39 protein-coding genes and 1 pseudogene (1 of these 40 cut by a window edge) are annotated in these 50,616 nt (G+C 69.4%); 21 read left to right on the plus strand and 19 right to left on the minus strand.

Features of this window, described 5'->3' with window-relative positions:
• The 3 genes in view from ASC93_RS29090 to ASC93_RS29100 are tightly spaced (at most 14 nt apart) and all read left to right on the plus strand, a layout consistent with a single transcriptional unit that may run on beyond the window.
• On the plus strand, positions 1–946 hold the 3' portion of the coding sequence (locus ASC93_RS29090; RefSeq protein WP_229412918.1) for a rhamnogalacturonan acetylesterase. Its footprint begins 761 nt before the window's first position; 946 of the gene's 1,707 nt are visible here — the last part of the coding sequence; its start codon lies off the left edge, out of view; its stop codon occupies positions 944–946.
• On the plus strand, positions 943–1,644 hold the full coding sequence (locus tag ASC93_RS29095; protein ID WP_056451101.1) for a DUF6250 domain-containing protein: 702 nt from the start codon (positions 943–945) through the stop codon (positions 1,642–1,644). Before ASC93_RS29090 ends, ASC93_RS29095 begins: the two co-directional genes overlap by 4 nt.
• 14 nt (positions 1,645–1,658) lie before the next feature.
• Complete coding sequence (locus ASC93_RS29100; protein WP_056451104.1) at positions 1,659–3,086, plus strand: glycoside hydrolase family 105 protein; 1,428 nt, start codon at positions 1,659–1,661, stop codon at positions 3,084–3,086.
• Between the two features lie 3 nt (positions 3,087–3,089).
• On the opposite strand, the gene ASC93_RS29105 is transcribed toward ASC93_RS29100, so the two are convergent.
• Both ASC93_RS29105 and ASC93_RS29110 read right to left on the minus strand, forming a co-directional pair.
• Entirely contained in the window at positions 3,090–3,908 is an 819-nt protein-coding gene (locus tag ASC93_RS29105) for a metallophosphoesterase (RefSeq protein ID WP_056451106.1), read from the minus strand.
• Positions 3,909–3,964: 56 nt separating this feature from the next.
• Positions 3,965–4,375 carry a hypothetical protein gene (locus tag ASC93_RS29110; protein WP_229412919.1) on the minus strand — a complete coding sequence of 137 codons (411 nt, stop codon included), beginning with the start codon at positions 4,373–4,375 and terminating at the stop codon, positions 3,965–3,967.
• Between the two features lie 146 nt (positions 4,376–4,521).
• On the opposite strand from ASC93_RS29110, the gene ASC93_RS29115 reads away from it, so the two are divergent.
• Positions 4,522–4,902: a nuclear transport factor 2 family protein gene (locus tag ASC93_RS29115; protein ID WP_056451110.1), complete on the plus strand. Its 381-nt coding sequence runs from the start codon at positions 4,522–4,524 to the stop codon at positions 4,900–4,902.
• 6 nt (positions 4,903–4,908) lie between these two features.
• Here ASC93_RS29115 and ASC93_RS29120 read toward each other — a convergent pair whose 3' ends face one another.
• Together ASC93_RS29120 and ASC93_RS29125 are read right to left on the minus strand one after the other, a co-directional pair.
• On the minus strand, positions 4,909–6,297 hold the full coding sequence (locus ASC93_RS29120; protein WP_056451113.1) for an NCS2 family permease: 1,389 nt from the start codon (positions 6,295–6,297) through the stop codon (positions 4,909–4,911).
• A 185-nt stretch (positions 6,298–6,482) separates the two neighbouring features.
• Complete coding sequence (locus tag ASC93_RS29125; protein WP_056451115.1) at positions 6,483–7,151, minus strand: O-methyltransferase; 669 nt, start codon at positions 7,149–7,151, stop codon at positions 6,483–6,485.
• Between the two features lie 83 nt (positions 7,152–7,234).
• On the opposite strand from ASC93_RS29125, the gene ASC93_RS29130 reads away from it, so the two are divergent.
• A complete protein-coding gene (locus tag ASC93_RS29130; RefSeq protein WP_056451118.1) occupies positions 7,235–7,867 on the plus strand; it encodes a TetR family transcriptional regulator in 633 nt (210 codons plus the stop codon).
• 49 nt (positions 7,868–7,916) lie between these two features.
• On the opposite strand, the gene ASC93_RS29135 is transcribed toward ASC93_RS29130, so the two are convergent.
• Entirely contained in the window at positions 7,917–9,392 is a 1,476-nt protein-coding gene (locus tag ASC93_RS29135; protein WP_056451120.1) for a tryptophan halogenase family protein, read from the minus strand.
• Between the two features lie 169 nt (positions 9,393–9,561).
• Here ASC93_RS29135 and ASC93_RS29140 point away from each other — a divergent pair, with 169 nt between their 5' ends.
• Positions 9,562–11,748 carry a glycoside hydrolase family 3 C-terminal domain-containing protein gene (locus ASC93_RS29140; protein ID WP_056451124.1) on the plus strand — a complete coding sequence of 729 codons (2,187 nt, stop codon included), beginning with the start codon at positions 9,562–9,564 and terminating at the stop codon, positions 11,746–11,748.
• On the opposite strand, the gene ASC93_RS29145 is transcribed toward ASC93_RS29140, so the two are convergent.
• From ASC93_RS29145 to ASC93_RS29180, 8 genes are all read right to left on the minus strand, one after another.
• A complete protein-coding gene (locus ASC93_RS29145) occupies positions 11,711–13,057 on the minus strand; it encodes a GMC family oxidoreductase N-terminal domain-containing protein (protein ID WP_056451127.1) in 1,347 nt (448 codons plus the stop codon). The genes ASC93_RS29140 and ASC93_RS29145 overlap by 38 nt on opposite strands.
• A 100-nt stretch (positions 13,058–13,157) precedes the next feature.
• Entirely contained in the window at positions 13,158–14,339 is a 1,182-nt protein-coding gene (locus ASC93_RS29150) for a YsnF/AvaK domain-containing protein (RefSeq protein ID WP_056451130.1), read from the minus strand.
• A 20-nt stretch (positions 14,340–14,359) separates the two neighbouring features.
• Complete coding sequence (locus ASC93_RS29155; protein ID WP_082548434.1) at positions 14,360–14,785, minus strand: DUF2382 domain-containing protein; 426 nt, start codon at positions 14,783–14,785, stop codon at positions 14,360–14,362.
• A 108-nt stretch (positions 14,786–14,893) separates the two neighbouring features.
• Positions 14,894–15,868: a glycoside hydrolase family 43 protein gene (locus ASC93_RS29160; RefSeq protein WP_056451137.1), complete on the minus strand. Its 975-nt coding sequence runs from the start codon at positions 15,866–15,868 to the stop codon at positions 14,894–14,896.
• A complete protein-coding gene (locus ASC93_RS29165) occupies positions 15,865–17,154 on the minus strand; it encodes a rhamnogalacturonan acetylesterase (protein WP_056451140.1) in 1,290 nt (429 codons plus the stop codon). The genes ASC93_RS29160 and ASC93_RS29165 overlap by 4 nt, the downstream gene beginning before the upstream one ends.
• Positions 17,155–17,177: 23 nt before the next feature.
• Positions 17,178–18,479, minus strand: a complete 1,302-nt coding sequence (locus ASC93_RS29170; RefSeq protein WP_229412920.1) for a right-handed parallel beta-helix repeat-containing protein — start codon at positions 18,477–18,479, stop codon at positions 17,178–17,180.
• A 9-nt stretch (positions 18,480–18,488) separates the two neighbouring features.
• Entirely contained in the window at positions 18,489–21,194 is a 2,706-nt protein-coding gene (locus ASC93_RS29175) for a hypothetical protein (protein ID WP_056451143.1), read from the minus strand.
• A gap of 2 nt (positions 21,195–21,196) precedes the next feature.
• Complete coding sequence (locus ASC93_RS29180; protein WP_056451232.1) at positions 21,197–22,411, minus strand: DUF4861 family protein; 1,215 nt, start codon at positions 22,409–22,411, stop codon at positions 21,197–21,199.
• A gap of 308 nt (positions 22,412–22,719) precedes the next feature.
• On the opposite strand from ASC93_RS29180, the gene ASC93_RS29185 reads away from it, so the two are divergent.
• The 4 genes from ASC93_RS29185 (at position 22,720) to ASC93_RS29200 (ending at position 28,723) form a co-directional block, all read left to right on the plus strand.
• Complete coding sequence (locus ASC93_RS29185; RefSeq protein ID WP_056451146.1) at positions 22,720–23,367, plus strand: class I SAM-dependent methyltransferase; 648 nt, start codon at positions 22,720–22,722, stop codon at positions 23,365–23,367.
• A gap of 125 nt (positions 23,368–23,492) precedes the next feature.
• Positions 23,493–24,500: a DUF2156 domain-containing protein gene (locus ASC93_RS29190; RefSeq protein WP_056451149.1), complete on the plus strand. Its 1,008-nt coding sequence runs from the start codon at positions 23,493–23,495 to the stop codon at positions 24,498–24,500.
• A gap of 22 nt (positions 24,501–24,522) precedes the next feature.
• The gene (locus ASC93_RS29195) at positions 24,523–26,106 is read left to right on the plus strand and encodes a fatty acyl-CoA reductase (RefSeq protein WP_056451153.1); all 1,584 of its coding nucleotides are present in this window, start codon (positions 24,523–24,525) and stop codon (positions 26,104–26,106) included.
• A gap of 229 nt (positions 26,107–26,335) precedes the next feature.
• A complete protein-coding gene (locus ASC93_RS29200; RefSeq protein ID WP_162251965.1) occupies positions 26,336–28,723 on the plus strand; it encodes an EAL domain-containing protein in 2,388 nt (795 codons plus the stop codon).
• Positions 28,724–28,740: 17 nt separating this feature from the next.
• Here the strand turns inward: ASC93_RS29200 and ASC93_RS29205 are convergent, their stop codons facing one another.
• On the minus strand, positions 28,741–31,413 hold the full coding sequence (locus ASC93_RS29205) for a PAS domain S-box protein (protein WP_056451160.1): 2,673 nt from the start codon (positions 31,411–31,413) through the stop codon (positions 28,741–28,743).
• A gap of 228 nt (positions 31,414–31,641) precedes the next feature.
• On the opposite strand from ASC93_RS29205, the gene ASC93_RS29210 reads away from it, so the two are divergent.
• The 3 genes from ASC93_RS29210 to ASC93_RS29220 all read left to right on the plus strand — a co-directional run bounded on the left by ASC93_RS29210 (position 31,642) and on the right by ASC93_RS29220 (position 34,033).
• The gene (locus ASC93_RS29210; protein ID WP_056451164.1) at positions 31,642–31,935 is read left to right on the plus strand and encodes an H-NS family nucleoid-associated regulatory protein; all 294 of its coding nucleotides are present in this window, start codon (positions 31,642–31,644) and stop codon (positions 31,933–31,935) included.
• A 105-nt stretch (positions 31,936–32,040) separates the two neighbouring features.
• The gene (gene dgoD / locus ASC93_RS29215) at positions 32,041–33,189 is read left to right on the plus strand and encodes a galactonate dehydratase (RefSeq protein WP_056451165.1); all 1,149 of its coding nucleotides are present in this window, start codon (positions 32,041–32,043) and stop codon (positions 33,187–33,189) included.
• Between the two features lie 70 nt (positions 33,190–33,259).
• Entirely contained in the window at positions 33,260–34,033 is a 774-nt protein-coding gene (locus ASC93_RS29220) for an SDR family oxidoreductase (RefSeq protein ID WP_056451168.1), read from the plus strand.
• On the opposite strand, the gene ASC93_RS29225 is transcribed toward ASC93_RS29220, so the two are convergent.
• Positions 34,024–36,570, minus strand: coding sequence for a P-loop NTPase fold protein (locus ASC93_RS29225; RefSeq protein WP_157202175.1), 2,547 nt, complete (start codon positions 36,568–36,570; stop codon positions 34,024–34,026). The genes ASC93_RS29220 and ASC93_RS29225 overlap by 10 nt on opposite strands.
• Before the next feature lie 125 nt (positions 36,571–36,695).
• On the opposite strand from ASC93_RS29225, the gene ASC93_RS29230 reads away from it, so the two are divergent.
• The 7 genes from ASC93_RS29230 (at position 36,696) to ASC93_RS29260 (ending at position 42,451) form a co-directional block, all read left to right on the plus strand.
• Positions 36,696–37,670, plus strand: coding sequence for a LysR substrate-binding domain-containing protein (locus tag ASC93_RS29230; RefSeq protein ID WP_056451174.1), 975 nt, complete (start codon positions 36,696–36,698; stop codon positions 37,668–37,670).
• Positions 37,671–37,724: 54 nt separating this feature from the next.
• Positions 37,725–38,627 carry a 2-dehydro-3-deoxygalactonokinase gene (locus ASC93_RS29235; protein WP_056451177.1) on the plus strand — a complete coding sequence of 301 codons (903 nt, stop codon included), beginning with the start codon at positions 37,725–37,727 and terminating at the stop codon, positions 38,625–38,627.
• Positions 38,624–39,229, plus strand: coding sequence for a 2-dehydro-3-deoxy-6-phosphogalactonate aldolase (locus ASC93_RS29240; protein WP_056451180.1), 606 nt, complete (start codon positions 38,624–38,626; stop codon positions 39,227–39,229). Before ASC93_RS29235 ends, ASC93_RS29240 begins: the two co-directional genes overlap by 4 nt.
• 92 nt (positions 39,230–39,321) lie before the next feature.
• Positions 39,322–39,714, plus strand: coding sequence for a hypothetical protein (locus tag ASC93_RS29245; protein ID WP_056451183.1), 393 nt, complete (start codon positions 39,322–39,324; stop codon positions 39,712–39,714).
• Positions 39,711–40,622 carry a hypothetical protein gene (locus ASC93_RS29250; RefSeq protein WP_056451186.1) on the plus strand — a complete coding sequence of 304 codons (912 nt, stop codon included), beginning with the start codon at positions 39,711–39,713 and terminating at the stop codon, positions 40,620–40,622. The genes ASC93_RS29245 and ASC93_RS29250 overlap by 4 nt, the downstream gene beginning before the upstream one ends.
• Positions 40,623–40,633: 11 nt before the next feature.
• Complete coding sequence (locus tag ASC93_RS29255; protein WP_056451189.1) at positions 40,634–41,590, plus strand: hypothetical protein; 957 nt, start codon at positions 40,634–40,636, stop codon at positions 41,588–41,590.
• 33 nt (positions 41,591–41,623) lie between these two features.
• Positions 41,624–42,451, plus strand: coding sequence for an AraC family transcriptional regulator (locus tag ASC93_RS29260; RefSeq protein ID WP_056451192.1), 828 nt, complete (start codon positions 41,624–41,626; stop codon positions 42,449–42,451).
• Between the two features lie 3 nt (positions 42,452–42,454).
• Here the strand turns inward: ASC93_RS29260 and ASC93_RS29265 are convergent, their stop codons facing one another.
• Entirely contained in the window at positions 42,455–43,042 is a 588-nt protein-coding gene (locus ASC93_RS29265) for a LysE family translocator (RefSeq protein ID WP_056451195.1), read from the minus strand.
• Positions 43,043–43,198: 156 nt separating this feature from the next.
• Here ASC93_RS29265 and ASC93_RS29270 point away from each other — a divergent pair, with 156 nt between their 5' ends.
• On the plus strand, positions 43,199–44,833 hold the full coding sequence (locus ASC93_RS29270) for a glycoside hydrolase family 28 protein (RefSeq protein WP_082548437.1): 1,635 nt from the start codon (positions 43,199–43,201) through the stop codon (positions 44,831–44,833).
• Positions 44,834–44,872: 39 nt separating this feature from the next.
• Here ASC93_RS29270 and ASC93_RS29275 read toward each other — a convergent pair whose 3' ends face one another.
• The 3 genes and pseudogenes from ASC93_RS29275 to ASC93_RS29285 all read right to left on the minus strand — a co-directional run.
• On the minus strand, positions 44,873–47,317 hold the full coding sequence (locus ASC93_RS29275; protein ID WP_082548439.1) for a beta-galactosidase: 2,445 nt from the start codon (positions 47,315–47,317) through the stop codon (positions 44,873–44,875).
• An 11-nt stretch (positions 47,318–47,328) separates the two neighbouring features.
• The gene (locus ASC93_RS29280; protein WP_056451198.1) at positions 47,329–49,959 is read right to left on the minus strand and encodes a TonB-dependent receptor; all 2,631 of its coding nucleotides are present in this window, start codon (positions 49,957–49,959) and stop codon (positions 47,329–47,331) included.
• A gap of 350 nt (positions 49,960–50,309) precedes the next feature.
• Positions 50,310–50,616, minus strand: a pseudogene (locus tag ASC93_RS29285) (sodium transporter); the annotation flags it as partial.

Raw genomic sequence — 50,616 nt, forward strand, 5'->3', positions numbered from 1 at the left:
GGTCAGGCAGCTGTTCCCGCAGACGGTGCCGGACGAGCACACGCACACCAACTGGGCCGGCGCCGTGCTGAATGCGCAGGTCGTCGTACAGGGGCTCGAGGCGCTGGGCGATCCGCGTATCGCCGCGTGGCTGAAGCCGCAGGCGCCGGCCAACCCGCAGCCGCCGGCGCGCGAGGACGACCGCCCCGTCGTGGATGCCCGCACCGTGCATGACGAAGCGCCGCGCGACGCGAGCCGGCCGACCTTGTACCTCGTGGGCGATTCGACGGTGAAGAGCGGCGGCATGCGCGGCATGATCGGCTGGGGCGAGCGCATCGCCCCTTACTTCGACGCCCGCAAGATCAATGTGGTGAACGCCGCCATCGGCGGCCGCAGCAGCCGCACGTATTTCACGGAAGGCCGCTGGGACAAGGTGCGCGACCAGCTCAAGCGCGGCGACGTCGTGCTGATCCAGTTTGGTCACAACGACGGCGGCCGCATCGGCGACCCGGCGATGAAGAACCGCGCGTCGGCGCCGGGCATCGGCCCGGAGACCGTGGAAGACACGCGGCCGGACGGCAGCAAGGAACAGGTGCACAGCTTCGGCTGGTACATGGCGCGCTACGTGGCGGACGCGAAGGCGAAGGGCGCGACCGTGGTCCTGCTGGCGCCCGTCCCGCACCGCGACCGCTGGCAGGAAGGCCGCGACTTCGCGACGTTCGCCGACTGGGACCGCCAGGTGGCCGCGGCCAGCGGCGCGCAGTTCATCGACCTCACGCTGCTCGTGGCCGACGGCTACAAGCAAATCGGCGCGGAACGCGTGAACGGCCTGTTCGCCGACGCGCGCACCCACACGAATGCGGCCGGCGCCGAGTTCAACGCGGAGCGCGTCGTGGCCGGGTTGAAGGCGCTGCCGGGCAATCCGCTCGGCCCGTATTTTGCCGACCGGGCGGTGGCGGCGCAATGAGGCCTGGCCTCGCCGCCCTGGCGGCACTGACGGCGCTCGCCGGGCAGGCCGATGCGGCCGCACCGGCGGCGTGCACGGACTGGGGCAAGCCGGGCGCGGTGCTGGTCCGGGACGATTTCGGCGGGCCGCTCGCGGGCTATGTGGCCGAGTATGCGCGCAAGCCAGGCAACGTCGTCGAGAACCGCGACGGACGGCTGCTGATGGACGTCGACTCGGGCGCCACCGTGTGGCTCGACAAGCCGCTGTCCGGCAATCTCCTGATCCGCTTTACGCGCCGTGTCGTCGTCGCCGGCGGCAAGAACGACCGGCTGTCCGACCTGAACGTGTTCTGGATGGCGCGCGATCCCGCGCGCGCCGACCTGTTCACGCGCAGCGGCAAGTTCGAGGACTACGACGATCTCGCCATGTACTACGTGGGCATCGGCGGCAACCGCAACACGACCACGCGCCTGCGTCGCTACGGCGACGGCGAGCGCAAGCTCGTCGGCGAATACGGCGATGCCCCGCACCTGCTCATGCCGAACCGCGACTACCGCATCGAGATCGCGGTGTACGGCGGCTGCACGCGCGTGCGCGTGGACGGCGCGGACTGGTTCACCTACCGCGACCCGCATCCGCTCACGGCCGGCTACCTGGGTTTGCGCACGACGTGGTCGCGCCAGACGGTGGACGACCTGACCATACAACGACTCGAATAAGCAGGAGACTTTTGATGAACCGATCGAAGCCGCGCCACAGGCTGGCGCTGGCGCTGGCCGCCGCCGTCGCGCTGGACGCATCCGCCCAGCAGGCCCCGGCGCCGCAGGAAAAGGGCCCGGTCGCGGCCGACGCCATGCTGCATGCGCTGGCAGTGCATTACCCGACGCCATACCGCGCGATGGACGCGGCCGAGGTCAAGGCCGTGCTGGACCGCGTGTTCGACTACCTGGACAAGGTCACGCCGGCCGAGGTGATCGACAAGACCACGGGCGCACCGATCGCGGACCTGACCCGGCCCGATCCGAACGCCGTGCTGAAGCCGGGCGACTTCCGCCTGACGAGCTATGAATGGGGCGTCACGTACTCCGGCATGCTGGCCGCGGGCGCGGCCACGGGCGACCGCCGCTACACCGACTACGCGATCAAGCGGCACCAGTTGCTGGCCGCGCTGACGAAAACCTATCTGCCGGGCGTCATGGCGGACCGCGAACATGCGCCGGCGCCGATCAAGAGCTTCCTGAACCCGCACGCGCTGGACGACGCCGGGGCGCTGTGCCAGAGCTTCCTGAAGGCGAAGCTGGGCGAGGGTGGCGTACGTTCGCCCGTCGATTACACGCAGATGATCGGCATCTGCGGCGACTTCGTCGCGAAGAAGGAATACCGGCTGAAGGACGGCACCCTGGCGCGGGGCGGCCCGGACGGCCATGGCGGCGCCAGGATGCGCCCGCTGCCGGACACGCTGTGGCTGGACGATATGTTCATGGGCGTGCCGACCATCGCCTACCTGGGCAAGGCGACGGGCGACCGGCGCTATTACGACGACGCGGCGCGCCAGGTGCTGCAGTTCTCGAAGCGCATGTTCAATCCGCGCCTCGGCATCTACATGCACGGTTACGTCGAGGGCTTGCGTGACCACCCCGAAATGCACTGGGCGCGCGCCAACGGCTGGGCCGTGATGGCCATGGTCGAGGTGCTGGAGGTGCTGCCGAAGGACCACAAGGATTACAAGGCCGTGCTCGACCAGCTGCGCGCCCACATCAAGGGCCTCGCCAGCTACCAGACCAAGGATGGCTTCTGGCACCAGCTGATCGACCGCAACGACACCTACGAGGAGACGTCGGCCACGGCGATCTACGCGTACGCCATCGCGCGCGCCGTCAACCGCGGCTATGTCGACGCGCAGGCCTACGGGCCGATGGCGAACCTGGCGTGGGATGCCGTCGCGAGCCGGGTCAGGCCGAACGGGCAGATCGACGGCATCTGCGTGGGGACGGGCATGGCGTTCGATCCGGCGTTCTACGCCTACCGGCCGACCAGCGTGAAGGCGGCGCACGGCTACGGTCCCACGCTGCTGGCGGGCGCCGAGATCATCGCGTTGAACCGCAGGTTCAAGTTCGGGATGAACGACAGCGCCCTGATGTACCAGGGCGCGCGCGACTGACCGTCAGACCTCGATCACGAGGTCGGGCCGGAACGCCGCCTGCTCGCCCTTGTTCGCATAGCCGAGCGGATTCGCGACGACGCGGCAGCGCCAGCCGGTGCCTTCGACCACGTAATCGTTCGCGCAATGCAGGTGGCCGTGCATCCACACGTCCGCGAACGGCAGCAGGTCGTCCAGCGCGTTGCAGAAGCCGGCCGTGCCGGGCGAGACGCCGTAGCGCGGGTCGGCGCTGCGCAGGGTCGGGGCGTAATGGGTGACGGCGATGGTGGTGCCGTCGAACGGCGTCGCCAGCGCGGCGCGCAGCCAGGCCTGGCATTCGAACGACAGTTCGCGCTGGCCCTCGGCCAGCAGCGGCTCGCCGTTCACCAGCGTCGTGTTCCCGCTCAGGTAGTAATTCGCGGCGCGGAAGGCTTTTTCGCGCTGCTTGAGCTGGCGCGTGATGTCGGTCTCGCCGGACGCCAGCGCGTCGAAGTCGGCCCACAGCGTGGTGCCGATGAAGCGCACGTCGCCGATCGTGACGGTGGCGCGGTCGAGCCATGTGATGTCCAGCGCGGCGCACGTCGCGCGCAGGCGCGCCTGCGTGGCGTCGAAGTCGAGGCCATCGAATTCGTGGTTGCCGGGCACGTACAGCACGCGCGCGCCGGCGCCCGTGTGGGCCCGGGCGAAACGGGCGAGCCCGAAGTCGTCGGTGGCGAGGCGCGAACGGGCCTGGTACGAGCCGATGTCACCGGCCAGGACGACGACGTCCGTGTCGGCAAGGATGGTCGGCTGGAACCCGGGATCGCGTTCGAGGTGGAGGTCGGAGAAGAGCTGGATGCGCATCGCCGGAGTATACCGCCTTCCGGCAGGCCGCCGCCGCGCGCATCCGGGCTGCTGGATTACTTGTGGGCGGCGTCCTGCATCTTCTCGCCCGCGCGCTCCAGGCCGCGACCGGTGGCGGCCGTCGCGTCCTTGGCGCCTTCCTTCACGTTCTGGGCGGCTTCGTGCGATTCCTGGCGGACTTCGGCACCGGCCTGCTGCAACTGGTCGCCGGTACGGTCGGCCGCGGCCTTCACGTTCTCGTTGGCCTGCTGGGCCGCTTCCTTCGCGTTCTGGCCGGCCTGCACGGCGGCGGCATTGGCGTTGGCGGCGGCTTCCTTGGACTCGGCGGCCGCCTTGGCGCCGGCGTCGTCGAGGGCCTTGCCGGCTTCCTGGGCCGGGCCCATGCCGTTCTTGTCCTCGGCCTTGTGGCAACCGGTGACCAGCACGGCGACGGCCAGCATGATGCTCGAAATGGTGGTGGCTTTCATGAAATTCTCCTGTAGGAAGTTGTCACTTAGATTACACAATCCCGGAAAGATGCGGCGTACGATACGCCCGCGCCGGCCCTGCAGCTTGTCATGGCGCCGCGCCGGTGGCACGATGCCCCCTTGCGGACAACGACCAGGAGAACACCGTGAGCGACACGACCACATTGAAAGAAACGGCGACCGCCTTCCTGCGGTTGACCGCCGGCGGGCAAGTCGACGACGCGTTCGCGCGCTACGCGGCGCCGGGTTTCCGGCACCACAACCCGTATTTCGCGGCGGACGTCGCGACCTTGCGGGCGGCGATGAAGGAGAACGCGGTCCGTTTCCCGCACATGGTGTACGAGGTGCAACGCGCGATCGCCGAGGGCCCGCTGGTGGCCGTGCATGCGCGTGCCGTCATGGAAGAGGGGGGAATGGAGCTGGCGACCGTCCACATCCTGCGCTTCGAGGAGGGACGCATCGCCGAGATGTGGGACATCGCCCAGGCGGCGCCCGTCCCGATGGCGAACCGGGACGGGATGTTCTGACGCGACTCAGATCGCCCAGCCGCCCGCGTAGAACACGGCCAGCGCGACGGCGATGCTGACGGTGCCGAAGTTCAGCTTGCGCCACTCGCCGGCCAGCACGCGGCCGATCACGAGGGTGCAGAAGCCCAGCATGATGCCGGTCACGATATTGCAGCTCAACAGGATGAACACGGCGCACACCAGGCCGGACAGCGCGTCCAGCTTGTCATCCATGTTCATGTGGGCGACGCTGCTCAGCATCAGCAGGCCCACGTACATCAGCGCCGGCGCGGTGGCATACGACGGCACGAGGCCGGCCAGCGGCGAGAAGAAGATCAGGCCCAGGAACAGCAGGCCGACGACGGTCGCGGTCAGGCCGGTGCGGGCGCCGGCCGCGGTGCCGACACCCGATTCGATGTAGGCCGCGGCGGGGGCGCCGCCGACCAGGCTCGAAAAGATCGAACTCAGCGAATCGGCCGTGAGCGCCTTGCCGCCGTTGTGGATGTAGCCGCGCGCATCGACCTGGCCCGCCTGGCCGGCCACGGCGCGGATGGTGCCGGTGGCGTCGAACACGGCGGTCATCACGAGCGCCAGCACGCTGGGCAGCACGGCCGCGGTCAGCGCGCCCTTGATGTCCATCGCGCCGATCAGCGACGCATGGCCCGGCGCGCTCAGTTGCGGCCAGGAGAAGATGCCCGTGAAGTGCACCTTGGGATCGAACGCGAGGCCGAGGGCGGAAATGCCGATCACCACCAGCAGGATACCGCCCGGCACCTTGCGCTGTTCCAGGCCGAAGATGGCGGCCAGGCCGAGGATGCTCATCAGCACCGGGAATGCGGTGACGTGGCCCAGCGCCACCGGCAGGCCGGGGCTGGCGTTCTTGACGATCAGGCCGACGTCGCTGGATGCGATCATCAGCAGGAACAGGCCGATGCCCACGCCGGTGCCGTGTGCCACGCCGGCCGGCAGGTTCTGCAGGATCCACGAGCGCACGCCGGTCACGGAAATCGCCGTGAAAATGAGGCCCATCAGGAACACGGCGCCCAGCGCGACGGCGGGCGTGAGGCCTTTGCCCAGCACGAGGCCGAAGGCCGTGAACGCGGTCAGCGAAATGGCGCAGCCGACCGCGATCGGCAGCCGTGCCCACAGGCCCATGAGCAGCGAGCCGAATGCCGCGGTCAGGCACACGGCGACGAAGACGGCGCTGACGTCGAACCCTGCCTGGCCCAGCATGCCCGGCACGACGAACACGGAGTACACCATGGCGAGGAAGGTGGTGACGCCGGCCACGACCTCCCGCCGTTGCGTGCTGCCGCGCGCGGTGATCTGGAAGTACTGGTCGATTTTACCGGCAGTGGCAGGTGGGGATGTGAAAGCATCTTCGCGCTCGATGCGCTGGAGTTGAGGCTGGGACATGCGGCTGCTCCTGTGTTATGGCCCGTCGCGCGCCGCGTGGACGCGTCGTCGGGTGTCTCGTCGTTATGAGTCTAGAAGCTTAGGCCCGAAGTCAAGCGGCAGGACATGCGGCGGGTGCATAGGGACTATAAGGAAATCCGTATTGCCTTTGGCCGCAATGGACTTTTTTGCATGCCTTTCCGGCATCAGGCGACGCGCACGGACAGCTCGACGTCGGTCCCGAACGGCATCGACAGGTAGCCGTTCGCCGGATCGCGCACGCGCGCCAGGTAGGCCGGACTGTGGTCGGCGTTGTCGGCCACGATGGCGGCCCCGGGCCGCAGGTGCGCTTCCAGCAGGGCGAGGATCTCCGGATACAGGGCCTTGGCGCCGTCCAGCAGCACGAGGTCGATCGCGGCGGGCAGGCCGGCGGCGAGCGTGTGCAGCGCGTCGCCGGTGCGGATCTCGACGAGGTCCGCGAGGCCCGCCGCCGCCAGGTTGGCGCGCGCCCGCTCGACCTTCTCCGGCTCGAATTCGCTCGTGATGAGCCGGCCGCCGCCATTGTCGCGCAGCGCCGCGGCGAGGTGGATGGTCGAGATGCCGAACGACGTGCCGAATTCGACGATCGTCCGGGCGCGGCCGGTGCGTGCCAGCATGTAGAGCAGCGCGCCCGTGTCGCGCGCGACCGGCAGCGCGAGATCCTTGAGGCGGGCGTACAGGTCGCGGTAATCCGTCTTGCTGCGCATGAGACGCGTGACTTCCGCGTGCGGGACGTGGCCGAAGAGCGCCTGCGGCGACTGGGCGTCCGCCTCGGCGAACAGGCGCGCGAGCAGCGGCGCGACGGGCGGCGTGGCAAGGGTGTTCGTGATCTGCATGGTGGTTCCTTGTGGTGGGTGAGTGACCCGGTTATTATGCGAATAATCCTTCAGGTTTTCTATTCGCATTTCGGAACACGCCCATGACCGCACGCCGCCGCCCCCAGATCGCCTCGCGCAAGCTGCCCAAACAGGCCCGCTCCAGCGACCTCGTGGCGGCCGTGCTGGAAGCGGCCCTTCAGGTTCTGGCGACCGAAGGCGCGCAGCGCTTCACGACGACGCGCGTGGCGGAAAAGGCGGGGGTGAGCGTCGGCTCGCTGTACCAGTACTTTCCGAACAAGGCGGCGATCCTGTTCCGCCTGCAGAGCGACGAGTGGAACCGCACGACGGCGATGCTGTGCGCGATCATCGAAGACGCGGGCAGGCCGCCGCTGGACCGGCTGCGTTCGATGGTGCACGCGTTCGTGCGGTCGGAATGCGAGGAAGCGGCGATGCGCGTGGCGCTGAACGACGCGGCGCCGCTGTACCGCGACGCGCCCGAGGCCAGCGAAGCGCGTGCGGCCGGCGAGGCGGCCATCGCGGCGTTCATGCGCGAGACGCTGCCGCGCGCATCGCAGGCGACGCGCGCACTGGCGGCCGACCTGTTGATGGACACGTTCACCGCGGTCGGCAAGCAGTTCTCGGAGCGGCCGCGCACCCCGGACGAGATCGCGGCCTATGCCGACGCGCTGGCGGACATGCTGTGCGCGTGGCTGGAGCGGCTGGCGGCGCGGTAGGGTGGGCGTTCGAGGCCGGGGCCTCGAACGAAACATGCCCACGCGGGCGTCAGCGCCCCAGCACCTGCGCCAGATAGGCCTCGTGCGTGGACACCGGCGCGACCGCCTCGGCCAGCTGGCGCGCGCGCTCGCGCACCCATTCGAGCGACTTCTCGGCGGGCAGCTGGTTGAACGTCGGATCGCTGCGCTCGGGCCAGTGGTGCATGCCGGCGTGGATCGCGAGCCAGCTGTGGCCGTCGAAGCCTTCCTCCTCGTACTGGTGCAGCGCGCCCGTCTGGCGCCACGCGTGCAGCTTGTACGCCAGCGTTTCCGGCAGTTCCGTGGCGGCCATCGCGGTCCAGAACGGCGTGTCGCGGCGCGCCGTCAGGCAGTAGTGCATGAGGATGAAGTCGCGGATGCGCTCGAACTGGCGCACGAGGCCCGTGTTGTACGCATCGATGGCCGCCGCCGGGACGGCGCCGCCCCGCTGCAGCAATGTCATCAGGCGGCCGATCCCGACCTGCACGAGGTAGATGCTGGTCGATTCCAGCGGCTCGAGAAAGCCCGTCGCGAGGCCGATGCCGACCACGTTGTGGGACCAGAAGCGGGCGCGGTGGCCGGTCGTGAAGCGCAGCAGGCGCGGTTCCGCCAGCGCTTCGCCGTCGAGCTGCTGCAGCAGCTGTTCGCGCGCCTTGTCCTCGTCGATGAAGCGGGTGGAGAACACGTGGCCGTTGCCGGTGCGGTCCTGCAGCGGGATGCGCCACGCCCAGCCCGCGTCCAGCGCCGTCGCGCGGGTATAGGGCGTGAGGCCGGTGCCGACGCGCGCGGACGGGCACGCCCATGCGCGGTCGACGGGCAGCCAGCGGCTGAAGTCGACGAACGGTTCGCCCAGCGTGCGGCCCAGCAGCAGCGACGTGAAGCCGGAACAATCGATGAACAGGTCGGCCCCGACGACGCGGCCGTCGTCCAGCTTGAGCGACGCCACGCCGCCGTCCTGGCGGCGCGCCACGTCGACGACCTTGCCCTCGGTGCGGCGCACGCCGCGCCCGATCGCGATGTCGCGCAGGAAGCGGGCATACAGGTTGGCGTCGAAGTGGTAGGCGTAGTTGAAATGCGCGGCGTCCTTGCCGGGCGCGCAGAAGCGGTCGTTCAGCGCCATCACCGTCGGCAGGCATTGTTCGCCGAACGCGGGCAGGCCGGCGTTCACGTGGCGGCGATACTGGCCCCACAGCGCATTGGGGCCGTCCAGCTGGCCGAAGTCGCCGAACGTGTGGTAATAGTCCTCGCCGCGCACGCGCCAGTCGCGGAACTTGATTCCCAGCTTGTATGTGCCGTTGGTGGCGCGCAGGAAGTCGGCTTCCGGGATGCCGAGGATCTGGTGGTAGGCGCGGATCGACGGGAAGGTGGCTTCGCCGACGCCGACGATGCCGATGTCCTCCGACTCCACCAGTTCCACCGTCGTGCCCTTGAGGCCCGTGGCCAGGGCCGCTGCGGTCATCCACCCGGCCGTGCCGCCGCCGAGGACCACGATGCGTTCGTAAGTCATGCTGTCTCCTGATGATATGCATAACGATTGTACTGATGTGTTTACGGCGCGCAAGGAACTTTTAGCGCTCGGCAGCAAGTTTTCGCCGAGTGTTGTGAAAACGGTTTCATGTCTGCGGTATCATGAGGATGTTCGCGCTAACAAAAAACGTTTACACAAGGAGACACGCATGCAGACGAACATGATCCGCGCCACGGCGCTGGCCGCCGCCCTGTGCGCCTGCGCGGCGCTGCCGGCCCGCGCGGCCGGCTACCCGTTCCAGGACCCGAACCTGGCGCCGCAGCAGCGCATCGCCAACATCCTGTCCCTGATGACGCCCGACGAAAAGATCGCCGCGCTGTCGACGGATTCCGGCGTGGCGCGCCTCGGCATCCCCAGCTTCGGCAGCACCGAGGGCATCCACGGCGTCGTGCAGCGCGGCGAGAGCAAGCGCCAGCGCGAGCCGATCACGACCACGCAATTCCCGCAGCCGCCCGGCATGGGCGCGAGCTGGGACCCGGACCTCGTGCGCCAGGCCGGCGCCGTGCAGTCGACCGAAGCCCGCTACATCACGCAGAGCACACGGTACAAGCATCCGATGCTGATGCAATGGGGCCCGCAGTCCGACCTCGCGCGCGACCCGCGCTGGGGCCGCAGCGAGGAGGTGTACGGCGAAGACCCGTTCCTCGTCGGGACGATGGCGACGGCGTTCACGCGCGGCATCCAGGGCGACGACCCGAAGTACTGGCGCGGCGCCGCGCTGCTCAAGCACTTCCTCGCCAACAGCAACGAGAACGGGCGCGGCAATTCGTCGTCCGATTTCGACGAGGGCCTGTTCCACGAATACTATGCGGCCCCGTTCCGCATGGCGTTCCAGGAGGGCGGGGCGCGCGCGCTGATGGCGTCGTACAACGCCTGGAACGGCACGCCGATGGGCGTGCATCCCGTGCTGCGCAAGCTCGTCATCGGCGAATGGGGCGCGGACGTGATCTCCAGCGACGGCGGCGCGATCGGCAACCTGGTGAAACTGTATAAACGGTATCCGGACCAGAAGGCGGCGGCCGTCGCGGCGCTGAAGGCCGGCATCAACCAGTACCTCGACAAATACCAGGACGAGCTGCGCGCCGCGCTGAAGGAGGGCACCATCACCGTGGCCGACCTCGACGACGCGCTCGCCCGCAAGTTCCGCACGACGATCAAGCTGGGTCTCATCGATCCGCCGGCCGGCAATCCGTACGCCGCCATCAAGGACGGTCCGGCCCCGTGGGACAGCGCGGCGCACAAGGCGGTGTCGCTGCGCATGGCGCTGGAATCCATCGTGCTGATGAAGAACGACGGCCACGCGCTGCCGCTGGCCAGGGAGCGCATCAGGCGCATCGCCGTGATCGGCCCCCACGCGGACAGCGTGCACTGGGACTGGTACGGCGGCCTGCCGCCGTACAAGGTGACGGCGCTGGAGGGCATCAAGGCCGCCGTGGGGCCGGACGTGAAGGTGACCTATGCGTTCGACAACGCCGGCGACGCGGCCGTGAAGGCGGCGCGCGACGCGGACGTGGCCATCGTCGTCGTCGGCAACGATCCGACCTGTGGCCCGAACATGGCGCACGAGTGGACCGACGCCGGCACCAGGCCCTGCGCCGACCCGGGCGACGGCCGCGAGGGCCGCGACCGCGCAACGCTGGCGCTCGCGCAGGAAGGGCTGGTAAAACAGGTGCTGGCGGCGAACCCGCATACGGTGATGGTCCTCGTGTCGAGCTTCCCGTACACGATCAACTGGTCGAAGGCGCACGTGCCCGCGATCGTGCAGATGGCGCATGCGTCGCAGGACCAGGGCACGGCGCTCGCGCAGGTGCTGTTCGGCGCCTACAACCCGGGCGGCAAGCTCGTGGCGACCTGGCCGGCGGCCGAGTCGCAGCTGCCGCCGATGCTGGATTACGACATCCGCCACGGCCGCACCTATATGTATTTCAAGGGCGCGCCGCTGTTCCCGTTCGGGCACGGCCTGTCCTACACGACGTTCCGGTACGCGAAGCTGCGCACGAGCGCGCCGGCCCTGGCGGCCGACGGCAGCGTGGAGGTCGACGTCGACGTCCGCAACACCGGCAAGGTCGCGGGCGACAGCGTCGTCGAACTGTACGCGGCGTGGCCGCAGTCGAAGGTCGAGCGGCCGCGCCAGGCCCTCGTCGGCTTCCGGCGCGTGCACCTCGAGCCGGGCGAGACGCGCACCGTGCACATCCCGCTGGCGGCGCAGCGCCTCGCGTACTGGAACACGCAGGCGGGCCGGTTCGAGGTCGAGGCCGTGCCGGTTAAGCTGATGGTCGGCGAGTCGTCGGCCGACATCAGGCTGACGGCGACGCTGCCGGTGCGTCCGCGCTGAGCGCGTAGTCCGCCATCCCGGCCAGGTGGCGGCCGAGGCGCCAGCCCAGGCACAGCAGGGTCAGGGTCGGCGGCAGGCCCCACGGGTCGGGGATCGCGGACGCGTCGCATACGTACAGCCCGGGCGCCGCCGTGCGCAGGTCCCCGTCCAGCGCCCGGCCGATGCGCACCGTGCCGCCGGGATGCGCGGCGAAGTGGTGGCTGGCGAAGACGTGGCGCGCGCCGGCCTGCGCCAGGATGCCGCGCGCCATGGCGATGCCGTGGTCGAGCCGCTTCAGGTCGGCCGCATCGAGGGTCTTGTCGACCCAGCGGGGGCCGACGTTGCCGCGGATCTCGTCGCGGATCTTGACCATGACCGTGAGCGTGCGGCCGTGCGCGAGCAGGCGGTCGACGCGGCCTGCCTGCGCCGCGAACGCCTGGTACATGGGACGCGGCAGCGTCAGGTCGGCCAGCGTGACGCCGGCGTCCGGATCGGCCATGCCGGCCGCCATCGGCACCTCGGCGCCGCCGCCCTCGATGCCGTCGACGGTGCCCATCACGGCCACGACGGGATCGCTGAAGAACGGGACGGGGCCGGCCAGCAGCCTTGAGGCCTGGAGGATGCGCGGACTGCCGATGCCGCCGGCCGCCAGCACGACGAGGCCCGCGCGGAAGGCCTGCGTGCGGCCCTTGATGACGGCTTCGACGCCGGCCGCGCGGCCGCCGTCCAGCAGCACGCGCGTCACGCGCGCGTCCGTCAGCAGGGCCGCGCCGTGCGCGCGGGCGTCGTCGACCAGTTCGCGCGCCGACCACTTGGCGCCGAACGGGCAGCCGTAGACGCAGCGCCAGCATCCCGTGCGGCACGCGGCCGGGCGGATCATCTTGTCCAGCTTGCGCCACGGGAGGCCGCGGGCCTGCGCGGCCGCCATGATGCGCGCGGCCATGGCGCCGACGAGGCCATCCGGCAGCGGCGCCATCGGCAATTCCGCGCGCCACGCGGCGAGGGCGGGCGCCAGGTCGATGCCGTGCGCGGCGAACATGGCGGCCGGCGGCGGCGCGGCGGTGGCGAAGTTGATCGTCGACGTGCCGCCCGTCGTCAGCGCCCGCACGAGCAGCGACAGGTCGCGGTGCAGGAACGCGCCCTTGCCGGGAACGGCGGCCATGCCGGCCATCTGCGCCAGCGTGCCGGCGAGCGGGGCGTCGCCGCCCGCTTCCAGCATCAGCACGCGTGCGCCGGCCCGCGCGAGCTCGCGCGCGACGCTGGCGCCGCCGGGACCGGTGCCGGCCACGATGGCGTCGAAAGAGGAGGGTGGGGAGGGTGGCGGCCGCATCGTGACATTGTACTGCGGCCCGCCGTGCCGGCGACGGTGCGGCCGGCCTGGCGCCGGGAGGCGGCGCCAGGCATTGCTGCGGCTCGATGCCGCCTGCCCGTCAGGACGTCATGCGGTCCCACCCGGAGCGCACGGCCGCCTTCATCCGTTCCCACGTCGACGAGCCGCTGCTGCCGTAGCGCGTATCCCAGTCGCTGCGCAGGTCGGTTTCGACGTCGTCCCAGCTGCGGTTCTTGTAGCGGACATCGCGCCGCATCTCGTTGCCGTAGCGGTAGGCCGGCGCATAGTCGTCGTAGGTGCCGCCGAGGCGCGCGTAATTCGTCTGCCAGTCGTTGCGGTAATACGTGTCGTCGTCGATGCTCGTGCCCTGCAGCGGCTGCACGTCGATTTCCGTATGGCGCACGGTGTCCTTGACCTGCTGCTTGCGCTGGCTGACTTCCTTGCCGACGACGACTTCCTCGACGACGCGCGCGGATTTCTGCACGACGGCTTCCTCGGCCGTTTCGCGCAGTTCGATCGTCTTGTCCTTGAACGCGGTGGTGTCGCGCGGGTTGACCGGCTGGTCGACCGGACGGCGTTCCACGCTGACGTGTTCCTCGCGCAGCGCCACGGTCTCGTTCACCGGCGTCTCGACGACGCGCGAGAACACGCGCACGCCGCCCCGTTCGACCACGCGCTTGCCGACGTGTACCTCTTCCCGCACGACCGGGATCGAAGCCTTGTCCGACCGGGCGGTGCTCGTGTCGCGCTGCAGCGAATCGGTGCGCAGGTCGGCGCGGGTGTCGGTGCGGGTGTCGGCCAGGTTGCCCGACAGGTTGCCGGCCTGGGTGCCCGACTGCATCGAGCCCGCCTGCACGGAAGGCGACGTGGTCGGCTGGTAGGCGCTCGCGCCCAGTTCGGCGGCATTGCCGGCCAGGTCGTGGCGCTCGTCGATGTCGACGGGGCCGAAGCGTTCGATCACGTCGGCCGCCCGTTCCACGTCCGGCTCGGAGGCCGTGGTCAGGGTCAGCACGTGCTGGCCGCCCGTCACGACGTTCGAATAGCGCGTGGCGTGTTCGTCGTGGTCGGTGCCGAACAGGTTCTCGAAGAAGTGCTTGATGGAGGCGCCGACGCCTTCCTCGTGGGTGGTGCCGAGCGTGGCGCCCGTGGTGGTCGTGGTGCCGGCCAGGTCGGCGCTGGAGAGGTTGACGTTGTCGCGCGTGAAGCCCGCTGCGAGCAGTTCGTCCATCGCGCTCTGGGCATCGCTGCGGTTGTCGAAAACCGCGACTAGGGTATGTTGCATGATGCGTCCTCCGGTGATTGTCACGTTGTTGAGGTGTCGCCGTGCTCGTCGAAGCGCTCCACGCTCACCTGCTCGGACTTGAGCACGACGGTGTCGACGTGGCGTTCCTCGCGCCGGGTGCGGGTGATGTGGAGCTCTTCCTTGATGCGCAGGCGCCGTTCGACGACGAGCACTTCCTCGAGGATCGGGACCACGAGCGTATCCCCTTCGTAGCGGGTCGCGGGCGCCTGCTCGAGCGGGACGATGCGGTCGACCGGCACATGGCTGACCTGCACGTCGTCGCGGAACAGGCTTTCGTCGATCCGGCAGGGGTGTTCGGCGACGGTTTTATGGATGCGTACGCCGCGTCCCGTGTCGACGATCCGTTTCTCGACCCAAGCCTCCTCGCGGACAACGGGAACCCGGACGAGCTCCTGCTTTTCCTGTTCGGGTTCTGCTGGGTTCATCGACACGGTCCGCCTCCGGGATCACGACACTGGAGGACCGAGCGTACTCCAAGCGGCAGACTTTCCGCGCACCGTTGCCCTTCAACAAGCGGCGCCGCGCCCCGGTGCTCAGCGTGCGCGCAGCGCGTCCAGCACGTCGGCCGGCACCCGCAGGGCCGTCCCGTGGCGCATGCGCTTCGGCGTTCCTTCGTCCGGGAAGCGCATCCGTGCCGTCACGTCTTCCCAATGCACGAGGTCACGCGAGCGCAGCGCGCCGTAGTGCTTTGCCGTGTAGGCGTCGTAGTAGACGATCACGTCGTCGCCCACCTGCAGCGCCGTCGGGCCTTCCGTCCACAGGCCGGCGGGCGTGATCGGCGCGGCCAGCGGCGCGAACGGCCCTTGCAGGCTGGCGGCATGGGCCAGCTGCAGGTATTTGCGCGGCGGGTGGCGCGTCTCGTCCTTCACGAGCAGCCAGTCGCCCCGGCGCGTGCGCACGAAGGTCGCGTCGATGACGGAGAAGCCCGGATCGTAGAACAGGCGCGCGGGCGTGAAGGTCGCGAAGTCGCGCGTCGTCGTCGCGTAGATGCGGTGGTCGTACTTGTTCGCGCCGGCGTCGTCGCCGGCCGCTTCGGACTGCGCGAAACGGCCGGGGATGGTCGACGACCAGAAGATCAGGTATTCGCCGCGCCGCTCGTCCCACGCGATTTCCGGCGCCCACGCGTTCAGCGCGGTCGGTTCGTGCGCCATCACGGGCAGTTCGCGCTGCGGCGACCAGTGCACGAGGTCGGGCGACGAGGCATAGCCGATGCCGGTCTCGTTCCAGCCGCTCGTCCACACCATGCGGTAGATGCCGTCCGGGCCGCGCAGGATGCACGGGTCGCGCATCAGCTTCGCCTTGCCGGCCGTGGGCGCAAGGAAGCTGCGGCCGCCGTTCAGCGCGTCCCAGCGGTAGCCGTCGCGGCTGCCCGCCAGGTGCAGGCCGTCCTCGCCGTTGCCGATGAAGTAGGCGAAGACGTAGGCGTCGCCGGGCGGCGCCGGCGCGGTGCCCGCGCAGCCGGCCAGCGCGCCCGCGGCGAGGACCGCCAATGCCGCGCGGCGTTTCATTTGTGGCCCTCGTCGCCGAGCGGGCGCCGGTCGGTGCGGCGCGGGCTCGGGGGCACGGCGAACGTCGCGACCGGGTCCGGGTGGGCCGGATCGAACGCGAAATCGTCGACGATGAACGCGGCCGCCGGCACGTGCGCCCGGCGCAGGCCCAGCACGACGGCCTTGGCCAGCTCGTAGCTGCCGTAGCTGTCGTGGTGGGTGTTGTCCAGGCGTCCCGGCGCCGGCTCCGCGAACGCGGCCTTCGAGCCTTCCGGCCCGAGCGCCTCGTAGAAGGTCTTGCTCATCGCGTTCAGGTCGATGAACGGCACGTCCAGTTCTTTGGCCGACTGGCGCGCCGCCTCGGCATAATCCTTGAGCGACGGGATCACGTGGCCGTCGGCGTCGAAGCCGCGCCGCTCCATCGACGACACGATCACGGGCAGGCCGCCGTGGGCGCGGACGGCATCGACGTGGGCCTTGATCTCCGCCTTGTACGTCGTGAACGGGCCGCCCTTGCCGGACTTGATCTGCTTCTGGTCGTTGTGGCCGAACTGCATGAGCAGCATGTCGCCCGGCTTCATCAGGCTGACGATCTTGTCGAGGCGCCGGCGCGCGAGCGAATCGCGGTAGGTCTCGCCCGATTCGCCGTGGTTGGCGACGGCGATGCCCGGCTTGAAGAAGCGCGGCAGCATCTGGCCCCAGCTGTTGTAGGGTTCCGCCGGCTGGTCGCACACGGTCGAATCGCCCAGCAGGAACAGGGTCGGCACGCTGGCGGGCGCGATCGCGATCGTGCGCACGGCCGGGTGCGCGCCGTTGATTTCCAGCGTCAGGCGCGGGTCCCAGTTCCACGCTTCCTCGACCGTTTCGCGCGGCGCCTTCAGCTTCACCTCGCCGGCCGCCACGCCCGCCACGGCGGCGATCCGCGGCGTGCGCACGTTGACGTCGAACGTCTTCGTGACGGTCGCGCCGGGCGCCGTGCGGACGTTCTCCAGCATCAGGCGGCGCAGCTCGGATTTCACCGTCGTCACGGTGGCCGCCTTGTCGTCGCCCAGCGTGACCGTCACCGTGTAATTGCCTTCCGGGAGATCGACGGAGAAGTAATACGGATGGACGCCGTCCGGCCCGCTGCCCGGTTCGAGGCCGTAGCCGCGTGCGGCCGTGTAGACGGCGTCCGCGCCGACGCGGGTATAGCCGGCCGGCGCCGCGCCGGGGCCGAAGGCGAATTTCCACGTGTCGGCGGCGTGGACGTGGGCCGCGCAGGCGGCGAGGAGAAGGGCGCCGGCGGCGCCGCGGATGGATCGGTTCATGGGTCTCCGTTCTTGGTCTCGGTTCAGCGCTCGAAGGCGCCCAGGTCCGGCGCCTTGCCGTGGTAGGGCAGCCCGACGTCGACGCCCTTGTCGATGACGGCGCTGGCGGCGCTCGGATGGAACATCGGCACGTCGGGCAGGCTGCCGTCCGGCTTGCGCGGTGCGTCCCAGCCGGTTGCCGCCACGCTGTCGAAATCGGCCGCCGACAGGGCGAGGTGCAGGTCCCAGGAATTGGCGGCGCTGTCCGCGCCCGCCACCTTGAGCGGCGCGCCCGCCGGATACGCGAGGTTGTTGCGCAGGGTGCCCAGGTAGACCGGACCGCCGTCGGGCGCGACACCCAGCATGTTGAAGTCGACGGCGTTGCCGAACGCCGTGTTGTGGAAGAAGTCCAGCGCCAGCGGGTGGTGGTTCGCATAGAAGCCGGACACCTTGTTGCCGAAGGCGACGGAGAAGCGCACCACGTGTTTCACGCCGTTCGGCACGTACCTGCCGCTGTAGCCGCCGGCCTTGATGCCGTTGCCGTTCCCGGCCGGGAGCGACGTGTGCGTGCCGGGCAGGTAGCCCTGTTGCCAGGCCCACGACTGCTCGATGGTGACCGGCGAATAGGCGTTGATCAGGTCGAAGCCGTCGTCCGAGTTGTCCCACGCGCGGCAGCCGCGGAACACGTTGCCGGGATGGCCGGCGCTGATGTGGGCGCCGAAGCCGTCCGCGCTCTGGCCCGCGCCGTTCGACGTGTACGGGTCGTAGTTGTGGTGCGAGTCGCTGTTCAGCACGAGGTTCCAGCCGCCGTCCTTGATGAACAGGCCCGGCCCCATGTTGTGGTGCAGGTCGAGCCGTTCGAACACGTCGTGGTTGCCGTTGACCCACACGCCCCACGACTCGTGGTTCAGGCGGTTGTCCGGCTGTTGCGGCGCCCCCGTGATTTCCAGGCCTTTCAGGTGGATCCAGTCGGCGACGACCTCGATGCCCTTGACGCGGCAATCGTCCTTCATGCCCGCGAAGTCGAACACCGGGGTCTCGCCCGGATACGCCCAGTAGCGGATCGGTTGCGCCTCCGTGCCGCTCTTGTCGAGGACGATGGCGGACACTGTTGCGCGGCGCGACGCGCAGCTCGTCGTCGCCCGCGTGTAGGCGTAGCGGCCGCCGCGGAACCAGACGGTGTCGCCGGGCTGCGCCACGGCCTGCGCGTGCGCGAACGATTGCCAGGGCGCCGCCTGGGTGCCGGCGGCCGTGTCGCTGCCCGCGGGCGCCACATAATAGGTCGCGGCAAATGCCGGCGCGGCGGCGCAGGCCATGGCCGCGGCGATGTAACGTGACAGGTACAAGATGTTCTCCTAGGTGCGGGGCAGCGCGGCGCCGATCAGGGCCAGGTTCTGGATCGCGGCCAGGCCCCATTGCGCCGTTTCGTTGGTGCTGGCCCACGGGACTTCGTCGACGGGATTGAGTGCGTCCGGTCCGGCCACGTGGACGGTGCGGAACGGCCGCGGCTTGCCTTCGCCGGCGAATTCGCGCCACGCGCGCCGCGCCAGTGCGGGGTCGTTGCGCTTCCAGGCCGCATACGCCGTCAGGCGCGAGTGGCCGACGTACAGCGCGTGCGTCGCGCCGTGCGGCATGCCGAGGCGGCGCCGCTGTTCCTCGACCGGGGCGTTGAACAGTTCGCAGTAATCCAGCCACGCGGCCTCGAACGCCTTGTCGCCCGTCAGGCGGATGAGTTCATCGAAGATCTCGACCGCGCCGAAGACCGCGTTCAGGTGCAGCGCCTTCACGTTCGTGCCGATCATGTTGTGCAGGTGGCCCGTGTCCGGCTCGTAGCCCATGCGGTCGCCGTTGAAGAAGCCGTGCGGCATGGCGGCGATGTCGCGCATGCCCGTCAGGATCTTGTCGCGATAATGCGCGCTGCCGCTGCGCTCCCATTCCGTCAGCCAGTTGGCGACGAGCGACGCCCAGTCGGTGCCGAAGCTGATCCGCGCCGGATACGGCCCCTTGGGCGGCTGGTTCGCCAGCTTGCGGACCGGGTCCACCGCGTCCAGCTTGCGGTCGGCGTCCAGCACCTCGCGCATGATGTCGCCGATGCGCTCGTCGCCCGTCAGGTAGTAATAGAAGCGCCGGTACACCGCGGTGCTGATGCGCACCTGTTTGGCGCTGCAGCCCCAGTGCTGCACGTTGTGGCGCGAGCCGAGGCCGGCGAACCGGCCCAGGTGGTAGGTGTCGACCTCGCTCGTGTGGCGGATCATCGCCTCGCCCATGCGGAAGATGTCGGCGCGGCCGGTGCGCAGGAAGGAATACCAGAGCCACAGGTCGGGCGACAGTTCCGAATTGTCCCAGGCGAAGCCGCCGACGTCGTAGCGCCATTCGTGGCGGTCGGCGTCGTAGGTGTGGCGGATGTCGCCGTAGTCCCAGAAGCCGTACCAGTGGCGCTGCTCGACTTCGCGGCGGTAGAAATCGAAGCGGGCGTCCAGCTGGTCCTCGATGGCGGCGCGGGCCGGCGTGCTCCTGTCGGGCAGCGACCACAGCGTCCCGAAGACTTCGGTGGCGAGGATGTGCGCGGACGCGGGCGCCAGCTGGGGCGGCGTCTGCACGGCCCGCGCGATCTGCACGAGGCGCTCGCGCGGCGGCGTCGCCTCGAATGCCCACAGCGTGATCTCGCTGCTGCGCGCGACGCCCGCCGGGGTGCCGAAGCCTTTTTCGTAATCCTCGTACGTGATGTCGAGGCCCTGCAGTTCCTGGGCGTGGGTTTCCATTCCCATGCCGTCGTGGTAGAAGCGCAGGTCCATCGCGGGCGCGTCCGGGGACCACATCCAGACGGTGGCGCGGGCCATATCCGTGTGCGCGTCGCGGATGTCCAGCTGCGTCGGGTGGCGCTGCCAGAAGTCGCGCAGGCCGAACGCCATGCCGCCCGAGACGCCGCCGACGTAGCCGCATCCCGGCGCGCGGCGGCCCCACGCGGCCTCGATCCAGCCGCAGCCGGCCTTGGTGCGCTTGCGGATGCGGAAACCGTCGGCCGACAGCTGCGCCAGCGAGACGTCGCCCCAGGCAGGCACGAGGTGCAGCAGCGGACGCACCCTGTCGGAGACCGGCGGGCAGCGCAGGCCCGCGAGCTGCGCGCGGCGCACGTCTTCGCCCGGATCGCGGCGCAGGCCGGTGAGATTGCGCACGCCTTCCGCCCACAGGCCGCCGTTTTCGCCGGCGAAGCGCACGTGGCGGTCGTGCATCTCGTCGCGCATGGGCACGTCGAGCGTCAGGCCGATGCCGCGCACGAAATCCTTGTGCTCGTCGCCGTCGAAGACGAAGGTGTGCATGACGCGGACCGATTCCGCGCCGGCATGGAAATACAGGCGGACGGTGAAGGGCAGCCAGCCGCGCGCCTCGTTGCGGTGCCTGCCTTGCAGTTTGAGCACGCTGCGGACCGGTCCTTCCTGCTCCAGGGTCACCTGCTCGACCGCGCTTTCGAATTCGGACCGGCGCGTGCTGCCTTCCGGCTGGTCGTCGCACAGCGCGACGAGGCGGACGTCGTGCGCGATGTCGCGGCCGCCGCGGCGGATCGTTTGCACGAGCGCGGGACCGCGCAGCGGCACCACGCACTCGATGACGCCGGTGCCGACGACATACCCGTCGGCGCCGCGCCGCACGGTCACGGCCAGGTCTGCGCGGGCGCGCGCCGTGCCCGGGCGCACGCGCAAGGCCGCATCCGGATGGGCGCCCGCGCCCAGGGCATGGGCCGTCCATTTCAGCGAGCCGTCCGGCCAGTACGCCAGCGGCCAGCCTTGGGCCGGCAGCTCGCCCGATTCGCCCTGCACGACGAATGCCTGGTCCGGGCGGAACGCGCCGCGCGGCCAGGGCACGCCGAACGTCGTGCCGGCGATGAAGTCGGGCCGGCCTTCCAGCCAGGCCAGCGACGCCCCATCCGCGGGCGCGGCGGCAGGCGACGGGGTGGGTGCCGCGGGTGCGGCGGGCGCGCTGCGGCCCAGCGGCAGGGCGGCCGCCAAGGTGGTGGCCCGGAAGAAGTCGCGGCGCGTGTAGCCTTTTGTGGCGCTGTCCATGGTCAGTGCGCGGACAGGCTCACGTGCACCGGCGCGGCCACGCGCGCGGCCTCGTCGGCCACGGTGCGCTGCCACTGCTGCGCCGACCTGATCTCGCCGGCGCGCGTCCAGGCGGCGCCGACGTAGTAGCGCAGCGGCTCGCCGGTCGTGGCCGGGGCCAGCATGAACGCATTGCGGGCGTCGGCGCCGTACGCGTTGGCGCCGGCCGACGGCAGGATCACGGCCACGCCGAAATCGCCGTTCTGCTTTTGCGCGACCCATTGCACGAGCGCTTTCGACGCCTTGTCCTCGACGAACGTGGATTTGGCCTGCTCGCCCTTGTCGGCCGGTTCCTTGTTCAGGCCCACGGCCACCTGCAGCGGACGGCCGCCGGCGAACGTGAAGGTGCTGTCGATGCGGTCGAAGTAGTGGCCCGCGTCCACGGTGAAGCGCTTGACTTCCGCGACCTTGGTGCCGGCCGCGTCCCAGCCGTCGTAGGTCAGCTCGAAGATGGCGCGCACGGGGCCGTTGGCGAGGACGTTCCAGTGCGTGAAGTTGATGCCGGAATAGAGCTTGCCGCCGGCCCAGATACCGGTGCCGCCGGCGCCGAGGGTCGTGCCGACGTTGTACATGTCGATGCCTTCGCCCTCGTCGTGGTGGTAGTGGTCGTGGCCGATGTTGTACCAGCGGTCGACGATCGGGTAGGGCACGCGCTTGAACCAGATATCGAGGCCGCTCGTCTTGAGGACTTCCTTGCCGGAGCCGGCCGGCGCCGGGGCGGCCAGCGCGGGGCCGTAGGTGCGGTGCGCGATCTTGTCGTTTTCCCACGCGAAGTCGTCCAGGCGTTCCGGCACGATGCGGGCCGAGACCCTGGTCGGGAACGGCGGCACGACGGCGTCGCTTTTCTCGACCGTGAACGTGGCGCTCTTTTCGCCGGGCGCGAAGTCGTGCTGGAACAGCAGTTCGCCGTACGCCACGCCGTTGCGCTGCGGGTCCTTCGCCTCCGGCGCCACGTTCGTCACCTGGTGCGGCAGCACGCGGCCGGCGGCGTCCTTCACGACGATGTGCTGGACGCCGGCGTGCGGCAGCGCGTCGTTGACGCTCTTCCACGGCACGGCGATGGTCTCGGACGGGCGCGCGATGGCCAGGTCCTGGGTGACGGTGATGGTCAGGCGCTCGGCGGCGGAGGCCGCGGTGGCGACGGCGGCGAGTGCGAACAGCGACAGGCGAAGGTGCATGGGAAGGTTCATCGTTCGTTCGGTGGCGGTGGAGGGTCTCACGGGAGTATGCCCGACGAGTATCGATTCGGCGCGGCGCGGGTGTCAACGACCGGGCGGCGGCGCGCGGCATTTAGTCAGCGCGTTGAGCGGAGGTATTGACGGCGCTGACCCGCAAAGCCAGTGTTTTGGCTCGCAAGGACAGGGCGCCGCACCCTGGGCGGCGCGTGCTTTCCATTACTCTAATGGTGCTTGCCGTTCATGCAACGGTCTGGCACCGGGAGACACGCGGTAAAAAACAAAGGTCGGAAAGACCGGAAGGGGCAAACATGAGAGACAAGTACAAGTTCGTGGGGCCGATCTACGACTGGCTCAGCGCTTTCTACAGCGGCAAATCGATCCACCGCTGCAAGGTCGCGATGCTGGACAAGCTGCGGCCGGGCGACCGGGTGCTGTTCGCCGGGGTCGGCCACGGCAGGGACGCGGTCCATGCGGCGCGCCTCGGCGCCGACGTCACGGTGGTCGACCTGTCCGCCACCATGCTGAAGAAATTCCAGGCGAACCTCGACCGCGAAGGCGTCGCCGTGCGCATCCGCCAGGTGCACAGCGACATCATGCTCGTCGAGGAATTCGAGCAGTACGACATGGTCGTCGCGAACTTCTTCCTGAACGTGTTCGACCAGGACATGATGCTGCGCGTGCTGGCGCACCTGATCCGCCAGGGCCGCCCGGGCGCCCACATCGTCGTCGGCGATTTCTCGTTCCCGACCGGGAACGTGGTGACCCGCGTCGTCAAGACCCTGTACTGGTACGGGGCCGTCGGCTTCTTCTGGCTGTTCGCCGGGAACGCCTTCCATAACATCTACAACTATCCGGAGTGGATGAAGAAGTTCGGCCTGCAGGTCAGCGAGCAGAAGCACTACAAGCTGCTGGTGCTCGACTGCTACTGGTCGGTTTTGGGCCGCAAGCCGGCCTGAGAGCAACCGTCGCTCCCGCGCAGGCGGGAGCCCAAGTTTGATCGACCGGTGACGCGTCGTCCTTGGGTCCCCGCCTGCGCGGGGACGACGGTGCGGCACGTCCATCGATTCCAACCGGAGCCCACATGAGCCAACACGCTGCCGCGCTGGAGCGGCGCATCGTCGCCGACCTGTCCCATCACGATACGGCCAGGCGCGCCGCCTGCCTGCGCCAGTTCGGCAGCCATGCGCTGTCGTTCTGCACCATGCAGCCGGGGATGTCGTATTTCGACGTGCCCGGCGTCGGCTATATCGCGTACGCGAAGTACTGGGGCATGCGCTTCGCGCTGGGCGAGCCGGTGTGCCCGCCGGACCTGCGCGACGCGATGCTGGACGCCTTCCTCGACCGCCATCCGGACGCCGTCTTCGTCCAGGTGGGCAAGGGCGTCGTCGACCACCTGCACGCCCGCCACGGCTATTACGGCACCCAGTTCGGCAGCGAAGCGCGCATCGACCTCGCCGGCTGGTCGCTGCGCGGCGCGCGCAAGCAGGTGATCCGTACCGCGATCAATGCGGCGCGCCAGGACGGCATCGAGATCCGCGAGGGCGGCTTCGACCACGACGTGCGCCGGATTTCCGAGGCGTGGATCCGCACGCGCCGCTGCAAGAACAACGAGATCCGCTTCCTGATCCGGCCGATGATCGTCGACTACCGCGAAGGCACGCGCTACTTCTACGCCTATCGCGATGGCGAGGCCGTGGGCTTCGTGTTCTTCGATCCGTTATACCGCGACGGGCGCCTCGCCGGCTACGTGCCGAACATCTCGCGCTCGTCCGCCAACTTCCGCCAGGGCCTGTGGTACGCGCTGATGGCGCATGCCATCGCGCGCTTCCAGGAAGAAGGCGTGCCGTTCGTCGACCTGGGCCTGACGCCGCTGATGCTGTCCGATCAGCTGGAGCCGCAGGAATCGCGCCTGCTGCGCGCGACCCTGTCCGTGACCCGCGAGCGGATGGACTTCCTGTACAACTTCAAGGGGCTGGAATTCGCCAAGTCGCGCTTCCAGGGGCGCGTCGAAAAGACGTATTGCTGCCACCGGCACGCGCTGCCGGCCCTCGCCATGACGGCCATGTTCCGCCTGACGCGGATCATCTGAGCCAATATTCACCGGAGACGCCATGACGACATCAATCAACGAGACAGCCGCGGCCGTGCCGGACGTGCGCGCCGCCTACGCCGGCAAGTGCATCCTGCTCACGGGCGCCACCGGCTTCGTCGCGAAGGTCCTGCTGGAAAAGCTGATCCGCACGGTGCCCGACCTGGGGCGCGTCGTACTGCTGGTCCGCGCGGGCGGGCACGGCGACGCCCGCGCGCGCTTCGAACGCGAGATCGCGCCGTCGACCGTGTTCGACCACCAGCGCGTCGTGCGGCCGGCCCGGCTGGAGCGCTTCCTGGCCGAGCGCGTGGAATGCGTGACCGGCGAGATCACGGAGGCCGGCTTCGGCCTGCCGCCCGCGCGTTTCGAGGCGCTGGCGCGCGAGGTGGACGTCGTCGTGAACGCGGCGGCCAGCGTCGATTTCCGCGAACCGCTCGACCAGGCGCTGGCCATCAACACGCTCAGCCTGCGCCACGTGACGGCCTTCGCGCGCGTGGCCGGCGCGCCGCTCGTGCACGTCTCGACCTGTTATGTGAACGGCCACAACCGCGGCGAGATGCGCGAAGAGGTCGTGGCGCCGGCCGGCGCGGCGCGCGACGCGATCCCGCTCCACCGCGACGGCTGGTACGACGTCGACGCCCTGATCGATTCGCTGCAGCGCAAGATCGAACGGGTGCGCTCCAGCTGCGCCGACCCGGAACGGCTGCGCCGGCGCCTGACGGACCTCGGCATCGCCCAGGCCCAGCGCCACGGCTGGAACGACACCTACACGTTCACCAAATGGCTCGGCGAGCAGGTCGCGCTGCGCGTCATGCACGGGCGCATGCTCACGATCGTGCGCCCGTCCATCATCGAAAGCACGCTGCGCGAGCCGGCGCCCGGCTGGATCGAGGGCGTCAAGGTGGCGGACGCCGTCATCCTCGCCTACGCGCGCGGCAAGACGAGCTTCTTTCCCGCGCGGCGCGACGGCATCATCGACATCGTGCCCGTCGACCTGGTCGCCAACGCGATCGTGCTGGCCGGCGCGGAAGCGCTGTCCGGCGCGCCGCGCCACCGCATCTACCAGTGCTGCAGCGGCTCGACGAATCCGCTCGCGCTCGGCGAACTGATCCGCCTGCTGCAGGCGGAAGCCAAGCGCAACTGGCGCAACTACGACCGCCTGTTCCATGCCGAGCCGAAGCACGATTTCCGCACGGTCGGGGAGGGCACGTTCCGCTTCGTGCTGGGCGCGTTCGGCCTCGGCGCCACCGCGTGGAACGGCCTGCGCCGGCTCGCGGGCGCGCCGGGCGCCACGCGCGCGCTCGACAAACTGCGCACCACGCGCCTGCTGGCGCTGACGTTCGCCTTCTACGCGCATCCGCGCTGCCGCTTCCACAACGCGGGGCTGCTGGCGCTGGCCGCGCGCTGCGGGGAGGAGGCGCGGCGGCTGTATCCGGTCGATGCGCGCCTGATCGACTGGGAAGACTACCTGTGCCGCGTCCACATGGCGGGACTGAACCGCTATGCGCTGCGCCGGCGCGATGCCGTGCCGGACGAGGCGGCCGCCGCGCAGGCGGACGCGGGCGCCGGCGCGGGGACGCTGGCGGCGCCGCAGGCAGTGCGCTGACGGAGGCCGGACCGGGCGTCCGGCGTCCGGTCCGAAGGGACCGGTCTTTGCCAAAATTATGCAACTAACCGACATGTGCTCAGCCCCAAAAAGAAAACCCGCAACCAGGCCCGGCGGGACCCGGCACCTTGCAGCCTGAATATGGCGCCCCATACTTTACGACTGCGCTATGATATTTGCCCGCCGGACGACATCCGAAGCAGCCCCGGCAGGTTCTCAGGAGGAGCCCGTGAACCTTTCGCCTTTGCCCCTCGCGGTATTCGTCGTCGACGCGACGGGGGCCATCACGAGCTGGAACCGCGCCTGCGAAAAGCTGGCGGGCTACGACGCATCCGCTATCCGCAACCGCGGCCTCGACACCATCATCGCCTTCGACGACGCGTCCGCCGTGACGGCCATGCGGGACCGGGCCAACGCCGATTCGACGGGCGAGCTGATCTGCGCGGACGGCCACCGGGTGCCCGTGCGGGTGACGGTGGCGCCGCAGTCGCTCGATCCCGACCAGCCCGGCAGTTTCAGCGTGATCATCGTGCCGCGCTCCGGCCTGGCGCCGACCCGCTACGCGCTGATCCAGGACCTGCCCATCGCCGACATCATCGAAGAACTGCCCTGCGTGTTCTACGTGGTCGACCAGAGCGGTCATCTGCTCCTGTGGAACCACCAGCTGGAAGCGGCGCTCGAACTGTCGAGCGAGGATCTGCCGACGTTTAACGTCAAGAATTTCTTCGACGAGCGGGCCCAGGCGGGCATCGTGCAAAAGATCCTGGAAGCATTCGACCGCGGCGCGTCGTCCCACGAAGCGGAAGTCGTCGGCCGCCAGGGCAAGCGAACGCCGTTCCTGTTCCACTGCGCCCGCGCGAGCCTCGGCAGTTTGCCGGTCGTGTTCGGCACCGGGCTGGACATCTCGGCGCGCAAGGAAGCCGAGCACGGCCTGCGCGTGCGCGAGCGTGCCATGTATGCGAGCGTCAACGCCATCGTGATCACGTGCTGCGTCGACGCCGACAATATCATCGAGTACGTGAATCCCGCGTTCGAACAGATCACGGGCTACACGCTGGCCGAGGTCAAGGGCAAGAATCCGCGCTTCCTGCGCGTCGACGACTGCGACGTGGAGGAGCGGCAGCGGATCCACGGCGCGCTGGCGCGCCAGGAAAGCGTGCGCGCGATCGTGCGCAACCGGCGCAGGAACGGCGAGATCTTCTGGAACGACCTGCGCATCGACCCGGTCGCCAGCATCGACGGCGAGGTCACGCACTTCGTCGCCGTGATCAACGACATCACGGAGGCCCGGCACTACGAGCGCCGGCTGCAGCACCTGGCGCACCACGACGGGCTCACGGGCCTGGCCAACCGGACCTTGCTGCAGGAGCGCCTGAAGGCCGCGATCGATGCCGCCGCGGCCCACCACAAGCAGGGCGCGCTCGCCTTCCTCGACCTCGACAACTTCAAGCACATCAACGACACCTTCGGCCACGAAGCCGGCGACGCCGTCCTGCGCGAGATCGCGGCCCGGCTGCGCGACAGCATGCGCGAGGACGACACGGTGGCGCGGCTGGGCGGCGACGAGTTCGTGCTCGTGATCGCCGAACAGCCCGACGTGGCGCAGCTGGCCGGGCTCGTCGAGCGCATCCGCCAGAGCGTATCGGCGCCGATCCACGTGGGCGGCAAGGAGATCCTGCCCGGCACGAGCATCGGCGTGAGCCTGTTTCCCCAGGACGGCCGCACGGTCGACCACATCATGCGCGCCGCCGACGCCGCCATGTACCACGCCAAGACGCTCGGCCGCAACAACGTGCAGTTCTACTCGGTCGAGCTGAACCAGGTCGTGCACCAGCACCTGCTGCTGGAAGCGAGCCTGGCCCGCGCGATCCGCAACCGCGAGCTGGTGCTCGGCTACCAGCCCAAGGTCGACCTGCGCACCGGCAAGGTGGTCGGCGCGGAGGCACTCGTGCGCTGGCAGCATCCGGTCGACGGCATCATTCCGCCGGACGTGTTCATTCCCGTGGCCGAACAGACCGGGCTGATCGTCCCGCTCGGCGACTGGGTGCTCGATGAAGCATGCGCCACCTTGCGCACGCTCGGCGCGCTGGGGATCGACGATTTCACGATCGCGGTGAACCTGTCGGCGCGCCAGTTGCGCCAGCGCCGCTTCGTGCACCGCCTCGCGGACACGCTCGCGCGCTACGGCGTGGCCGCCCACCGCCTGGAACTCGAAGTGACGGAAAGCCAGCTGATGGACCACCCGGAGGAAGCGCTCGAAGCGCTGGCCCAGCTCAAGCTGCTGGGCGTGCGCCTGTCGATCGACGACTTCGGCACGGGCTATTCGAGCCTCAGCCACCTGCAGAAATTCCCCGTCGACTGCATCAAGATCGACCGGTCCTTCCTCGGCGGGTCCACCGACCTCCACAACGGCCACGCCGTCATCACGCGCGCCATCATCGCCCTCGGCCACAACCTCAAGCTGCAGGTGATCGCGGAAGGGGTCGAGACGCACGAGCAACTGAAGTTCCTGCGCGACCACGACTGCGACCAGATGCAGGGCTATTATTTCAGCGCCGCCATCGCGCAGGACGGGTTGCAGGAGATGCTGCGGCGCGATACCCGCCTCGCGCTGTAGCCGGCGCCGGCGGCGGGTCAGACGTATTCGCCCATGTGCAGGATCGCGTAGGTGTGGCGGCCCGCTTCCTTGGCCGCGTACAGCGCGCGGTCGGCCGTTTCCATCAGCGCGCGCGGGTCGAGGCCGCCGCCCGACGCCAGGCCGACGCCGATCGTCGTGCCGACCTCGAGCGTGTGCGCGCCCAGCACGAATGGCTCGGCAACGGCGTCCAGGATCTTGCGCGCGACGCGCTCGACGTCGGCCTCGCTGCGCACGTCGTGCAGCAGCACCGTGAATTCGTCGCCGGCGAGGCGCGCCACGAGGTCGGACGCGCGCACGGCGGCGCGCAGGCGGTGCGCGAATTCGACGAGCACGTCGTCGCCCGTCGCGTGGCCGTAGCGGTCGTTGATCTGCTTGAAGAAGTCGATGTCCAGGTACAGCAGCGCGCAATCGCGGTCGCCCTGGCGCGCGCGGCCGGCGGTGCCGGCCAGCGCCTGCTCGAAGCGGCGCCGGTTCGGCAGCTGCGTGAGCGGGTCCGTATGCGCCAGCGCGTGCAGGCTGCGCTCGTGCATGCGCGAGGCCGTCGCGTCGGTCGTCAGGATGTACACGCCCACCACGCGGCCCGCGCGCATCTGCGGCAGGAAGGTCGAATGGACGATGCGCGTCTGGCTCTTGCGCACGATCTCGTGCTCGCATTGCGACGCGGTGCCGAGCCAGGCCTGTTCCAGCGCCTTGGCCTGCGGGGCGTGGAAGGCCGGGCCGAACGCCTGTTCGACGGTCAGCCCGATCACCTGTTCCGGGCGCACGCCGAGCCACGACGCGTGCACGGCGTTGGCGAAGGCATAGCGGCGGTCGGCGTCGAGGTAGGCGATCAGCACCGGCACGTTGTCCGTGATGGTGCGCAGCCGCTCCTCGCTCTCGGCCTGGCGCAGCTCGCTGAGCTTGCGGGCGGTCATGTCGAAGGCCATCGCGTAGTAGCCGTCCGGGGTGCCGTCCACCGTCCGCTGCGGCACGAACACGCACTGGTAATACAGCTGGCGGCCATTCACCTCGATGACGTCTTCGAACGTACTGCGCTCGCCCGCGTGGACGCGCCGCAGATGCGGTTGCAGCTTGGCGTACTCCGCTTCGGAATACGCGTCGCGCACGTCGTGGCCGATGAGCGACTCGGCCGATTTGCCGTAGAACTGGATGGCGCGGCCGTTCAGGAACACGAACTTGCCGGCCGCGTTGACCTTGCCGATCAGCGCCGGCAGGTTTTCCGTGACGGCGCGCAGCCGCCGTTCGCTCGTTTCCATCTGTTCGCGCGCGGTGTTGCGTTCCGTGATGTCCTGCATGGCGACGACGGCGCCGAGCGCGCGGCCGCTCTTGCTGCGCAGCGGGCGCCCGCTGGCGAGCAGCGTGGCGGCGGGGCGGCCGGCCGGCGCGACCGTCATGGCCTGTTCGCGCACCACCTCGCCGCGCAGCACGCGCGCCAACGGCACCTCGTCGGCCGGCAGCGGCGTGTGCCCGTCGGCTTCGAACAGCGAGTAATACGTGGGCCAGTCGGACGACGTGACGCATTCCTGGCCCAGGCCGTGCAGCATGCGGGCCTTCTTGTTGAACAGCGTGAGGTTGCCCTCGGCGTCGCAGGCGACGACGGCGACGTCGATCGATTCCAGCACGGCGTCCAGCAATTCCTGCTTTTCCTCGAGCTGCTGGCGCGTGCGGTTGCGTTCCGATACGTCGTCGAGGAACGCGCCGACGCAGCGCCGGCCCTGCCATTCGTAGGCGCCGACCCGCATCTCGACGGTGAGGCGGCGTCCGTTCGCCGTCAGCGCGGGCAGTTCGATCCGGCGGTCGACGACGGTGCTGACGCCGGTCGCGAGGAAGCGCGCCATGCCGGCCGTGTGGGCGGCGCGCAGTTCTTCCGGCACGATCAGTTCCGCCAGCGGACGGCCGACGGCCTGGCCGCGGCTCCAGCCGAAGATGCGCTCGGCCGCGGGGTTCCATTCCATGATCCGCCCCTCGCCGTCGGCGCCGACGAAGGCGCTGTACGACGTCGCGACGATCGTGTCGTTCCACGACTGGGCATCGCGCAGCGACGTTTCGGCGGCCTTGCGCTGGGAGGCTTCGGCGGACAGTTCGGCGAGGCGGGTTTCCAGTTCGGCCGTGCGCTGCGCGACCCGCTGTTCCAGTTCGGCGTTGAGCGACTTGAGGCCCTGTTCGGCCATCACGCGCGCCGTCGCGACCCGCGCCTGGTTCAGTTCCACTTCGACCAGGTCGGCGAGGTCGCGCAGGCACTGGCGCTGGCCATCGTCGAAGCGGCGCGGGTTGCGGTCGGCGATGCACAGCGTGCCGACGGCATGGCCGTCGCAAAACAGCGGCTGGCCGGCATAGAAACGGATGTGCGGTTCGCCCCGGACGAGGGGATTGTCGGCGAAACGCGGGGCCAGCGCCGTATCCTCGACGACGAGCATGGCGCGCTGTGCCACGACGTCGCCGCAGAACGCGACGGAGCGGGGCGTTTCTTCGACGTCCAGCCCGCAGCGCGACTTGAACCACTGGCGGTTCTCGTCCACGAGCGTGATCAGCGCGATGGGTACGCCGAACGTCAGCGCGGCCAGGCGCGTGAAGCGGTCGAAGCGGGGCTCCGGCCCGGTGTCGAGCAGGTCGAGCGCGGCCAGGGCCGCGAGGCGTGAAGTTTCGGGTGTCGTCGAGGTCATCAGCATGGCCGTTCCGGAAATATGAACGGCGGCGGGGCAGGGGCCGCAAAAGAAGGCGCCGTCGGGGATTGGGACGGACGCCAGTGAGGAATCGTAACACGTAATGCCTAACAGAAAGTTCAGCGATTGGGCGAATTGTGGCGCGCCGGCTACGTTGCAGTTCACATATCGGCGCGGCCGCAACAGAGTAAAATGGAGGTCCGCGCAACTTTCCTGGCAAAGGACTACCGACCCATGGCGCCGATCGATCTCACCGGTTATGACCTGGCCGAACTGAAAGGTTTGTACTTCGATATCGGACAGGAGCTCCAGCGCCGCGTCCGCGAGGAGCGCGAACAGGCGCGCGCCCGCATCCACGCGCTCGCGGCGGACGCGGGCATCCCGCTGGACGCGCTCGTGCAGAAGGCCTTGCCGCGCTACCGCAACCCGGCCGACAGCGGCCAGACCTGGACGGGGCGCGGACGCCAGCCGCGCTGGATCGCCGAGGCGCTGGCCAGCGGGCGGTCGCTGGACGAGTTCAAGATCTGAATTTCAGGCAGGCGCCGCCCGGCGGCAGGGTCTATATCGGAACTGTATAGGTCTCCCGCGATTGCGCATGCATGCGACGGCACGACCGCGGCTACACTGGCCGCCATGAAAATCACCCGACTCACCACCTACCGCGTCCCGCCGCGCTGGATGCTGCTCAAGATCGAGACCGACGAGGGCGTCAGCGGCTGGGGCGAACCCGTCATCGAGGGCCGCGCGCGCACCGTCGAGGCGGCCGTGCACGAGCTGTCCGACTACCTGGTCGGCAAGGACCCCGCGCGGATCAACGATCTGTGGCAGACGATGTACCGCGCCGGCTTCTACCGCGGCGGGCCGATCCTGATGAGCGCAATCGCCGGCATCGACCAGGCGCTGTGGGACATCAAGGGCAAGGTGCTGGGGCAGCCGGTCTACGAGCTGCTGGGTGGCCTCGTGCGCGACCGGATGAAGACGTACAGCTGGGTCGGCGGCGACCGTCCGGCCGAGCTGATCGCCGGCATCCAGGCGCTGCGCGAAGCCGGCTTCGATACGTTCAAGATGAACGGCACGGAGGAACTGGGCATCGTCGACAGCGCGCGCAAGGTCGACCAGGCCGTCGCCCGCGTGGCCGAAGTGCGTTCGAAATTCGGCTACGAGATCGAGTTCGGCGTCGACTTCCACGGACGCGTGTCGGCGCCGATGGCGAAGGTGCTGCTGCGCGAACTGGAGCCGTTCCGCCCGCTGTTCGTCGAGGAGCCGGTGCTGGCCGAGCAGGACGAGTACTATCGCGCGCTGGCCGACGCCACCGCGATTCCGCTGGCGGCGGGCGAGCGCATGTACTCGCGCTTCGACTTCAAGCGCGTGTTCGACCGGGGCGGCCTGGCCATCGTCCAGCCCGACCTGTCGCACGCGGGCGGCATCACGGAGTGCGTCAAGATCGCCGCGATGGCCGAGGCGCACGACATCGCGTTCGCACCGCATTGCCCGCTCGGGCCGGTGGCGCTGGCGTCCTGCCTGCAGGTCGACTTCGTCGCCCACAACGCCGTGCTGCAGGAGCAGAGCATGGGCATCCACTACAACCAGGGCGCGGAGCTGCTGGATTATGTGAAGAACAAGGACGATTTCCGCTTGAGCAGCGGCTGGATCCGGCCGCTGCCGAAGCCCGGCCTCGGCGTGGAGATCGACGAGGAACGCGTGATCGAGGCGAGCCGCCAGGCACCGGACTGGCGCAATCCCGTCTGGCGCCACGCCGACGGCAGCGTCGCGGAGTGGTAGACCTGCGGGCCCGTGGTGTACGATGCATGGTATATAAAAACATGCATCACCGGGGAAGCGGCAGGAAGCGATGAACGGACGACTCGAAGGGAAGGTGGCGATCGTCACCGGCTCCACCATGGGCATCGGCGCGGCCGTCGCGCGCCGGTTTGCGCGCGAAGGCGCGCGCGTGGTCATCAACAGCCACGTGATCGATGCCGCCGCGCGGGCGCTGCAGGAGGAACTGGGCAGTGCGCGCAGCCTGTTCGTGCAGGCCGACATCACCGACAGCGCCGCGGTGGAACGCCTGGCCGGGCGCGCGCTGGCGCACTTCGGACGCATCGACATCCTCGTCAACAATGCGGGCGTGAACGTATTCGCCGACCCGCTCGAACTGGACACGGAAGGCTGGCGGCGCTGCCTGGGGCTCGACCTGGAAGGCGCCTGGAACGCCTGCCGCGCCGTGCTGCCGGCGATGCTGGCGCAAGGCGGCGGCAGCATCGTGAACATCGCGTCCGTGCACGGCCACAAGATCATCAAGGGCTGTTTTCCGTATCCCGTCGCGAAGCACGGGCTGATCGGGCTCACGCGTTCGCTCGGCGTCGAGTACGCGGCGCGCGGCATCCGCGTGAATTCGATCTCGCCGGGCCTGATCCTGACCGAGCGCATCGAGGCGTGGCTGGCCGGCTTCCCCGATCCGGAAGCGGAACGCCGGCGCCAGGCCGCGCTGCTGCCGTGCGGCTGGATCGGCGAACCGGACGACGTCGCCAACGCGGCGCTGTTCCTCGCCAGCGACGAAGCGCGGTTCGTGAACGCGACCGACCTGCTGGTGGACGGCGGCCGGAGCCAGGTCTATCACGATTGAGCGGCGGACAACCGCATATCGCCGAGGACCTTGTCGACCAGTGAGCGCGCGAGCGACTGGTTGATGCTTTGCGCCCGCCGCGCCGCGGCCAGTTCGTCGAAGGCGCCGCGGTCGTCGGCTTGCCGCGTCGCCGCCTCGTCCAGGCGCGACGTAAAGATGCACACGACGGCGGCGAGGAACTGCAGGTAGGTCGCGAGCTCCTCGTTCAGGGCCAGCACGGTGGCGTCCTGCGCCGGCTGGGGCGCAGGCGCCGCGCGGAACCAGCGCCGTCGCGCGGGCGCCGGCGGCAGCAGCGCGCGGTGGCTGTCGTACAACGCCGCGGCCGTGGGCGCGACGCTGGCGATGCGGTGCACCTGCAGCAGCAAGGCCGCGCGGTCCGGGGACGGCGGCAACCGCTCCGCCAGCGTGCGGAACGCCGCGACCTTGGCGCCGATCTCCGCCTCGACCAGCCGCTTGGCCACGTCGTCGAGCGCGACGGGCGTGTTGCCGCCCGCGTCCTTGGCGGCACGCACCAGGTCCCGCAGCGTCCGGACCAGCTCGCGCGCCAGTCCGGCCGACATGACGTGGCACAGGGCCTGGAACTGGACCGGCAGCGCCACGATGCGTTCTTCCAGCAGGCGCCGCGATTGGGTGAACCGCAGATGGTCGACGATGACCACGTCGTCGAACGCGGAGTCGAAGGCATCGCGGAACGGGAGCCCGCGGCGCTCGAACTGGCTCATCGCGTTTTCGGAGACGGAGACGAGGAAAAACACGTTGTAGACGCCGAACACGACCTTGATATCGTTGAGGAAGCGCTGCGCCTTCTCGTCCGATTCGATCTTGTCGAGCTCATCGATGCCGATCACCACGGTGTCGCGCGCGGCGACCTTGGCGAGGAACCGTTTGTAGGCGTCGACCAGCTCGGGCAGGGTGAGTTGCTGCTGCGCCAGCGAGCGGGCCTGCGTGAGCGAGCCTTCGACGCCCAGCGGCATCTTCAGCGCGCCGGTCCAGCCCAGCGTATAGCTCTGCTGGAACTTGATCTCCTGCAGCCAGTTCAACGCTTCCTGCACGATGTCCGACGGCGGCAACGCGTCGGCCTGCGGCGTCAACGCCCGGCGGATCGAGGCATGCCAGCGCAGCAACCGGCGCCAGGGCAGCTCGAACCTGCGCGGCGCGTCCTCGGCGGGAGACGGGTTCGCGGCCGGGACGCGGGCGGGCATGGTCCGGTGCGCGCGGATCGTCACGGCCACGAGCGCCACCCCGCCGCCGCACAGCAGCGCGAGCGATGCGCCCAGCAGGCTGGCGGGCGTCAGGCCCAGCTCCGCGGCGACCGATAGCCGCTGGGGCGGGGCGGCGCCGGCCGCTGCCGCCGCCGCGACCGGCGATCCGGCCGGTACGGCGGCCGGCCCGTAAGCGCGTCCGATGGCCCACGCAACGCCGATGCTCCAGACGATCGCGCCGGCGAGCAACGCCGTCAGCGCCGCGGTGAACAAGGCGCGCCACACCTCGGCCCCCGAGGCGAGCGCCGGCGCCACATGCCGTTTCCAGTCGGTGCGCTCGTAGCCGGGCGCCAGGCGTTCGATGGTGCGGTGGCACAGCGAGGCGAACAGATGCAGCAGGAAATCCCGCGTCTGGTAATCGACCGGGGCGGCGGTCAGCACGGTCAGGACGTCGCGGTTTCCCAGCCTGGTCTGGCGGTCGTCGCAGACCCACTGCAGCAGGGTGGACTTGCCGGCGCCCCGCGGGCCAGCCACGCCGATGGCCCCGCCGGTGAGGTTTTCCAGCATGAACATCAGGTTGGCGTAGGCGGGCGTGCGGACCATCTGGCTGCGCTGGATGGCCGCCTCCAGCGTGAAGTCGGCGACGAAACCGTGCTCCGTCCGGTAGACGGGACGGAGCCGCTCGTTGATGACCTTGCGCCAGACGTGCGCCGCCGCGTCGACGCCGCGCTGGCGCAGCTTGACCCTGATGGCGTCGATGCGGGCCTGGGTGCCGGCGATGTCGAGGGTGCCGCGCAAATTGACCTGTTCTTTCTTGACGTTGGCGTCGTGGCGGGACGAAAACCAGATCCAGAGGGCGTGGACGACGGCGATCACGGCCGCGATGCCGGCCACCAGCGGCCAGCCGCCGGCCGCGAGCAGCGTGGTCCAGGGCAGTCCGAAGCTGGTGAAAAAGATGGCGTTGATCGGATAGACGACCAGGAAGGCCACCCACCATAATGTGACCAGCGTGCCGCTGCCGTAATAGACGATCGCGAAGCCGAGAGGCTTCTTCCAGCCGGCCGACCGGACCTTCTCGCTGTCGTCCGCGCGCTGCTTCAGCAATTCGTTCCACGTCGCGAACTCGTCGCGCGCCGCATCTTCGATCTCGTCGCGGCCTTTCAGTACCGCTTGCAGCACGCGCCGCTTCGGCGCATCCTCGAGCCCGTCGACGGCGTCGGCGATGTCCTGGTTCGCCTTTTTCGCATCCTCGACAACGCCAAGCAATAAATCGTCGCTCCACTGGCCGGCCATGGGGTGCCTCCCGAAGTTGGTGCTGCGTGATGGTGGATTCATTGTCGCACGAGGTCGCCGGCACCAGCGTCCGGCAACGCCGGAGGCGTGCGGCGCCGATGTTGTTTGACCCTGAACGGATGGGCAACTATCATTACGGAAACTTACGAGGCCCACGCCGCACCGCCATGTCCGATCCCCGTTCCGACCGCTTCGTCCGCGCCTACCTCAAGACGCGCCACCTCGTCCTGCTCGTCGAACTGGGCAGGCACGGGTCGATCATGCAGGCCGCCCAGGCCGCGAACCTGACCCAGCCGGCCGCGTCGAAGCTGCTCGGCGAGCTGGAACATGCGCTGGGCGTCACCCTGTTCGAGCGCCTGCCGCGCGGCGTCGAGCCGACGTGGTACGGCAAGGTGCTGATCCGCCGCGCCGGCGCCTCGCTGGCGGAGATGGACGCCGCCTACCAGGAAGTGATGGAACTGATGTCCGGCCTGCGCGGGCGGGTCGCGGTCGGCGCCATCCTGACGCCGTCGACGACGCTGGTGCCCGCCGCCGTCACCCTGCTCAAGACGCGGCATGCGCGCCTGAACGTGTCGATCGAAGTCAACAGCAGCAAGCAGCTGGTCGAGCACCTGCGCGCGGGCGACCTGGACATCGTGATCGGCCGCGTCGTCGACGGCGCCATCGCCGACGAATTCCATTTCGAGCCGATCACCGACGAGCCGCACTGCCTGATCGTGCGCGCCGGCCACCCGCTGCTGGGCGCGCGCGGCCTCGACCTGGCCGACCTGGCGCGCCAGGCGTGGATCGTGCCGCCGGCCGGCAGCATGGTGCGCGACCGGATCGCGTCGCTGTTCCTCACGCAGGGGCTGGAGCAGCCGGCGGAAACGGTGTCGACGGCCGAACTGCCGGTCGTGACGACGCTGCTGCTGGGCAGCGACATGGTGGCGCCGATGTCGGTGGAACTGGTCAAGCCGTATCTGGACAACGGCCTGCTGGCCGTGCTGCCGTACGAGCTGAACCTGCGCATGGACGTCTACGGCATCATCACCCGGCGCCACCACCAGCTGTCGCCGGCGGCGGAAGCGATGCTGGGCGCGCTGCGCGAGACGGCCACGCGCCCCAAGCCGACGGCGCGCGTCACGTATATCAAATCGGGATAGCAGGGCGCGCACACGCGATGGGTCGGCGCGGCGCATAGCGGGTAGCATGGCGCCATGGATACCTGCGCGCCGACTTCGACCCGCCGCCTGCTCGGCATCGACTGGGGCACGAGCAACCGCCGCGCCTACCTCGTCGATGCGGCGGGCACCCGCCTGGCCGAACGGGCCGACGACCAGGGCATGCTGGCGGCGCGGCCCGATTTCGCCGGTTCGTTCGCACGGCTGCTGGCGGCCATGGACGTCGATGCCGACGTTCCCGTCGTCGCCTCCGGCATGGTGGGCAGCGCCCAGGGCTGGCGCGACATCCCTTATCTCGACATCGGCGTGCCGCTGGAAGCGCTGCCGGACTGCCTCGTTTGCATCGACGACCCGCGCGCCGGGCGGCCCTGCCTGATCGTGCCCGGCTACGCCCAGCGCGGCGCACACGTGGACGTGATGCGCGGCGAAGAAACCCAGCTGCTGGGCGCCGTGGCGCTGGGCCGGCGCGACGGCTGGTTCGTCCTGCCCGGCACGCACAGCAAATGGGTGCTCGTCGAAGACGGCATCATGCGCCGCATCGCCACGTTCATGACGGGCGAGCTGTTCGCGACGCTGTCCGCGCACGGCACGCTGGCGCCGCTGATGACGGGTGACGACGACGACGCGGCCTTCGTCGCCGGCCTGGACGAAGCCCGCCTTGGCGCGCCGCTGTCGAACGCGCTGTTCGGCGTGCGGGCCCGCGTCGTCACGGGCGCCATGCCCGCCGCGCAGGCGCGGTCGTTCGTGAGCGGCCTGCTCGTCGGCGCGGAATTCGTCGCGGCCGGGCGCGCCGCGCCGCTGACCTGCATCGGGTCGCCGGCGCTGCAGGCCCGCTACGCGCGCGCGGCAGGCCATTTCGGCGTGACGCTCGCCGGGCTCGATCCGGACCGCGTGTATTGCGCCGCGCTGGCGCGCTTCCTGGACCGGATACCCTCATGAATCTCCCTGACCTGCCCCTCGTCGCCATCCTGCGCGGCCTCGACCCCAAGGACGCCGCCACCGTCGGCCACGTGCTGTTCGACGCCGGCTGGCGCCTGCTCGAAGTGCCGCTGAACCGGCCGGGCGCGCTGGCCGCGATCCGCATCCTCGTCGACATGGCGCCGCTTGATGCCATCGTCGGCGGCGGCACGATGCTGAGCGTGGCCGACGTCGACGCCGTCGCGCAGGCCGGCGGCCGCCTGTTCGTCGCGCCCAACTGCAATCCGGCCGCGATCGCGCATGCGCGCGCGGCGGGCATGCTGTGCGCGCCCGGTGTCGCCACGCCGACGGAGGCGTTCGCGGCGCTGGACGCGGGGGCGCATGCCCTGAAACTGTTCCCGGCCGAGTCCATCGGCCCCGCCGGACTGAAGGCGCTGACATCCGTGCTGCCCGCCGGGACGCCGTTGTGGCCCGTGGGCGGCGTGACGCCCGAGCAGATCCCCGCGTGGAAGGCGGCCGGCGCGACGGGGGCGGGGATCGGCGGCCAGTTGTTTGCGCCGGGCGTGGCCCCGGACGCGCTGGCCGCGCGCGCGGCAGCGTTTGCGCTGGCCTGGCGCACCTAGTTCTCCTGTGAGGTTGACCTGCCTGACAGCGCTCGTTAGCCTGCTGTTTCAAGCAGCCCAGGCAAGGGCGATCAGCGTGGAGGGGAGCCGTTTTGTTCAGAGTGTCCGATGGATCCATCCAGGGCGTGCGCGACAGCTGTCGGCGTCGTTATATCGATGGCATCCTTCAGTTTCTCCGTGAGCAGTACCCGGCCGTGGTCGCCGAATTGTCCGACACAGTGATCCTGGAACGCATCGAGTGGGGTTTGCGCCGGGTACGCCGATGGGGCGTGAACGACGGCCGGGCCGCCGCCCTGTTCGTCGTGACCCAGTTCGCGGTCGGACCGACCTTCCATCGATACCCGGCATGCGCGGCATTGCTCTCCGACCTGCGGTTGCCGCCGGAGGCGCGGGTGCATGCGCTGTTTCATGCCGACGCGGCCATCCCCTGGACCGACATTGCGCTCGGCCGCGACGACGGCGCCTGGCTGGAGGATGACGCTTGAGCGCGGCGTTCTGCGCCACATGCGGGCAAGCGACCACGACGACATCCGCGGCGTGCAGCGTGGTCAATTGCGGCGGCGCGGCGGCGGCCTGCCCGGCCTGCAAGGGCGTGCTGAAATGTACGGTCTGCGAGCACGCGTTTTGCAAAGCCCACCTGGCCAGTTGCGCGAACTGCAACGGTAATACCTGCGCCTACTGCGCGCGCCAGATGGCAGGGCACAACGCGCTTCTGGACCTGAACTGCTTCGACAAGCTCACCAGCAAGATGGACGAGACCGATATCATCGCGACCTGTCCCCTGGCCTCGACGCTGCCGGCGCCCGACGAATCCATCTTCAATGACTTCTCGCCGCCGATCGAGCTGCTGACCTACTCGCAAAGCCGGGCTGCCGGCGGCAAGGGCGTACGACCCGCAAACGTGCAGGCCGAGCATTTCATACCCAATTCATGCTTCATCGCCGGCACCGGGCGCTCCGGCGCCACGGTCCACGGCGCGGGCAAGTATTCGGAAGGCAAGGCCCTGACCTACTGGGTCGAAGACGACCAGATGGCGGGCACCGAGCACAAATACCTTACCGACCGCGAACGGGCGTTCTGCAACGAGGTCGCAAAAAAGGGGCAGTATCCGACGATCGGGCAGTGGTGCGATTTCATGCAGGCCGTCACGGCGGAGTCGATCGCGGCGCACCGTACCTACGCGGGTAACGTGTCGAACCTGACCACGCAGGAGATCGCGAACAGGCAGGTGCTCGCGGCGCAGCAGGCTGCGTATGCGATTCGCTACAAGATGCAGGCGCATTTCGAGAATAATCTCAAGGCGAGTACGCAAACGTATCTGGCGAACGGCATCGTGGGCGGCAGCGCGCCGCCCAAGGTCGTCACCAAGGCCCAGATATACAAAGACATCTAACCGGAGAATCCATGGCTGAAGACGATTGGATCAGGAACAGCCTGTCGGTGACCTACGCGGAACACCACGGCCTGTTCGTCCTGACCACCGCCTATCGCGAGTCGGACCCGCTCAACGCGGGTGGACAGTTACTCCTTCACAGCCTGAGCGGTGACCGGGAGACACGCTCCGTCCTGAGCACCTGCAGTCCGTTGGCCGCGATGTGGCAATCGCCGCGGCACAATCTCTGGCTCGGCGGAAGCGACGGCTCGGTGTGGACGACGGCGCAGGTCAACTGGCCTGCCGGCGGCCCCGCCTTCGACGTGCACGACGCCGGGTTGCGCTGGACGGCCATGTGGTTGCCGCCGCTGGCCGGTTGCGGCCTGCCGCCGAACGTCACCGCCGTCTGGTGCCCGGCGGACGATGCGGTGTTCCTCGCGACCGCGTCCGGGTCGGTCTATCACTGGAATGGCCGCGCGTGGCGGGAATTCGATGCCGGGACGGGCGCGAGCCTGACCAAGGTGCACGGCTTTTCGCAGGACGATGTGTATGCCGTGGGATACCGCGGCACCATCCTGCACTGGAACGGCAGGCGCTGGTCGGTGGTCCCCGCACCGGACCTGATCGACGCCGTCACCATCGTCACCGGCATCGTTGCGCTGCGCGCGACGGGCGAGGTGTTCGCGGTGACGAATCGTGGGGAATTGCTCAGGCGCGAACGCGACCGTTTTGCGCTGGTGGAGAAGGCGGAGGGCGCCCGCTTCATGGGGCTGGCGCCGTGGCGCGGCGGGCTGGCGGCGGCCAGTGCCGACGGCGCCTGGTTCTACGATGGTCACCTGACCCATGTGCGGGGCACGTTTGCGGCCACGGACGTGCGTACGGCCGGGGGGCGTCTCTACTTTATCCAGACCGAGCAGCCGGGCGGACCGGGCTGCATCGAATATTCGCACGGCCCCGCCGGCGGCGAGTGGAGCCGGATCGTCTTCTGATATGACGGCGGAGGCGCTGCTAGAATGGAGCCCATGACCCGATCCGACCGACCGCGCGCGCAGCAGGCCTTCTGGCGCGACCCCGCCCTGCCGTTCATCGAAGCGCGATGCGTGGCCGACGGGCGCGGCCTGAATTACGGGCGGCACTGGCACGAAACGCATTCCATCGGCGTCATCATGGGCGGCCGCAGCACCTACGTCAACGGGACGCATGCGGAAGTGGTGGAGCGGGGCGCCGTCGTCGTCGTCAATCCGGGCGACGTCCACGGCTGCAATCCGGTGGGCGACGCGCCGTGGTCGTACGTGATGTTTTATATCGATCCGGCCTGGCTGGGCCGCGTGCAGGCGCGCCTGCGCGGCGACGCGGATCGTGCGTTTCGACCGTACGACCTGGCGGCGCTGCGTGCGCCGCATGTCGTCGACGCCGGCGTGCGGCTGCTCGCGCTGCTCACGGATGCGCGGCGCGGCGTGGCCGCGCGCGAGGCGGCCGTCGTCGACTTCGTCGCGCTGCTGGACGGCGAGCTCGCACCGGGACGGCATCCGGAGGCCGCCGCCACGCCGAAGGTCGAACGCGTCGCGCGCTACATCGATACGCATTTCGCCCATGCCCTGCCGCTGCAGGACCTGTGCGCCGCCGCGCACCTGTCCGGCTCCTACCTGATCCGTGCGTTCAAGAAGCGCTACGGCGTCGCGCCGCACGAATACCAGACCAACCGCCGCATCCAGTACGCGAAAGCGCGGCTGCGCGCCGGGGCGCCGATCGCCCAGGTGGCGCTGGACGTGGGCTTTTCCGACCAGGCCCATTTCCAGCGCGTCTTCAAGCGCATGACGGCCGCGACGCCCGGCCAGTACCGCGATTGAGTCTCAGCTTGCCGCCAGATAGATGACGCTCATCACGAGCATGCCGGCCATCGTGCGGTTGAACACGCGCACCCGGTGCGGCGTGCGCAGGCAGCCCTGCAGGCGGCTGCCGGCCCAGGCCCACGCGGCGACCGACAGCCAGCACACGATAAAATAAATCAGCGCGAACAGCCGGACGGCCGCCGCATCGCCGTCGGACGCGTACGTGCCCATGCCCGCCAGCGCGGCCAGCCACGCCTTGGGACTCAGCCACTGCATGGCGGCCCCCTGCAGCAGCGACGGGCGCGCCGGGGTCTGGCCGGCGCCCAGCTCGCCCGTGTCCGCCGCCAGTTTCCAGGCCATGTAGAGCAGGAAGGCGACGCCGGCCCAGCGGACGATGGCGGTGACCTGCGGCCAGGCGGCGACGGCTTCGTGCAGGCCGAGGCCGGCCAGCACGAGCAGCAGGCAAAAGCCGGCCGTGGCGCCGGTGACGTGCGCCAGGCTGGCGGCAAAGCCGTGGCGCGCGCCGCTGCCGAGGGCGACGACGTTGACGGGGCCGGGAGAAATGGAGGTGGCGAGGGCGAAAGCCGCCATCGAGGCGATGATGCTCATCTGCGTTTCCTTTCGTGGTGAGGGATGCGGCAGACGATAGCGGCCGGCCCCGAGCCGGTATTGAAGAAAATTACCCTGCCAACCGCTCAGCAACTTGCGCGTTCGGTGCCGCGCGGCGGTGTTATGTTTGTGCGTATCATGAAAAATGAATATCCGATGACCCCCACCGCCGCGGCCCGGCGCCGTCTCCTGCTCGCCCTCGGCGCGGGCGCCTGCGCCTCCACGTTCGGTCCCGCCTTTGCCGCCACGTCGTCCGCGGGCTTCGACGTGCGCGCGTTCGGCGCGCGCGGCGACGGCACGACCCTCGACACGGACGCCATCAACGCCGCCATCGCGGCCGCCAGTGCGGCGGGCGGCGGCACGGTGCGCTTTCCGGCCGGCCGCTACCTGAGCTTTTCGATCCGGCTGCAAAGCCGCGTCGCGCTGTATCTCGACGCGGGCAGCGTGATCGTCGCGGCCGATCCGGCCCAGGCCCCCGGCCGCTACGACCCGGCCGAGCCGAACGCGTACGACGCCTACCAGGACTTCGGCCACAGCCACTGGCACAACTCGCTGATCTGGGGCGACAACCTGGAAGACGTCGCGATCCTCGGGCCGGGCCGGATCTGGGGCCGCGGCCTGACCCGTTCCGGACCGGGCGCCAACCGGCCGATGAAGGCGGGCGACATGCCGTCCTCGCTCGGCGGCAAGGACCCGATGGGCGAGCGAGCGCGCGCCGGCACCGTGTTCGGCGCCGAGATGGACGGCAAGGGAAACAAGGCGATCGCGCTGAAGAATTGCCGCAATGTGCTGCTGCGCGACTTTTCGATGCTCAAGTGCGGCCACTTTGCCGTGCTGGCGACCGGCGTCGACAATCTGACGATCGCGAACCTCACCGTCGACACGGAGCGCGACGGCTTCGACATCGATTGCTGCCGCAACGTGCGCATCAGCGACTGCGCCGTGAACACGCCGAACGACGACGCCATCTGCCTGAAGAGTTCCTACGCGCTGGGCCGCGCGCGCTTCACGGAACACGTGACGATCACCGGGTGCCAGGTGTCCGGCTTCGACCTGGGGAGCTACCTCGAGGGCACGTTCAAGACCACGCAGGTCAAGGCGCCGGACGAAGAGGGCGTATGCGGCCGCATCAAGCTGGGCACCGAGTCGAACGGGGGCTTTCGCAACATCGCGATTTCGAATTGCGTGTTCGAGCATTGCCGCGGCCTCGCCATCGAAAGCGTGGACGGCGCCGTCATCGAGGACGTCACCGTCGACAACCTCGCCATGCGCGACCTGACGACGGCCCCGCTGTTCATCCGCCTGGGCCGGCGCATGCGCGCGCCCGCGGGCACGCCCGTCGGTGCGATCCGGCGCGTCAACATCAGCAACGTCGTCGTGTCGCAGGCGAACGCGCCGTATGCGTCCATCGTCGCCGGGCTGCCGGAGGCGCCGGTCGAGGACGTGCGGCTGTCGAACATCACCATCGTGTACGGCGGCGGGGGCACGGCCGCCGACGCGGCGCGGGTGCCGCCCGAGCAGCCGGACCATTATCCGGAGCCCAGCATGTTCGGCGCGACGCCCGCGTACGGCCTGTATTGCCGCCATGCGCGCAACGTCGAGGTGCATCACGCCGACCTGCGGACGGCGGCGCCGGATGCGCGGCCGGCCGTCGTGCTGGACGACGTGTCCGGCGCGCGTTTCGATCACGTGCGGCTCGGCCGCGCCGCCGGCGTGCCGTCGCTGCGGCAGACCGGGGTGCGCGGCCTCGCGCTCCAGGACGTGGACGGGATGGCCGACAGCGGCCGTTGACGTGTCGAAGGCGCGCCTGTCGACAGGCGCGCCTTCGCCTTACTTCCCGATCTCCACCCGGTACACCGGCACCACCTTCACGGCGTTCACCTCGGCCAGCTGCGGCTTGCCGCCGAAGTCGGGCCGGTGCTCGCGCGGCAGGTAGATGGGCGCGTCCGCGCGCAGCGGCAGCACGGTCAACGTGAGCGGTCCCTGGCGCTGCGCGGGCAGGTTGGCCAGATCGAATTGCCAGCGCTGGCCGTTGTAATACCAGTCGTCGACCATGCGCGTGCCGTCGAACAGCCGGGCCACGTCGCCCGTGAAGTCGATGTCGAGCAGCAGGCTGTCCACGTCCTTCGACCGGCCGGCCGCGCCCACGTCCAGCTGCCATGCGGCCGAGGCGCCGAACGCTTCCGGATCCGGCTCTACCGCCGCCCTGGCGTTGCCGCCGATGCGCACCGGCCGCGCCGTCCCGGCCGGGCGCAGCGGCTTGACGGCCACCGCCACTTCGCGCGCCGGCAGCGCGGCTTCCAGCACCTGGAACAGGCCGTCGCGCCCATCGCTCCCGAGCGTGCTGCTGGCCTGTGGCGACGCCGCCAGCGGCGGGTAGACGGCCGCCCGGATGTGCGGCTGGCCCGCGCTGCGCAGCACGAGCCGGCCATCCGTAAAGTACGCCTGCGCGTCGCTGAGCACGAGGCGGCGCCGGCCCTGGAACGTCCCCAGCGCCGCCTGGCGCGCCTGTGCCTGCGACAGCACGAGCACCGTGAGCGGCGCCTGGCCCTGGCAGCGCAGCGTGAACGCCGCGTCCAGGCCTGGCTCGATGCGGTCGACGACCACGCCTTCCGTTTCGTCGACGTGGGCGCGGCCGGCCCGCACGCAGCCGCGGGCGCGATCTTCGAACGCGAATTCGACGGGCACGCCGTCCTGCGCGGCGAACACCCACGTGCCGTCGTCCAGCTTCGCCAGCGGCTGCGCCGTCGCATAGGTCAGGCGCTGGCCGTCCATGTCGAAGTTGACGGGCCAGGCGAAGTAGGCGCCGGCCGGCAGGTCGACCGGATGGCGCGGCAGCGTCACCGTCCCGCCGGGCAGCTTGATGCCGAAGCGGACCTGTGCACGCGCCGGCGTCGGGTACTGGCGGATGTGGCCATCGTAGAACAGGAACGCCGCATCGCCGCGGCTGCGGACGGACCAGCGCGGCGGGCCCAGGTCGGCCGGATCCTTCGGCACGACGTCGGGCCTGCGCACGGTCATCGGCGCCAGGCGCGCGCCGAAGTCGTGCAGGAACCAGTGGAACGGCCGCAGCGCCGCCAGCACGGGACGCTGCTGGCCGTCCGGCCCGAGCGGCGCGTTGAAGTCGTAGTTGATCGCGGGGACGTCGTTGTAGCCGCCGCTCTTCGTACTTTCTTCCAGCGTCGTGCCGCCCACGGGATTCCTCCCGCCGTGGAACATGTAGTAGCCCATCAGGTTGACGCCGGAGCCCAGCTGCACGGGCAGCATGGCCGCGATGTCGTCGCTGGACACCAGCGTGCGACGGCGGTACATCGCGGGCAGGCCCGCGCCGTATTCCGCGCCGAGGAACGGGGTCTTGTCCATGTCCGTCTCCGCGGTGCCCTGGTGGCTCGCGCGGGTCTGGGCACCGAGGTCGCCGCTCACGCGGGTGTCGAAGCGGAAGGCGTACGTCTCCTTGGGCGGCAGTTCCTTCGTACTGGTCGCCCACGGTTCGTCCGGATAGCCGCCGAACACCGGCGTCACTTCGCCCGACGGGTACAGGGTCTGGTCCCAGCCCGTGACCGTGTAGTAGGGCACGTCGATGCCCGCCTTCACGGCCAGGCCCTTCAGCGTGCGGATGTGCTCCGCGCCGTGGCCCGGGCCGGCCAGGTTGTACTCGTTCTCGATCTGCGCGCCGATCACGGGGCCGCCCTGCTTGTACAGGAGGCCGTCGAGCTGGCGTCCGATCTCGCGGTAGAAACGCGCCACGTAATGCAGGTACGTGGGGTCGTTGCCGCGGGTCGGCATGGCGTCGACCACCCAGTCCGGGAAGCCGCCGTAGCGCACTTCCGCATGCGACCACGGGCCCACGCGCACGACGACCGACAGGCCGTGCTTGTGGGCCAGCTGGACGAAGCGGCGCAGGTCGCGGTTGCCCGACCAGTCGAAATGGCCTTCGCTGGCCTCGTGGTGGCTCCAGATGACGTAGCTGGCGACGATGTCGATGCCGCTTGACTTCATCTTCGCGAGTTCCGCATCCCAGCTGGCCGCCGGGCTGCGCGAATAATGGAATTCGCCCATCACCGGCAGCCACGGTTTGCCGTCGCGGGTGAGGTACTGGTTGTTGATGCCGAGCGTGTGGCCGCCCTTGCTTATGGCCGTGCCCAGTTTGATGTAGCCGGTGCGCGGTTCGGGCGCGGACGCGCTCGCGTCGACGCTGAGGAGTTGTTCCGCGCACGCCATGCCGGGGCCGGCGAAGGCCAGCAGCAGGGCGGCGCGCAGTCGCGTGGTATGCATCGTCGGCATCGTCAGAACTTGTAGCCGAGGCCAACGTTGTAGCGGCGGCCGTATTCCATCACGTTCTGGTTGTACTGGTTGCCGGCCTGCGTGTAGACGACCTTCTGGTTCGTGATGTTGTCCAGGCCCACGCGCAGTTGCAGCTGCGGCGTCAGGTAGTACGAGAAGTTCGCGGTGACGTACGTCTCCTCGCCGTTTTCCGCCATGTAGCCGGCCGTCCACTTGGGCATGCGCACGAACGGGCTGTGGTAGTTGGCCGAGAGGCGCGCCTCGAAGCCGTTCTTCTCGTACCACAGCGTGACGCCGCCGTTGTTGCGCATCAGGCCTTCCATCGGGTAGTTGTTGGTGTACTCGTGGATGTCGCTCTCGTTGTACGACCAGTTCGCGGCGACGCCGAGGCCGTCGAACGGTGCCGGCAGGCGCGTGAACGCGTGCTGGTACACGAGCTCCAGGCCGCGCACGTAGCCGCCTTCGCCGTTGACGGAGCGCGTGATCACGGCCTGGCGGCCGTCGATGGTCGTGTTGTCGGTCGTGATGCCGATGTAGCTGCCGATCTGCTTGTAGAACAGGGCGGCCGAGAACAGCGAGCCTTTGTCGAAGTACCACTGGTACGCCAGGTCGGCCTGGTTGGCCATCATCGGCAGCAGGCCCGGATTGCCGGCGCTGCCCGTCAGCGGTTGCTGCGAGCCCGGCGTCGTGTCGATCGAAATCTGGCGTGACGCGCGCATCTCGTCCATCGGTGCGCGCGACATGGCGCGGGCCAGCGAGAAGCGCAGCTGGTGCTGCTGTTCCTGGTCGAGGCTGAAGATCAGGTTCGTGCTCGGCAGGGCCTTCGTGTACGATGCGCCGCCTTCGAGCGGCGTCGGTGCCGCGCCGTTGACGGATTCCATGCCGCTGCCCGTCTGGTGCGTGTGCACGAGACGCACGCCCGCGTTGCCGCGGTATCTGAGGCCGAACAGTTCGCCGTCCAGGTCGGCCTGCGCGTACAGGGCGCTCGTGCGTTCCTTGACCTTCCAGCCTGCCAGCAGGTCGTTCGCCGTCTGCGTGCGGCCGCTCGGATCGAGGGCGCCGCCGCCGAAGGTCGAGGACACGGTGCCTTCGAAATCGTTCAGCATCAGCGCGGGGAAGTAGCCCGGCACGTTGATGGTCGTGTAGGCCGATCCCGGGATCGCCGCGTTCGCCGGCGAGATGTTCCACGTGGTCTGGTGGTACGACTTTTCGCGGTCGGCGAAGCGCGCGCCGATCTTGATGCGGCTCAGCGGGCCCAGGTCCAGCGGCAGGGCGGCGCTCAACTGGGCCGAGTCGAGGCGGTCGTGCACATGGCCGTCGTTGTCGATGTAGAGCTGCGGCGCGCCGAAGTTGGCCAGGTTGCCGGTGTCTTCGCTGAACGAATACGACTGCTGCTCGTTGCCGGTGAATGCCCACGACAGCGTGCCGTTGTTCGCGGTGGTGTTGCGCACGTCGGCCCACTGGCTGGCGCGGCTCGCGCGCGACGTGGCGACGTCCGCCTCGACCTTCCAGTCCCCCACGTTGAACTTGCCGTTCAGGCCACCGGCGACGTTGTCCATGTCCTGGATCCAGCGCGTGCTGTGCGTCGACAGGCCCACGTCCTTGACGGTCGCGCCGACGACGTAGCCGTTGCGGATGTCGGCGTTCGCGTAATTCGCGGTCTGCCAGCCGTCCCAGTTGCCGATGTCGCCCGTCCAGTGCTGCACGCTCGGCTCGCGGATCTTGTCGCGGGCGAAGTACAGGTCGGCCGTGATCAGCGCGTCCGGACTGGCCTTCCATTCCAGCTTGCCCAGCACGCTGCTGCGTTCATTGGTGCCGCGCTTGAGTTCATCCTCGAAGCCCCACGGGGTCTTGTCGACCTTGCCGTCGCCATTCAGGTCGGCGGAATGGTCTTCGTTGAAGCCCCAGTGGTTCTTGCGTTCCTCGATCGACGGCTGCTTCTGGTAGCTGAACGCCAGCGCCGCGCCGATCGTCCTGTCCGCGAACTGGTCGATCCAGATGCCGCCCAGGCGCGGACGCACCGACTGCGCGTCGACGTCCTTCGCCAGCGGATAGTACAGCGCGTCGGCCTTGATCGATGCCTGGCGGCCGTGGTACTTCAGCGGCTGCACGGTCTGCAGGTCGATCGTCGTCGCGACGCCGCCTTCGACGAGGTCGGCGTTCTGCGTCTTGTAGACGATCGCGCCGGACAGGGACTCGGACGGGAACTGCTCGAAGCGCACGGCGCGATTCGGCTCGGACGACGCCAGTTCGCGGCCGTTCAGCGTGGCGCCGATGAAGCGCTCGCCCATGCCGCGCGCGACGATCTGGCTCGCGTTGCCGCGATCCAGACCGGCAGCGAGGCCGGGCAGGCGCGCGAGCGATTCGGCGATGGTGGTGTCGGGCAGCTTGCCGATGTCTTCGGAAGCGACCACTTCGACCATGCTGTTGGAATTCTCCTTGACGGAGAGTGCGCTGCGCACGGACGCGCGGATGCCCGAGACGACGACCTGCTGCACGGCCGTGTCGCCGCCCGCGGCGGTTTCGGCCGGTGCGGTCTGCGGCGCCTGCTGGGCGAAGGCCGCCGGCATGGCGGGGAGGACGAACAATGGGAAAAGCGAGCGTACGAGTACGCTCAGGGTCTTTGGCTGCATGTAATCTCCTTGCTTTTGTCGTTTAGACTTATTGGTGTGTGTCGTCGTTGGTGCGCGCAGCGAACCAATCAGGCGACTGACCGGCATTCTGTCGCGTTGTCGCATGCACAACCATTAGGATTTTTGGTGGTGTATATACGAAGTTCATATACGTAAAAAACGTCGTCCCCGCGGAGGCGGGGACCCAAGTTTTGCGCGCATCGAAACGCTTGCAAGATTGGATCCCCGCCTGCGCGGGGACGACGGGTTACAGTACGTAGGGTGGGCACCCTGTGCCCACGCGTAGCGTATGCGTGACGCGAACGTCCGCGCGGGCTCGGGGAGCCCGCCCTACGACGATCGGCGGATCGTTACCACCACATCCCATAGATCGTGGCCAGCGCCACGCAGATGACGGCCGAGCCGAAGGCGAACGCGCCGTCGACCTTGAACAGCTTGGTGTCGACGATCAGCGCCTTCACTTTGCCGCGGGCGAACACGGTGCTGAGCAGCACCATGCCGGCGACGACCAGCCAGAACACGATGAACATGCGGTCCAGGAACGGGATCTCGTACACGCCCGTGCCGTTGTCGACGGCGAAGCCGATCGGCGCCAGGAAGTGCAGGTCCATCATCGTCGGCAGGAACTTCAGGATGATCGAGAACACCAGGCCGCCG

Origin of the sequence: Massilia sp. Root335 (assembly GCF_001425685.1) — a bacterium.
In the GTDB taxonomy this organism is placed as follows: Bacteria; Pseudomonadota; Gammaproteobacteria; order Burkholderiales; family Burkholderiaceae_D; genus Telluria; species Telluria luteola.

What these genes read in the sequence shown, in the direction of transcription:
- ASC93_RS29280 (WP_056451198.1), bottom strand. Translation starts at nt 49,959, where the DNA reads ATGCAGCCAAAGACCCTGAGCGTACTCGTACGCTCGCTTTTCCCATTG.
- ASC93_RS29140 (WP_056451124.1), top strand. Translation starts at nt 9,562, where the DNA reads ATGCAGACGAACATGATCCGCGCCACGGCGCTGGCCGCCGCCCTGTGC.
- ASC93_RS29270 (WP_082548437.1), top strand. Translation starts at nt 43,199, where the DNA reads ATGACCCCCACCGCCGCGGCCCGGCGCCGTCTCCTGCTCGCCCTCGGC.
- ASC93_RS29180 (WP_056451232.1), bottom strand. Translation starts at nt 22,411, where the DNA reads ATGCACCTTCGCCTGTCGCTGTTCGCACTCGCCGCCGTCGCCACCGCG.
- ASC93_RS29105 (WP_056451106.1), bottom strand. Translation starts at nt 3,908, where the DNA reads ATGCGCATCCAGCTCTTCTCCGACCTCCACCTCGAACGCGATCCCGGG.
- ASC93_RS29120 (WP_056451113.1), bottom strand. Translation starts at nt 6,297, where the DNA reads ATGTCCCAGCCTCAACTCCAGCGCATCGAGCGCGAAGATGCTTTCACA.
- ASC93_RS29260 (WP_056451192.1), top strand. Translation starts at nt 41,624, where the DNA reads ATGACCCGATCCGACCGACCGCGCGCGCAGCAGGCCTTCTGGCGCGAC.
- ASC93_RS29175 (WP_056451143.1), bottom strand. Translation starts at nt 21,194, where the DNA reads ATGGACAGCGCCACAAAAGGCTACACGCGCCGCGACTTCTTCCGGGCC.
- ASC93_RS29235 (WP_056451177.1), top strand. Translation starts at nt 37,725, where the DNA reads ATGGATACCTGCGCGCCGACTTCGACCCGCCGCCTGCTCGGCATCGAC.
- ASC93_RS29265 (WP_056451195.1), bottom strand. Translation starts at nt 43,042, where the DNA reads ATGAGCATCATCGCCTCGATGGCGGCTTTCGCCCTCGCCACCTCCATT.
- ASC93_RS29195 (WP_056451153.1), top strand. Translation starts at nt 24,523, where the DNA reads ATGACGACATCAATCAACGAGACAGCCGCGGCCGTGCCGGACGTGCGC.
- ASC93_RS29225 (WP_157202175.1), bottom strand. Translation starts at nt 36,570, where the DNA reads ATGAATCCACCATCACGCAGCACCAACTTCGGGAGGCACCCCATGGCC.
- ASC93_RS29100 (WP_056451104.1), top strand. Translation starts at nt 1,659, where the DNA reads ATGAACCGATCGAAGCCGCGCCACAGGCTGGCGCTGGCGCTGGCCGCC.
- ASC93_RS29145 (WP_056451127.1), bottom strand. Translation starts at nt 13,057, where the DNA reads ATGCGGCCGCCACCCTCCCCACCCTCCTCTTTCGACGCCATCGTGGCC.
- ASC93_RS29150 (WP_056451130.1), bottom strand. Translation starts at nt 14,339, where the DNA reads ATGCAACATACCCTAGTCGCGGTTTTCGACAACCGCAGCGATGCCCAG.
- ASC93_RS29205 (WP_056451160.1), bottom strand. Translation starts at nt 31,413, where the DNA reads ATGCTGATGACCTCGACGACACCCGAAACTTCACGCCTCGCGGCCCTG.
- ASC93_RS29155 (WP_082548434.1), bottom strand. Translation starts at nt 14,785, where the DNA reads ATGAACCCAGCAGAACCCGAACAGGAAAAGCAGGAGCTCGTCCGGGTT.
- ASC93_RS29160 (WP_056451137.1), bottom strand. Translation starts at nt 15,868, where the DNA reads ATGAAACGCCGCGCGGCATTGGCGGTCCTCGCCGCGGGCGCGCTGGCC.
- ASC93_RS29130 (WP_056451118.1), top strand. Translation starts at nt 7,235, where the DNA reads ATGACCGCACGCCGCCGCCCCCAGATCGCCTCGCGCAAGCTGCCCAAA.
- ASC93_RS29190 (WP_056451149.1), top strand. Translation starts at nt 23,493, where the DNA reads ATGAGCCAACACGCTGCCGCGCTGGAGCGGCGCATCGTCGCCGACCTG.
- ASC93_RS29125 (WP_056451115.1), bottom strand. Translation starts at nt 7,151, where the DNA reads ATGCAGATCACGAACACCCTTGCCACGCCGCCCGTCGCGCCGCTGCTC.
- ASC93_RS29240 (WP_056451180.1), top strand. Translation starts at nt 38,624, where the DNA reads ATGAATCTCCCTGACCTGCCCCTCGTCGCCATCCTGCGCGGCCTCGAC.
- ASC93_RS29095 (WP_056451101.1), top strand. Translation starts at nt 943, where the DNA reads ATGAGGCCTGGCCTCGCCGCCCTGGCGGCACTGACGGCGCTCGCCGGG.
- ASC93_RS29255 (WP_056451189.1), top strand. Translation starts at nt 40,634, where the DNA reads ATGGCTGAAGACGATTGGATCAGGAACAGCCTGTCGGTGACCTACGCG.
- ASC93_RS29220 (WP_056451168.1), top strand. Translation starts at nt 33,260, where the DNA reads ATGAACGGACGACTCGAAGGGAAGGTGGCGATCGTCACCGGCTCCACC.
- ASC93_RS29135 (WP_056451120.1), bottom strand. Translation starts at nt 9,392, where the DNA reads ATGACTTACGAACGCATCGTGGTCCTCGGCGGCGGCACGGCCGGGTGG.
- dgoD (WP_056451165.1), top strand. Translation starts at nt 32,041, where the DNA reads ATGAAAATCACCCGACTCACCACCTACCGCGTCCCGCCGCGCTGGATG.
- ASC93_RS29210 (WP_056451164.1), top strand. Translation starts at nt 31,642, where the DNA reads ATGGCGCCGATCGATCTCACCGGTTATGACCTGGCCGAACTGAAAGGT.
- ASC93_RS29275 (WP_082548439.1), bottom strand. Translation starts at nt 47,317, where the DNA reads ATGCATACCACGCGACTGCGCGCCGCCCTGCTGCTGGCCTTCGCCGGC.
- ASC93_RS29185 (WP_056451146.1), top strand. Translation starts at nt 22,720, where the DNA reads ATGAGAGACAAGTACAAGTTCGTGGGGCCGATCTACGACTGGCTCAGC.
- ASC93_RS29165 (WP_056451140.1), bottom strand. Translation starts at nt 17,154, where the DNA reads ATGAACCGATCCATCCGCGGCGCCGCCGGCGCCCTTCTCCTCGCCGCC.
- ASC93_RS29230 (WP_056451174.1), top strand. Translation starts at nt 36,696, where the DNA reads ATGTCCGATCCCCGTTCCGACCGCTTCGTCCGCGCCTACCTCAAGACG.
- ASC93_RS29110 (WP_229412919.1), bottom strand. Translation starts at nt 4,375, where the DNA reads ATGAAAGCCACCACCATTTCGAGCATCATGCTGGCCGTCGCCGTGCTG.